The following is a 56,892-nucleotide window of genomic DNA, read 5'->3' as shown; positions in this document are numbered from 1 at the left end:
AAAGAACCACTGCCGATGATATTCGGTGGTGGTTTTTATTTTATATTAGGATCAGTCGTCAGATTGAGTACTCGTATAGTTCTAGAAGAAGGTACTATTCTATTTGAATAGTGCCTTCTTTCTTATGGATTTGTAAGAACATTTGTAGATAGGATTAAATAGTTAAATTTATTCGTTTACAATTTTACTTAAGAGGTGGAAACACCTCGTGTCCCTCTATCACTTCTTATATGTTTAAGACCAGTTAGCAGCCTGAGGCTCTTTTTTCTTGCGGAGATTGAGCAATTGGAAACGTTTGATGCGCTCCTTTTTCTGATTCTCTAATAATTGTTTAACGCCTCTAATCAGAAGCCGATATCTTAATTCATCATCATGCCCAAGCTTATGCATTTCTTCGAAGTATGCCTTGTCCATTCGTTCATGCACCATCCAATCAGGTTAATCATTCAACTGTACCATAGCGATCTATACAAATTTTGAACAAGTATGGCCTCTCATCATAAGGGAAGGCTGCAATTACATAAAAAATGAATGAACAACGAATTAGCAAGTATTGCGACCGAATAATAACGCTGCAGTGCAAACTATAATCAGGGTTACAAATAAGGAGACAGTTAAATTACTGGTGATAGTAACTGGAGGAATTCACAATCGCATTCAGCAACCTTTCAGCCGAATTTAACGCTAGCATCATCTGGTAGGGATATAGTGGATAGAGAAAGAGAGGCGAATGATGATGAATATATCTTCAACAGCAAGTTCAGCAACATCGTACATATCCACATCCTCAAGTTCTGCTAATACCAGTACACTGGAGAAACAAAAGGCGCAGCTAGAAGCGGAACTCCAGAAAATATCGTCCAGCAAGGATGATGAAAAGACGAAAGAAACCAAAACCAAGCAGCTGCAGCTGCAGATCAAACAAATTGAAGCACAAATTACTGGACAGAGCTCCCAAGGAGGCGGGGCAACAAACGGTACCACAGGCTCTAAAGAAGTTCCTCCAGCTCAACCACCTTCCACAGGGATGAACGTTGCTACGGCCAAAGAAATTGCGAACGCAACAACGGACAGCAATGGCAGGTTCGATATTCGAATATAGTTGGGGAAAGTGGGTTAATCCCAAAATTAAATTAATTAATTGGCTTTCTATGACATTCAACTGAATATGGTATGGAGGCAAGGACCTGTCTAATCCATGGATTAGGCAGGTCTTTTTAAGTGTAAAGTTAAATTCTACTCAATCGTCAGACTATGAATCCTCTCCGAAACAGTACGTTTTCTATAATAAACAGCGATGGTCACAAGAACAAGCATCTCAGAGAGAGGGACAGCAAGCCAGACACCTGTTACGCCCCAGAAAGATGGAAGGACTGCAATGAATGCAATCATGATGATCATCTCACGTGCAGCTGTGATCCAGATTGCCATTTTGGCATTCCCCACCGATTGGAAATAGGTGCTCATGACAAAATTGATCCCCATAAACAGGTAGGCAAAAGTAAATATTCTTAAACCGTACACAGCATTGCTTGTGACACTCTCGCTGAAGCTTCCGAAGATCTGAACGAAGTAAGGTGCTCCCAATTGCACAACAAGCAGCAGTATGACACCACAGGCCAGAGCCGTTCTGGAGGCTATGCGAATGGTATGTTTTTCACGCGCCGTCTGTTTGGCTCCATGATAGTAACTAACCAGAGGTTGGGCAGCAGAAGCCAGACCCAGAAAAGCGAGCAAAACAACACCATGGATATAATTCAGTACCGTAAAGGATGCTACACCATCCGTACCTGCAATCCGGCCCAGTGAGATATTGTGTGAGATGGAGAAGACAGACATGCCGAGTTCAGCAAGAAAGCTGGGAAAACCAATAAGAACAATGGTTCCGAGCAGTTTGGTATTCCATTTGAACCGAGTGAAGACAAGATTATTGGATTTTTTGAAAAAGTGAGACAACAGGACAAGCAGGGCTAGGGATGCCGAGACGATTGTACCGATGGCCACACCTTGCACACCCCATTCGAGTACATATAGAGTCATATAATTAAGAACGATATTAGCTACGGCAAATGTGATCTGTGCGTACATGGAGGTGTTGGGATCACCGTCGTTACGGACAAAGATAGTCAGGGCATTTTCAATGGTGAAGACAAACCCGAACAACAGCATGATGTTTATATAGTCTGCGGCATATGGGAACGTTTCTGCATTGGCGCCCAAAGCATAAACCAGTTGGTCCTTGAACGTGAACGCGGTATATCCTATAGCCATCGTAATTAACAGAATAATCGTGATTGATTTTGTGAATATTTGTTTGGCCGTGGTCATATCCCTTTGACCCATATAGTTGGAATACAGGGTAGCTCCGCCCATGCCGATCCATAACGACATTGCTACGAAAAGGGTGTATACCGGTGAAGCAATACCAATTCCGGCGAGCGCAGTGGATCCAAGTTTGTGCCCTACCATAATGCCATCAATAATAAAATTAAAAGCAATGACCAGCATCCCAAGTATGGATGGCACAAGGTAGCTTACAAAAGCTTTTCCTACGGATTGCCTTTCGAGGGGATGCGTCCAGTTCGTGTTCATAATAACCTCCATATAATAAACTGAATGTTCATTCTGTAATAAATAATACTGAACGTTCGTTCTGTATAATAACACGGGATGAATTTGCTTGGCAACTTTTCCTCGAGAACCTCGTTTATGTAGTAGAGTTACTGTGGTCTTTTCTTAAAAAAGGAGGGAGCTGTTGTATGAAGCAGAACAAATATGATGAGGCAGAATTTTTCAGGAACTACAGTCAGATGCCTCGTTCTACTCAAGGGCTTGAAGCGGCAGGTGAGTGGTATAAGTTGCGAACCATGCTACCAGAGTTAAAGGACAAAAATGTACTGGATCTGGGCTGTGGCTTTGGCTGGCATTGCCGGTATGCACGGGAGCAGCAGGCCAGATCAGTTATTGGCGTGGACTTATCTGAGAATATGCTGCAGCGTGCACGGGAGATGACGGACGATTCTCGGATTGAGTACAGGCATATGGCCATTGAAGATATTGAATTTGCCCCTGAACAATTCGATGTGGTCATTAGCTCGCTTGCGATGCACTACATTGAACATTTGGACCAGGTGTTTGCTCAAATCCATGCTTGCCTTGTCCAGGGTGGTACATTGGTATATTCAGTGGAACATCCGATCTTCACAGCTCGTGCTGCGCAGGATTGGCACTATGGGCCTCAAGGTGAGATTATGCATTGGCCTGTGGATGACTATCAGCTGGAGGGAAAGCGTGTTACCAATTTCCTGAATCAGGACGTGGTTAAGTACCACCGAACGTTGGCAACGCATCTGAATGAACTGATCCAGGCGGGATTTGTGATTCAGCAGGTGGCTGAGTCCAAACCCTCACCTGAGATGATGGATCAAATCCCGGGTATGCGAGACGAGAATCGCCGTCCCATGTTTCTCATGATCGCAGCGGTTAAAGCATGAGATATCTGTAAAGTAGACTAGAAAGGTTAGTGCTAGGCAGCATAGCCTGGATATGGCTTAACCAGTAGGTTCCGATTGTTGGAACCCTGCTGGTTTTATTTTATTTAATTTTAGAAAAGGAAATGAGAAAATGATCGGATCGGGAACCACACTGGAAATGATACAGTCTTATTAAGTGAGGTGAACATCCGTTGGAATATCAATTTCTGGCCCAGGCCCAGACGATCGACAATTACACACTCAGCAGCATGATGGATGACTATGGGAATGATGTGTGGAACTATGCTTACTTTTTGACCAGAAGTACAGAGCAGGCAGATGAAATATCACAGCAAGTATTTATTCGGGCATACTTCGGGATCAAACATTTTCGCGGGGAGTGCTCCCTGAAAACCTGGTTGCTCACCATTACTAGAAATACAACATTTACATACCGGAAATCGAGGTTTTTTCGCAGCAGTTTATGGGGGGAGTCGCTATCGCTTGAATTGGAGCAGGGACCTTCACATATTCGTGAGATGACGCCTGCACAATATGCCCATCCCTCAGCTGAAGCCGAGGTAATAAGTAGGGAGCATGTACATGAAATATGGGACATCGTTATGGCTCTGCCGGATAAGTTCCGTGAAATCTTGTTGCTGCATCTGAAATACGAGCTCACCATGAACGAAATTGCGGAAATGTTGAGAATCAGTAAAGGTACAGTGAAATCGAGGTTATCACGGGGCAAAGATAAAGTGCGGAAGCAATGGGAGGAGAGAAATAGATGAGGTTCAAGGATGAGGACTGGGAAAAAGAAATCCGCAAGGAGCCGTTTGCATCGTCTCCTTTTCAAGAGCAGCACAAGCAAAATGTACTTCGTCAGGTGGAATGGATGAAAACGGGTGAGGAACATGTAAATGATGCTCCAGATCACAAACAGAAACAACAGATTAAGAAGCGGAACCGTCGCACTGTTCGTTCACGTCCCCGGAAAGTTGTTGTAGTGACAACGGTTGCGGTAGTAGCTGCAGCAGCTATCATATGGAATGGACAGGTTCTGGAACCCATTGTAGAGAAGGTGTATCCTGTATCTGCTCTGCAGCTCTCGGATGACCCTAGCATGAACCTGCTAACGAGCGAGATGAAACACACTGTGGCTGTGACGATGAGAGACTATCTAGGTAAACAACTGGAAGTCCATTACGCTAAGAAAGGGCCAATTACCGGTTGGGTATATGTCGAGGCTGGCGATGTGAATAAATCAGAGTATGCCAAGATGTGGCTGGATGGGAAGACTGGAGCACTGGTGGAAGCTGATATGCGAAGTGAGTTGCCTGGGAACGAGCTGGAGCACCGATTTTTGCGTCAAGTCCCTGGGCTTCTTAAAGGAATTAACAGTGATCCAACGCTGAAGCCAATCTCAGCCAGACGTTATGTGAAGATGAAGCAGGGGCAGGAGAAGCCTGTATGGTTCACCACATTATTTTTGGAAAATGGGAAGGGCAGTGGCAGCATTGAGTGGACACGAGATGAAGCAGTTTCGGTGTCTGGTACAGTGAGTAGCGACACAGTGTCAACAGATCTGATAACCAATGCGAGTAGTACGATTGAAGCCTTGTCTGGTGAGCCAGCACCTGCTTTGAAAAGTGTAACGTTTACTCAAAATGATAAACAGCTTGAGGAAACAACGGACCTGTATTTTGGTCATCGATATGTGGTAAGTCGTGTTGGTGGGAGATTTGGCAATGAATATACTGTAATGGATTTTCAGAGGGTGGTTCCAGATTTCGTCACCATAGAGGATCATGAGCAGTACATTGAGAAATTACTTACCTTGGACGAAGAAGAAATAAGGCAGAATGCAGCACCCATAATCCAAAAAATGTTCGGTATTGATCTTGATAAATATGTCTTTGAGCGGGATACAAACAATATTGGCATGGCAACATTCCGCTTGGAAGAGATGGCCAATACGATTCAAGTTCGTTATGAAGAAGATGCACGCATTACCATGATTACAATATCAGATCTTTAAGTTTAATCCGTATGGTACAATCCTAATAGCTGAGGAGTTGAACATAAGGAGAGAATAATGAAATATTTGGTGAGTTCATGTCTGGCAGGAGTAGCTTGCCGTTACAACGGAACAGCGAGTCTGGATGAGAAGATTCAGGAGCTCGTAGCGCAAGAACAGGCCATGATGGTCTGTCCGGAACTGCTCGGCGGATTCTCCACCCCGCGGGAACCGGCAGAGATTATCGGAGGTACTGGCAAGGATGTGCTCGCAGGCACAGCGAAAGTAATTGAGAGAAGTGGCAGGGACGTTACAGATCTGTATATTAAGGGAGCCTATCAAACGCTGGAATGGGCCAAAAGACTGGATGTTACTTGTGTTGTGTTGAAGGAATTCAGTCCTTCCTGCGGCACACAAGCCATCTATGATGGTAACTTCGCTAATCACAAGGTACAAGGTGAAGGCGTCACATCCGCTCTGCTTCGGCAAGAAGGCTATGAAGTTATTTCGGAAGTTGAATTCATGGAACAATTGTAAAGCATACAAGGTATGGAACAAGCCGCCCAGGAGAATAATCATATTTCTGAAGCGGCTTTTCTCTTTGTAACGACACAATACTTACTTTTAAATACTGAGCAACAATAATGTGCGTACTTTTAATTTGTGGTTATAGATTCTAAACTAATACTTAAGCAAGTGAGAAAATAATGAAGACACCGAGAGTCAGCTTACCATTCAATAATAAAAGAGAAGGACGTGGAGTTTTATGGAGCCTACAACACAAGCAATGAAAAAGGAAGAAATTTTGAACGCGTATCATTTCCGGCATGCAACGAAGGTATTTGATGATTCACGCAAAATTACAGCGGAGGATTTCGAATTTATTCTGGAAACAGGAAGGTTATCACCGAGTTCGATCGGATTCGAGCCATGGAAGTTCTTGATTGTGCAAAAACCGGAGCTCCGCCAGCGCTTGTCTGAAGTATCCTCTGGAGCGCAGAAGCAATTGGCGACGGCGAGCCATTTCGTGGTCATCCTGGCCCGGACCGATGCGAGTTATAACTCTCCTTATGCGGAGTACATGCTTAAAGAGATTAAAGGCATGCCGGATGATGTGTTTGAGTTAACAAGTGCGGCATATGGAAATTTTCAAAACAACCAGCGTTTGCTTGAGAACCCAAAAACCCTATTCGATTGGGCCTCCAAACAGACTTACATTGCACTCGGCAATATGATGACCTCGGCAGCTCTTATTGGCATCGATTCTTGCCCGATTGAAGGTTTCAGCTACCAGGATGTACATCGTATTCTCGAAGAAGAAGGTTTGCTCGAAGATGGAGCGTGGGACATTTCGATGATGGCGGCTTTCGGCTATCGTGCAGAGGAACCTAAACGCGAAAAGTCTCGGCAGCCTCTGAACAAGATTACACAATGGATTGAGTAAATAAAATCAACCGAAGTAAGCCTCGGTTACCTCCCTGTTACATTAAGGAGGTAGCAGGGGCTGCTTTTGCAAATGCCAACGCTTATATAGAACGTTGATAGAAATGACACTTGCTTATACATAGATATCTATGTATAATGAGGGCATGCCAAAATATAATGCAATTGCACTTATCGCAAGGATCAGGGATCATGTGAACAAACGCATTGTTCAGGAACTGGAGCAGCATGACGTTACGGGGATTGTCCCATCCCACGGTGACATTTTGATGTTTTTGTACTGTGAAGATTCGCTGTCCATCAAGATGCTGGCTGAACGTGTCCATCGCACACAACCAACAGTTACCGTGCTTGTGAACAAGCTGGAGAAGCTGGGTTATGTGGAACGCAGCAAGAGTGCGGAAGACAGCCGGGTGACGTTGATTCGTCTCACAGAGCAAGGACGGCAGCTGAAGCCCATTTTTGAACAGGTATCGGAAACGATTCAGGACATGGTCTATGGTGGAATGACAGATGAGCAAGCGGAACAGCTGGAAAGTCTGTTGATTGGAATTGTCCATAAGCTATAAAAAAAGAAAAAAATTTTTTTGGACGAAAACATAGATGTCTATGAATGAGTCTAGTAAGTATCCATTGCTTCAATATGCAGCAACATAATATAACAAAAACCTGGAGGTAATTTATTATGAAACATCTTATCGTATATGCACATCCCCACGCAGACAGCTTCAATCGCGCCATTCTGAACACAGCTGTAGAAGCACTTGAAACCCAAGGTCATGAGGTTGTTGTTCGTGATCTGTATGCCCTGGAATTTCAGCCTGTATTGAGCGCAGCTGACACGGCATCCATGCGTGCAGGACAGAATCCACAGGATATTGCGACAGAGCAGAAGTTTATTACGGATGCCGATGCAATTACGTTTATCTACCCAATCTGGTGGACTGGGCTGCCGGCAATTTTGAAAGGGTACGTTGACCGGGTATTTGCATATGGTTTTGCTTATGCTTCAGGCGAAGCAGGAATCGAGAAGCTGTTAACAGGTAAAAAAGGACTGATTATCAATACACACGGAACGCCTAGTGACATATATGACCAAATTGGCATGACTGCCGGCATGAAAATGACTTCCGATGTCGGAATCTTTGATTTCGTAGGAATTGAGTCCGTGGATCATTTGTTCTTTGGCAGTATCGGATATCTGGATGATGCAGCTTATCAATCCATGCTGGAGCAAGTGAAGCAAACGGTAAGCACCAAATTCTAACGAAGACTAATGCAACAATTGGCAGGTCGATTCGCATAATGAATCGACCTGTTTGGTTTGCAAAATACAAGAAAGGGGGTATAATCTTACCCATGGAACCTATACTCATATTTAAAGCTTTGTCCAACGAGACACGCAGGCAGATACTGTCATGGCTCAAAGATCCGGAAGAGCATTTCTCACCTCTGGAATTGTCCCAGCATCCCGATGGAGGGAAGAGCGGGATCTGTGTCGGAACCATTCAGATGAAGGCTGGATTGGCTCAATCCGTCATATCCAGTTATTTGCTGACCATGCTCAAAGCCGGGCTGCTGCTCTCCGAGCGCAGGGGCCAGTGGACGTATTATCGCCGCAACGAAGAAACCATTCGTCAATTTGCCGAGTATGTACAGCACGAGTTATAAAGCCGGACGCCAGGACGGAAGCAAGAATGCAGCAGCAGGCGGGGATTCCGTCCGGATGTAAACGGCGAAGAACAATGCTGTTACTCCTATTTCTATGTGTTTTTACATCTATATATCTGGATATACAAAAATATATCTCACCAAAGGAGAACTTCTCATAATGACTACTGATAATCAAGCTTCATCCCATAAACAACATATTAACGACGTTAAGCTGTCCATTCTGGATTTGGCTCCAGTCGTTGTAGGTGCCACACCTGCGGATGCGCTCCGCAACAGTCTGGATCTGGCACAGCATGCGGAGCGCTGGGGATACCATCGCTACTGGGTAGCTGAGCATCATAATATGCCCGGTATTGCTTCTTCTGCTACATCGGTAGTGATCGGATACCTGGCAAGTGGCACGAATACGATTCGTCTCGGTTCCGGTGGCATCATGCTGCCCAACCATGCACCACTCGTTATTGCCGAGCAGTTCGGAACACTGGAATCCCTGTATCCGGGCCGTATCGATCTTGGACTGGGCCGTGCACCAGGTAGTGACCGCCGTACATCTCTTGCACTGCGCAAAGATCTGAACAGCGGAGAAGACTTCCCGGAATTGCTGGCTGAGCTTAGAGCGTACTTTGATGCATCTGCTACATCCTATCATGCACCTGTTCGTGCGGTGCCGGGTGAAGGGTTGAACATCCCAATTTACCTACTCGGTTCCAGTGATTTCAGTGCACGTTTGGCAGGGCGGCTTGGATTGCCGTTTGCATTTGCCAGCCACTTCTCGCCGGATTATACTCGTATTGCTCTTGAAACATATCGAAGCAGCTTCCAGCCTTCCGACACACTGAAGGAGCCGCATGTTATTGTAGGTGTGAATGCAGTTGTTGCGGATACGGATGAAGAAGCAGCTTGGCTCGGCACAACAATGCAGCAGCAGTTCCTGAACATCATCCGCGGGACGACAGGACTGGTACAACCACCAGCCGATATGGAAGGCAAATGGACCGACCGCGAGAGAGCTGGAGTAGAACAGACGCTGAAAGCTGCCGTGAACGGCTCACCTGAGACGGTACGTGAACAGCTTGAATCCTTTATTGCACAGACACAAGCGGATGAGCTTATTATTACATCCATGATTTATGACCATCAGGCACGTCTGCATTCTTATGAATTGATCGCACAATTGGCGGGTAAAGCATAACTTCAACAGCACATGAACAAGGATTAGAATATCGGATTCGATAACGGGTCGCCCTCGCAAGAGGCGGTCCGTTTTTGCTTATCAAGAACTCATCCCAATGAATATATGAGGCAGTTCTGATTTTTTAGGGTAAAATGACATTACGGTCTATTTTGAAACGGTTAAAAGAGCCGTACGTATAAACCAAGAGCATTATACATATGTTGGCTTGTACAAGTTTCTTTATTCGCATGTGCATGAGGCATGCAGTATGACAGCTTATTTTTATCATGATCAGATACATAAGAGAGGAAGACATGCCCATGGAGCAACCCGAACAACCCCGCATTTGGCCGGATCGGTTTAAGCGGTTTTTTCTGAACAACAAGTTTGTCCTATTTCTGCTGGTTCTGCTGCTGGTCGGATTAAACGTGATGGTGCTAACGAAGATATCCTTTGTTCTGCATCCGATTGCGGTGCTAATCAAGACGATTGTACTGCCTATCATTCTGTCTGGTATCCTCTACTATCTGCTGAATCCGCTGGTGGATGTGATGGAAAAGTGGAAGATTAAGCGCGGTTGGTCGATACTGATCCTTTACCTCGCGATTGGTGGTATTTTGACGGTTGTGGTATTGGCAGTCATTCCAGTGCTCCGCAATCAGATTATGGGGCTTATCGCCAATTTCCCGATGTATAGTGAAAATGTCAGACAGCAGTTCGAGGAGCTTACAGGCAGTCAGCTGTTCAGTCAGGTCCAGGAAACGGTGAACATGAACTGGCAGGACTGGTGGGGAACGATCTCCGAGAAAGCAACAGAGATTCTGAATTCCACCTGGAACAAACTCGGCGGTTTCCTTGGCGCTTTTACCGAAACGGTATTATCCATTGTAACGGTGCCATTTATTCTGTTTTACCTGCTTAAGGACGGGAAGAAGCTTCCGGAGAAGATCCTGTCGTTTCTGCCGATCAAAAGCCGTACGGGTGCCATGGAGGTACTTCACGATATTAACCACCAGATCAGTTCCTTCATTCGCGGACAAATTATCGTGAGTTTCTGTATCGGTATCCTGCTCTATATCGGTTATATGATCATTGGACTGGATTACGCACTGATTCTGGCCATTATCGCTTCCTTTACCAGCGTGGTGCCGTATCTGGGACCTGCGATTGCCATTACGCCTGCACTGATTGTGGCGCTGGTGACTTCTCCAGTGATGCTGCTGAAAATGGTGGCGGTATGGACGATTGTGCAGCTGATTGAAGGCAAGTTTATCTCTCCGCAGATCATGGGCAAAACGCTCAAAATTCATCCAATTACGATTATCTTTGTCATTTTGACGTCAGGCAATCTGTTCGGCGTGGTAGGGATTCTGCTGGCCGTTCCGGGTTATGCGGTTCTCAAGGTTTGTGTATCCCATATCTTCAACTGGTTCAAGAGCCGTTCCGGTTTGTATGATCCAAACAAAAACAATCTACTGTAAAGGTTACTGCATGTGGAAAACGGTACCCTTAACGAAAGAGAACCCCTGTCATCGGCAACAGCCGAAAGACGGGGGTTCTCTTTGTCTGAACAGGCTGGCTTACGCCTAGCCATGTTTAATATGCTGGAGCGTTTGCAGGAAGATTTGCTCAATATGCGTATCATCCAGAGAATAATACACCGTCTTGCCTTCCTTGCGACGCTTGACGATCCGCATGTTGCGGAGTGAACGCAGCTGGTGTGAAATGGCCGACTGTCCCATATCAAGCAGCACCGTCAGATCATGTACACATAATTCCTTCTGCAACAGCGCATCAATAATACGTAGTCGGGTTGGGTCACTGAACGCCTTGAACCAATCCGCCATCTCGGAAGAAGTCTCCCGATCTATAAGGGAAGTGCGGATGGACTCTACGTCCGCTTCCGTTCCCGAGCAGGGCGCATCACAATCCGCTGGCGCTTTAACCGGTTGTTCCATTTCCTATCACCGCCTATGCTAGCAACTATACGCCTATTATATCCAAAAAACGTCTAAAGCGAAATGATTACTATTAGCATATTCTGTCTGTAAAATCAACATCGATCGTTGACACTATAGTTTAGGCGTGCATATAATAGGGTTAATCAAACATATGAATGATTGCTCATATATTAATTTTAATTAAAATATTCAAGCTGCTTCGAACTGCAAAGGGGAGAATTCACATGGGAACCGGTCAGGAACAGGTGAAAAGGGAACTGCTGCTGGATGGATTGGATTGTGCCAATTGTGCGCTGAAGATTGAGAATGGTGTCAAAAAAATCAAGGGTATTACGGATTGCTCCGTTAATTTCGTAACCAAAACCCTGCTGGTGCATACAACTTCCGATATGGATGAGCACGTTATGGAAGAAGCGAAGCGTAAGGTCCTGCGGCTTGAGCCGCACATTCGCATCTCGGAAAAAGGGAGACCGCCGCTCGGCAATCAGGCTTCTGCCGGGCTGGGAGACCGATTGGACGGCCAACTGCACACACATGCAGAAACTGCGTCGGAAGGGCACTGTCACGATCATGCAGGTCATTCTCATGACCATGATCATCATGAAGGAGTGCATCCCCATAGCCATGGTCATGGTGCTCATCATCATGCGCACGATCATCACAGTCATGCCGAGCATGACCACGGTCATTCACCTGATCATGATGCACATGCCGGGCATTCGCACGAGCATGGTGCAGGACAGACAAAGGTGCTGCTTGCAAGGCTTGCTGCCGGCTCTGCCCTACTTGCTGCGGCCATCTGGTCCCCACTTGAAGGATGGGCACAGCTCGCTCTCTATTTAGTCGCTTATCTGATTGCAGGAGGAGATATCGTACTCCAGGCGTTCAAAAACATCATTCGTGGTCAGGTATTCGACGAGTACTTCCTGATGTCGGTTGCGACGATTGGTGCTTTTGCCATTGGTGAATATCCTGAAGGGGTAGCGGTCATGCTCTTCTATCAGCTTGGTGAGCTGTTTCAGGGGATGGCGGTTAACCGCTCTCGCAAGTCGATACAGTCGCTTATGGATATTCGCCCGGACTATGCCAATATTCTGATTGGTTCTGGCGATGAGACCAAGCGCGTCTCTCCTGAAGATGTGCGCATCGGTGATCGCATCGTTGTCCGTGCGGGTGAGAAGGTTCCGCTTGATGGAATAGTGAAGGCAGGACATTCCATGGTGGACACGTCTGCTCTTACAGGGGAATCCGTACCTCGAGAACTGGAGCCCGGAAGTGATGTACTCAGTGGTTTTGTGAATAAGAACGGTATGCTGACGGTTGAAGTGACCAAAACCTTCGGAGAATCAACGGTATCCAAGATTCTGGATCTCGTGCAGAATGCCAGCAGCCGCAAAGCGAAGACGGAACATTTCATCAGTAAGTTTGCTCGTTACTACACGCCGGTCGTCGTTATCCTTGCAGCTTTGATTGCGTTCGTACCACCACTCGTGCTTAGTGGTGCAGCATTTGCCGATTGGATCTATCGTGCACTGGTCTTTCTGGTTATCTCCTGTCCATGCGCACTGGTGGTTTCCATTCCACTTGGATTCTTTGGCGGGATTGGGGCTGCTTCCCGTAACGGGATTCTGGTGAAAGGCAGCAATTACCTTGAAGCTTTGAATGATGTGAAAGTGGTTGTTTTTGATAAAACGGGTACACTAACCAAAGGTGTATTCAACGTAACGGCTATTCGTCCGGAAGGCGGACGTACAGAAGGTGAAATGATGGAACTCGCAGCGATCGCGGAGGCCCAATCGAATCACCCCATCGCCGAATCCATTCGTGCAGCCTGGGCCAAAGATATCCGTACACAAGGTGTTGAAGGATATGACGAGGTTGCCGGACATGGGATCAGAGTCCTTGTGGATGGCCGTGAAGTGCTGGCAGGTAACGCCAAACTGATGGAACAGGCGGGTATTACTTATACCAAGCCAGAGACAGTAGGAACAGTGGTACACGTTGCTGAAGCAGGCGCTTATGCCGGTCATTTGATTATTGCGGATGAAGTGAAGGATGATGCTGCAGCAGCGATACAGGCACTGAAGACACTGGGCATCCGCAAAACGGTCATGCTCACAGGCGATGCCAAAGCTGTTGGTGAAGCTGTAGGCCAGCAGCTGGGAGTCGATGAGGTATACGCTGAGCTTTTGCCACAGCACAAAGTTGAACGGCTGGAAGAACTTGAAGCGGGCAAGTCTCCGAAGGAGAAAATGGTGTTTGTCGGGGATGGCATCAACGATACACCTGTGCTGGCTCGTGCGGATGTAGGTGTAGCCATGGGAGGACTCGGGTCTGATGCTGCCATCGAAGCCGCAGATGTGGTCATCATGACGGATGAACCATCCCGATTGGCAAGCGCCATCCGCATTGCGAAGCGGACACGAATGATTGTCTGGCAAAATATCGGTTTCGCCTTGGGCGTTAAGGTGATCTTCCTGCTGTTGGGAGTGTTCGGCATAGCCACGATGTGGGAAGCCGTTTTCTCCGATGTGGGTGTCACGGTTCTCGCCGTTCTGAACGCCATGCGGGTGCTGCGCGTGAAGAACATATAAGTTTTCGAAACGAACGACGCGGCTCTTCGTATATACGTAGAGCCGTTTTTTTATTTTTATGGCTGCAGGCATGTTAAGAGGTACGTTGAAGAGAAGGGGAGAACAATTTGGCAGGAGCAATTGTAGGGTTAATATGCGGAGTGTGCTATTTCGTGCTCGGGTTAATGCTGTTCAAAAAACCGCCGAAAAAGATTAATGGCATATATGGATATCGTACCCCGCGCGCCATGAGTGATCCCGATTTATGGGAAGAAGCTCAGCGTTACAGCGCAAACCTGATGATGCAGTTTGGGGTCATTATTACGGTGTTTGGCATTCTAGGGTTCTGGTTTACCGATGTACAGGCACTCGTACTCAGTCTGTTTGCAGTCGCGTTCTATACGTTCAGACTGTTTACGAAAGTGGAAGGGCGCTTAAAGGAAATACAGCATGCTCAGAAGCGGAAGCAAAGCGAGCAAGGTGCTTCATAGAAAATTGTAGTTCGATGTAAATAAGGGTAGAGACAGAGGATCCGCGAAAGCGGGTCTTTTTGTGTTCGGTGAGGTTCATGGCGCTGCTGTAGTTGAAATCTAACGTTGACGTTAACGTTATAATTATATATAATTATCTACATAACATTATAGACATATAAAAGTGAGGTGAAGGAAATGAGCTTGTATAAGATCGACGACGTAGCCAAGGAATGTGGGTTGACGAAGCGTACCATCCGGTATTACGAAGAGATTGGTGTCATGCCTTCACCTCAGCGGACGGACGGTGGCACGCGGCTGTATACAAGAGAGGATATCGACTATTTGAAAAAGGTCGTTCGTGCCAAGGAAGTGCTTGGCTTCTCCCTACAGGAACTGCATACGTATATCGCAACGGCTGATGTACTGAATGAGCAGCGATTTGATTACCAGCAGACAACCGAAGTGAAGGAACGGATTGAAAAACTCACCAGTATGGATGAAACGCTGGGTGGTCAACTACAGTTAATTGAACAGAAACTGCAAAGTATTCATGCCGTACAGGCAGAGCTGGAGGAATTGCGAGAACGGGTGCAGAACGGGATTCAGCGATTAAAGAAGAATGAATTCACCGATCATCCGGAAGATGGATAAGCAAGAGAGCGACACATAACTCCATCCAAACGAAATCGTGCAAGCACCGGGGAGCCGGTGTCATTTTGTGACGTTTTGTTTCATTTTATTTTGAAAATGATATGAAATTTTCATGTATTACAATCAGATTTCAATTCATAACCAGGAGGTATCATGTATGAAAAGAGAACCATCATTACCTGACGAACTGCCGTTATCACGCGGAGGATTACTGTCCCAACCACGGGCTGTATGGGCTGTCGCCTTCGCGTGTATCATTTCATTTATGGGACTGGGATTGGTTGACCCTATCCTGCCTGCCATTGCGGATCAGCTGCATGCATCAAAAAGCCAGGTTTCCCTGCTCTTTACGAGCTATAATGCCGTAACCGGGATTGCCATGCTGATTACAGGCGTTGTTTCCAGCCGGATCGGTGTCAAGTGGACACTGCTTAGCGGGATTTTACTAATTGTTATCTTCTCTGCTCTGGGAGGGACATCAGATACGGTTGGTGCCCTGGTTGGTTACCGCGGAGGCTGGGGGCTTGGTAATGCCTTGTTTATAGCTACAGCGTTATCTGCCATTGTTGGTCTGTCCACTTCGGGGACAGCCAAAGCGATTATTTTGTACGAAGCCGCCCTGGGTCTTGGTATTGCCGTAGGTCCACTGCTTGGTGGTGAGCTTGGTTCCATCTCATGGCGTGGCCCATTCTATGGCGTTGCAGTCCTGATGATGATTGCCTTTATCAGCATTACGTTTATGCTGCCCAAAATGGCCAAGCCGAAAACACGCAGTTCCTTGTCCGATCCGTTCAAGGCGCTGGGTTATTCATCCCTGAAAACACTGGCGATTACTGCCTTTCTCTATAACTTTGGTTTCTTTACTCTGATGGCTTATTCACCTTATGTGATGAATCTGGATGAGCACGGACTTGGTTATGTGTTCTTTGGCTGGGGTCTCATGCTTGCGATTACTTCTGTATTCGTGGCACCAAGACTGCAGCGTCGATTCGGCTCGGTTCCTTCCATGAGTGTTATGCTGACCCTGTTTGCAATTGACCTCATTGTTATGGCCGTGGGTACAGTAATGGGATCCTCCACAACGGTCATTGTTGCTGTTATCGTTGCCGGGATATTCCTGGGTATCAACAACACATTGATTACGACGGCTGTTATGGAGGCAGCTCCGGTTGAACGTTCGGTTGCTTCGGCTGCCTACAGCTTCGTACGTTTCCTTGGCGGTGCGCTGGCACCTTGGCTTGCAGGTAAATTGTCGGAATGGTTCCTGCCGGAAACACCGTTTTATTTTGGCGCATTGATGGTACTGGTTGGTGTCGTGGTTCTGCTTGCACGCCGTAGACATCTGCGTGATATCGATGCAGCAATTACACATTAATGAATGGGGGAATTGAAATGCTGGAACGAATCGTAGTGGCTGTTGATGGGTCGGATCATGCTCATAAGGCATTGGAAACAGCGGTTGACTTAGCTGAAAGTTTGAAGCATCCCGCCAGATTGATTATCGTGCATGTGAATCCTTCCATATCGTTGAATGAGCCGGCTCTGGGAGTAGACCTCGAAGCGCGAATTGCGGAAGAAGGACAGCATATTATTGCACCGGTAGAACAGCTGTTGTCCGGACGTTCCATCCCGTATGAGACGCTGCTGATCGCAGGAGATCCGGTAAATGAGATCTGCCGGGTGTCCAACGAGAGAGCGTGCAGCCTCATTGTAATGGGCACGGGCGGCAAAAGCATGCTGGCAGAAATCGTCGTAGGCAGTGTCAGCCATGGTGTATTGAAATATGCAGCATGCCCGGTATTAACGGTTAAATAGGACTCTGCCAGAATTAAGGCTGGGTTGAAGATACTGCTGTGGTGTATAAATAGATAAAGGATAACTGCGATCACCAGGTTGTTCTGTCATGGACTTGACCCGCTGTAACTTCATAGGTCGGACTTGCAGCAATGATGGATTGGAGGATTCAATAATGAAAAAACAACATCTGTTTATCGGTGGTAAACCCACGGAATCCATAGAATATAAGGCACTTCAGGCACCGTATTCCGGAGAAACATTGGCTGAAGTGTCTACCGCTTCGGCGAAGGAGGCAGAAGCAGCCATAACAGCTGCCGTTCAGGCCAGCAAGGAGATGCGCAACATGCCTGCTCACCGGCGTGCAGACATCCTGTACAAGCTCTCTGCCCTGCTGGAAGATCGGAAGGAAGAGGCGGCACGAGTGATTGCGCTGGAAGCGGCCAAACCGATCACGGCTGCGCTTGCAGAAGTGGATCGTACGGTGGAAACATACCGTTTTGCCGCAGAAGAAGCGAAGCGGTTGACTGGGGAGACCGTTCCCTTGGATGCAGCCAAGGGCGGCGAAGGACGCATCGGATATACCATGCGACAGCCTCTGGGTGTCATCGGGGCGATTACACCGTTTAATTTCCCGATGAATCTGGTGGCACACAAGGTTGGACCTGCACTTGCAGCAGGCAATACCATCGTTCTGAAACCGGCGGAGCAGACACCGTTGTCTGCCTACTATATTGCGAACCTGCTTCAGGAAGCCGGGTTGCCGGATGGTGCATTAAACGTGGTAAGCGGGGATGGCAAAACGATCGGTGATGTGCTCGTATCCGATCCTCGCATAGCCCATATTACATTTACGGGCAGCCCGGCGGTAGGTACAAGCATCCGCAGTCAGGCGGGATTGAAACGGGTAACGCTGGAACTTGGATCAAATGCAGCTGTCATTGTGGATCAGGATGCGGATCTGGATAAAGTCGTGCCGAGATGCGTGACCGGCGCCTTTACGTATCAGGGTCAGGTATGCATTTCATTGCAGCGCATTTATGTACACCGTGCCATTGCAGACGAATTCATACACCGCTTCGCGGAAGCCGCGAAACAAGTCGTGACAGGAGATCCGCTTAACCCGGATACGGTTGTTTCGGCACTCATTACTGCCAAAGACGTACAGCGGACACTGAATTGGATTGAAGAGGCAAAACAGGCAGGAGCAACGGTCGCCACAGGAGGAGAGGCTGAAGGAGGCGTGCTGCGTCCAACCGTACTCGTTAATGTGCCGCGTGATGCCAAGGTGTCGTGCCAGGAAGTCTTTGCACCGATTGTTGTTATTAACACCGTGAATTCGGTCCAAGAAGGCATTGATCACGTCAATGATTCCATCTATGGGCTTCAGGCGGGTATTTTTACGAACCATATTCATACTGCACTGCATGCAGCTGATCATATCGAGGCTGGAGGGGTCATGATTAACGACATTCCTACGTTCCGGGTGGATCACATGCCATACGGTGGTGTGAAGCAGAGCGGTATGGGACGTGAAGGTGTCAAATACGCCGTTGAAGAAATGACAGAACTCAAATTTGTCATGTTCAATAAAAATTAAGGCTGTTTTGCCCTGTCTAACATGAAGTAAGAATAAGGTCCTGCACCCAATGCTGTTGGTGTGGGACTTTTTCTTATATCAATCAATAGGAAATAGTGAAAACACTTTCGATTTCCCTTCTGACCCCCGGTTCACATCCCATCAGGAGGGTATAAATATTTTACATACCGCAAAACAATCCACTAATTGTTGTCCCAATCTTGTACCTAACTCAATCAACATAAAAAGCAGTATGAATAAGCCTGAATCATAATGCAGTGTAGACAGGAGGTGTTGCGAATGGCGTATACCATGGCGGACGTATCCGGCATGTCCGGTATAAGTCTGAATGAATTGAGCCAATATGTGAAATCAGGTTGGCTAACACCTGCATTTGCAGGTAGAGACCAGAATGAAGTTTATTATGAGAAACCGGAGCTGTTGAAGCTTCAGCAGATTCTGTTCTGTAAGGAGCTGGGGGTGGAGCAGGAAGAGATCGGCTCCATGCTGCAGGAAGATCATCATGATATCATTCATATGATGCAGCAGCAGCGCATTCAGCTGCTCGAGAAAGCGCTACATTTGCATGGCCTGATCCAGACTCTGGACAAAACCATTTCCCATTTGCAGGGAGAGTATGAGCTTGAGGTTCGGGAGTTGTATGAGGGTTTTGTCAAAAAAGGGCATCACAGTATGCTGCCTGCGTCAACGGAGGCATCGAACCATGAACCGGTTATAACGAATAAATGGCATCCAGCACAATCTGAATCAGCCGTATCGTATAACGGTGAACTTAAGACCAAAGAAGATTACCTGGATTCTCAGGAAAAAATAGACCGAATCAATCGGGACTTGCAGCGGGCGATCGAAGATGGCCTGACACCTGAATGCCCGGAAGTTCAGCACATCATTGGCAGACATCTCGAATGGGTCAAGGATTATTACACGCCTACTGCCGAAATCTATCGTGATTTGGGCAATCTGTATGTGGAGCATCAAAATTTTCGCCAAATGTACGATGGTTATCATCCGAAGCTGGCCGAATTTTTGCGAGACGGCATGATGATCAAAGCGGAACAGGAATTGACCTAAATGCATAGAGTAACCATGGGCGAGCAGAACATGGATGTAAAGGCATAAACCAAAAAAGCACAGACCACAAGTGGTGTGTGCTTTTTGGCTATCTTCAGTACGTATTGCTGTAACGACCTGCTTATTATAGGTACAATGACCTCCGGCAGAACCGTGGTTACAGCTGCTCTGTGAGCAGTTTGACGGCCTGTTCCAGGAAAATACGATCTTCGTCGTCAAAACGGTTTTTGATCGGGCTGTCGATGTCGAGCACCCCGTATAGTTCGCCGTCTTTGATAATGGGCACGACAATCTCACTGTTCGATGCGGCATCGCAGGCGATATGACCTGGGAAAGCATGAACATCGTCTACAACGAGTGTACGTCGTTCCGCCGCAGATGTGCCGCACACCCCGCGTCCGAGCGGAATACGGATGCAGGCAGGCAACCCTTGGAACGGACCAAGAACAAGCTCTTTGCCATCATACAGGTAGAATCCGACCCAATTGGTATCGGTTAAAAATACATTGAGCAGCGCCGCAGCGTTTGCCAGATTGGCAATGGCGCTTGGTTCATCGCGGATCAGAGCACTTAACTGTCCCAGGACGGCGGTGTGCTGCTCGCTTCGTGTTCCTTCATAGGAAACAGCTTGAAACATGGTGAATCACCCTCCCGAGCAAAAATGGTACTTATTTTCAAGATAGTGCAGTGCATGCCTTTAGTCAAGCGGAGGATTTCGGTAGAATTTTGATTAAGAAGGGGAAACCCCTGTAAATTCATCCTGTTTCTCAGCTTCTCGCACGGGGTAATTACTTAGCAATCACGGAGGGCTATAACCCTGGAAGGAGTTTGGATTATGCACGCAGAGGTACAGAATCTTTTTGTACGGATTCATCTTCTATATTTGGCCCAAAATCAGGATTTAACCGTTGGTGACGCACTGCCTCTATTGGAGGAGCGCGGCTACCGTGTTGGCGAGCGGGAGATCAAGCAGGAGCTTGAACATCTCACGCAGGAGAACTTCCTGACCGCCCATGGCGACCAGTGGAGCCTGACCGGGACAGGCATTGAAGAGTATAAGGAAATTACGGCTGTGCTTGGCCGGGTCAGCGATGAGCTGCTGGGAGCAGATAAGAAGGCTTCGACCGCCTGAAGATGAAACTCTGGCAGGACAAGCTGTTACGGGACAGCTCGATTGAATCATACGTACAACAAGACCGGGACCCTTGCGGCCCGGTTTTTTTGATATCAAAACCGATGATTGAACTGTTGCCATTCGGCGCAGGTTATGTTTAGATGACTATTGAATCTTATGGTCTGCAGAGATGGATCGGATCGGAGTGTCTTTTCATGTATAAATCCAAAGGGAGAATTCCCGAACTCGAGACAGCACGACTTCGTCTGCGCAAAATGCGCCGCCGGGATGCGGCTCAGATGTTCGCATACTGGTCAGACCGGGAGGTGACCCGCTATATGAATCTGGCGCCGATGATCGGGACAAGTGAAGCTGCGGATATGATTGGGTTGCTTAATCATATGGCAGGGGAAGAGGAGGCGATTCGCTGGGGCATCGAGCTGAAGGAGACAGGCCGTCTTATTGGTAGCTGTGGATACAATACCTGGCAGCTTGAAGGCGCATTCCGCGGAGAGATTGGTTACGAGCTGGGTCGTGACTACTGGCGGCATGGATATATGACCGAAGTGTTCTCGGTGATGCTGCCTTTCGGGTATGAGACCATGGGGCTTAACCGGATAGAAGCATTGGTCGATCCACGAAATGCCGCTTCCGGAGAGTTTCTAATGAACCAAGGCTTCACGCGGGAGGGTCTGCTTCGCCAGGTGCAGCATACATCAACAGGGTATAAGGATATGGTGATGTACTCCCTGCTGTACGATGAGTGGCTGCGCAAGCACCGTAAATAAACAGAGAACAAAGAGAGAAGGGTTTGTGTGAATACAACCGGAGGTTTGAAACGCAGTTTCATCTTGGCGGGATTGTTGCTGGCAACCTTTTTGTCGGCGATTGAAGGAACGGTCATTGGTCCGGCGGGGCCAACGATTGTCAGTGAGCTGGGAAGTGTGCAGCTGCTTAGCTGGATCTTTACCGCATATCTGCTCACGATGGCTGTCAGCACGCCGATTTTTGGCAAAATCAGTGATCTTTACGGCCGAAAGCCCGTGTTCCTGATTGGCTGTGCACTGTTTTTGCTCGGTTCATTACTTTGCTGTTTCTCACAAAATATGGAGCAGTTGATTATTTTCCGTGCCATTCAAGGGATTGGGGCAGGAGCCGTTGTGCCTGTTACGTTTACGATTATTGGAGACATTTACCGAATTGAAGAACGCGGCAAGATTCAGGGTTGGATCAGTTCGGTGTGGGGCATATCTTCCCTGGCAGGGCCGCTGCTTGGCGGTTACTTTGTCGATAATCTCGGTTGGCAGTGGATCTTTGGATTCAACGTGCCATTTGGCCTGCTGGCCATGTGGTTCGTATTTCGTTATTTGAAGGAAGACATCTCACCGCGTACCGCCAAAATTGACTACGTCGGTGCGCTGACCTTCACGGTGGGCATAACGGCATTACTGTTTGTGTTGTCAGCTGGCGGGCAGTATTATGCCTGGAGCTCTCCGCTCATTTTGGGGCTGAGTGCAGTTGCTGTTGTATTCATGATCTTATTCTTTGTCGTTGAGAAAAGAGCCCAGGCGCCGATGGTTCCACTGCATCTGTTCCGTATTCGGGATATCCGCGTTGCCAATATTGCGGGACTGCTCACCAGCACGTTGATGATCGGCCTGACCAGTTATTTGCCGTTATGGGTACAGGGCGTTCGCGGAGGCAACGCGACTGAATCCGGACTGCTGCTCGCGCCGATGTCAGTGGGCTGGTTAATCGGAAGCGTGCTGGCGGGTCGTCTCTTGATGAAAATCGGATCACGTCTGACTGCGCTCATTGGATTGACCGGAATCGCGATCGGCTCGGGAGGGCTATTCCTGGTCGGGGGAACATCCCCGCAGGCCGTGCTGTTTATTTTGACCTTTATTTACGGACTTGGCTTTGGATTTGCGTTTACGATATTCACCATCATTGCACAATCCTCTGTAGGATATCAGGAACGCGGATCTTCAACGGCACTGCATACGTTCATGCGTACTTTGGGGCAAACGATTGGCGCGGCCGTATTTGGCACATGGTTGAATTACCGGATATCGAAATTATCCAGTGAACAGCACCTGGCCGATGCCGGCATTTCTGAAAGCGACTTGAATGAGCTGCTCGCACCGCATACAGACGCTGCCTTGTCGGATGACAAATGGGCATTGCTTCGGAATGTGCTGGAAGGCAGTCTGCATTCCCTGTTTGTCATCATGTTCGTCATCGCGATTGTATCCTGGTTAACCACATTAGCATTACGCAAACGTTTAATCGTACCGGAAGAGGCAGAGGCAGGGGCAGGAATGCCGAAACAGGCCAAGGTTGCCGGGAAGTGATTGTCAAACCCATGCGGTACATAAGACTGATACTTTGTTGATTAGCACAACGAGATAAAGCATTGATTATCACAAGAAGGCAGCTGTGATCAGCTGCTTTTTTTGTTGGTTCTAAAAGTGATCAATGCGGCCACGATGCTATTCCTCATTCTGCCTCTCTCCCTGTTCATTGATCGTGTGCTTGCTTCAATGAAAATGAAGGGAACTGGAACAAGGTTGATTTATGTAACTGTGCCTTATTTCCTATTAGGGGCAGGGTGTGGTCTTCTATTCGCAATCTTCGTACTCCGGATGGATGCTTTTCAGCATACAGGGCCATATTTATATGTACTGATCGTTACGTTTGTTTATTTGTTTTGGCAATGTATATTCGAATGGACCGGTAAGCTAAGAAAGCGCAGAGCATAATAATATAAGAAAATGTGTTAAAATGTGGATATACTACGAGTGAAGGAGGCGGAATGTTGTTTCCCAATAACCTGAATTCGGTCCAAGAAGATGAAGCCAAACACAAGTACGAAGAGACACTTAGGGAAATCGAGGGGCACAGTGAGTCTGGCATGTCCAGATACGTGGTGAATTTACTTATTGCAGGAGGCCTTGTTATCGTTGTTCTCGCCGTATTGATATGGATAAGATAGAATTGATTCAACAACATTAACCGGTTACGCCGCAGAATGGCGAAACCGGTTATTTTATTTTTCACTATTCATCAGGGTTGGTTATTTCTTCAACCATTAGCGGATAGACGGTCTGCGCCGAGCGCAAGCCTTTCCAATAACTCAGACAGCAGTGTCTTGTCACCCTCGCTCAGACCACTGACTGCACGATCGATCTTGTGTGCATACCCTGGATAGATATCATCCATGGTTCGGTGGCCTTCCTCTGTCAGTTCCACAAATATAATCCGTCTGTCCTGCGGACAGTGCTTGCGATGTAAGAGTCCTTTTTGCTCCAGCTTATCAATGACATAGGTTACGTTCCCGCTCTGCAGCAGAAGCTGTGCGCCTACCTGTTGAATCGGCTGTGCTCCTTTCATATACAGAACTTCCAGCACCCCGTATGCCGTAGGGTTGAAGCCGTGCACTTTGCTACTGGATACAGCGTGTTCATTCACGCTCTTGAATGTTTTGGCCAAGGTGCGGTACAGATGAAGTGAACGTTCGGTTCCGATTTCTTGTAATTCCAGCATGCTGATCCCGCCTTTTCAGTTTAGTGATATAAGTTGAAATAATAAGGTTACTATCTACCACTACGATGACAGAACAACCCTCCAATCACTGTTATCCCCAGATTTTTCCGGTGATAAAGGTGAACGCGTTGCTTTTCCGGGTTTTTCCTGTCCTCTTCGTTACGATTAACATGTAAACGATATATTCAACTTATATAGGGTTGAGTAGGTTACGTTTGACGATTCAGATTGTCGCCATGTCCTTATTGTAAGCTTCTGTTTCCACGAAAAACATGCGATATGTCACAAGATCTGCATTTTTAGCATTTAAAATTTAATCATTCGTCCTTCCCCAAGGCAGCTTGCACCTGAGAAAGTTCATCCTTCGGATGTTGGCTCTTCTCCGTCTCCGGAAGGAGGTTGGGATAAGTGCCAGTTTATATAATTAAAGCCATATCAACATTCCGGCCACTGGAGGAGAAGCGAAATGGAAATGACAATGAAGGGACAACGCGGACTGAAGTATAACCGTCCGTTTGTAACACTGATGGTGGCACAGGCCATCTCCAATCTGGGCGACTGGCTGCATTTGTTGGCAATCTTGACGTTAGTGGGAATACGTTGGAATGCTACGCCGTGGGAAATTACGTTTACTACACTTTGTGCGGCATTGCCTGTGCTGATAACAGGGCCGTTTGCAGGTGCGCTGGCGGATCGGATGAATCGGAAATGGCTGATGATCGCGGCGGACGGTGCACGAGTCGTGATTGTTGCCGGGTTCATTTTTGCAGATCAGATCTGGCATGTATACATATTGCTTATCCTCAAATCGTTATTCGACGTCGTATTCTCACCCGCCAAGAACGGGAAGCTGAAGGAATTTGTGCCGCATGGGCAGCTGGCTCAAGCGGTTTCCATCAGCTCGGTGATCGAACAAATGTCCAAAATTATAGGTCCTGCGCTTGGCGGATTGCTGGTGGCAGCCTTTGGGATTACCTGGTGTTTTATTCTGGATTCAGCTTCGTTTCTCATCTCGGGTATTATTTTGCTGTGGATCCCGGGTAAGCGGGTGATCCAATCGGCAAGACAGTCCGTACAAGAAAGTAAGGAAGAAGGAAAAGGGGACATTTCATCCCGAGAGAAAGATGCCTTTTTGAAGGAGACGCTTGAAGGTGTTCGTATGCTCGCTTCACTTCCACAGGTAGGGTCTTCTCTCATTTTGCTGGCATCCGCCATTCTGTTCCTGCAATTTGCAGATTCCCAGACCGTCGTTTTGTTCAGACAGCTGCCTGGAATTTCAAGTGATCTGTTGGGGTGGTGCGTTGGTGCCAGTGGCGTTGGAACGTTAATTGCAGCCATGAGTGTGAGGAAGTGGAAAAGAGCAGGACATGTGCTGAAGATGGGGCTTGGAACATCGATAACGGGGCTTGTCATTGGTGCAGCAGGAGTCGTTGTCGGGGTGTGGCCGCATGCTGGTCTGGGTGCCAACCTGCTGCTGATATCCATGTTTGCCTTGGCAGGAATCGGAATTGGGTTCGCCGTGGTGCCTTTTCAGATACTGCTGCAGGAACGGACTCCGGAAGCGATGACCGGGCGTGTATTTGGGACTGTTGGCAGCGTCATGACAGCAAGCAATATTATGGGTCCTGTTGTAGGGGGATTTCTGGTCACATCGTTTGGTGTTATCCCGGCCTTTGTATGTTCTGGCATTTTGATGACACTGCTCGGGCTGGTCTATGTATTAAAACGCAGATCGAAAAAGATGGATGTAACGTTGGCGAGTGAGGCAGTGGCTGTAAGCGAATAGCATCATTTTGTCAGTACTTAATTGACAACTCATAACCAGAGTGTGTCCACGAGCGAAACCACAACGGTGATGGGTTGTAATCGGTAATATGAGATTTTCACTTTAGTGTTATTCAAAAAGCAGGGGCTCCGGAACCTCTGCTTTTTTTGTGTATTTAAAGGTTTTTCATTTTCTACCTCTAATTCATTAAAGATGCTCAAAATGATCAAATACAAAGCTAATAACTCCATTACAATAATGGAGAACACTAGACAAGTCATTAACCGGGGAGTGAAGGCCATGAAGATCGAAATGGAGGAGTCAGCATCGAAGCAGTCCATACTGGACGTACATATAGCAGAGGCAGGATATGAAGCAGGCAAGTCGACGATACAAAACATCCGAATCCAGGTGTATCCAGGAGAACTGGTAGGTATTATTGGTCCAAACGGTGCGGGCAAAAGCACGAGCATCAAAACGATGCTTGGCTTGCTGGAGCATGCCGAGTTTGAGATTGCAATTGGAGGAGAGGGCAGATATGCCTACATCCCGGAGCAGCCTGTCTTTTATGAATATATGACTCTCTGGGAGCATCTTGATCTTGCGGCGGTCGCGTACGAAATGGAGGAAAGGGAATTTGTTGCGAGAGCGGAGGAGTTGCTGGTTCGTTTCGGCATGGATCATGTGCGCGATGATCTTCCAGGCAGTTTTTCCAAAGGCATGCGTCAGAAAATGATGCTGATGATCGGCTTCCTGGCCTCACCTGATGTATATATTGTAGATGAGCCTTTTATTGGACTCGATCCGCGCGCAACGAAGGATTTCCTGCAGCTGCTTGATGAGGAACGCCGCCGCGGGGCAGGGGTGTTAATGTCCACGCATGTACTTGATACAGCGGAACGGATCTGTGACCGGTTTGTACTGATTGCAGCAGGCAGATCGGCCGCGGAAGGCACGCTGGATGAGATTCGCGCTGTCGCCGGGCAGCCAGAATTATCCTTATTCGACTGTTTTGATATACTGACATCCTAGTCAGGGAGGTGAAAGAGGGATGGGAGACTTCGAGCGATATACACCAATTCGTTTATATAGACGCAGGCGCCGAGAACATTTCAATGGACAGTTAAAAAATCTGAGATTGGCAGTAGACTGGACGGTATGGTTGTATCTGCTGGTTCCGGGGCTGCTGTATCTGATCGGGTGGTATTCGAGCCTATGGACCAAACCGCTGCCAACATGGGCGACTGAACTATCTGTGTCTGTCCTGACAGGGCTGATCGATATCGTTATGCTTTCAGGCGGTGTGCTGATCTTTGTGGAAGAAGCGGACATGCTGTTTCTCAAATCGAGACCATTATGGATGCGGACCTTAATGAAGCAAGGGCTTTTCCGGGCCTGTTTGCTGCATTTGGGCAAAATGATTGTGATTACGGCCTTGACCGCACCCTTGTGGTCTCGTGTATATGATATGTCATTTACACCTATCGCGCTCCTTGCGCTCTGGTTTGGTATAGTAGCTTCAATTCAGGCGATCGCTCTGCACATCATTAAGGTGCGATATACCGGATGGAGACGCTGGATTCGACTCATTCCTGCCGCGATTGCCTTGGGACTCTTTACGATCCGTACAACGTCATGGATGGATGGAGAGATCTGGAGACAGCTTACTGGAATTTTTGTCGGAATCCTTATGCTTGTCACTTTGATCCAAATGAGGCTGTTGATGAAGGGCACGTTCGAGGGGGATGTACGGGAGGATTTGCGAGGTCGATTAAAGCTAACAGCGCTTATGTTAAGTCAGTCAGTGTCCAAGCCGAAGGTTCCTCGTACAAAAACAGTCATCTTTCGCAAAAGGCGCAGGCTTCTGCGCAATCGTTCCATGTCCAACCGGACAGCCGAAACGGCTTTCAAGGCTTTTTTTCGAGACTCTTCCACGATGAAACTGTATTTGCAGCTGGGTAGTCTCTCCACAGCAGCTGTCATGCTTCCGCCTTTTCCCGTTAATGTCATCGTGTGCTGCTTGCTGATTATTATGCTGACCCTGCTGTTTTATCGCTCATGGGATGTGTTCGCAAATTCAGACTATGTGCAGCTCCTATCCTATAACCCGGCTGCCCTGCACCGTGCAGGGTTGACGATGGTTCGGATGCTTTTTATCCCGCTGGGCCTTATCATGGGTTTTGCTTTGGGAATAACCTGGCTTGGCTGGCTGTTAAGTGTCATTGTTGCGGCAGCTGTCGTGGTCTTCGGACTCTTCTGCCTTTCCGTAGGAGGATGGATTCGACTGACCCGTTCAAGCTAAAGTATTTCCTTCCAATGAAGTCGCATATCGTCTTCCATTAGTGACCATGCTATAGGAGAGATCAACTGTAGCGAGGAGGAAAAGAACGAATGATGGACGATAGTGAACTTCAGGTACATTTTTCTGACCATTCAGCATTGCTTGCGGCGGAGGCCACGCTGAAGGAGCTTGGATATAAGCCGTATCAATCGGGGCCGCTGGAATTGTACATTCCTACCGATCGCCAGGATATACAGTCGGCGGTGGAGATTGTGCAGTCACACGGAGGAAGCGCAGCGTTCCTGGCTGAAACAGACGGGTTTGATCAATTTCAGGATATATCCATTCCGGCTCATATCATTAACGAGGATTGGCAAGAAGGTTATGCAAATGGAACTCAGGACAGTGGGCTTCAACAAGGATTGCATAATCGGGACGATGACCCAACCTTTGATGATTCAGTGGATGGATTCTCCGGCAGTGTAAAAGCATAATCAGATGAATAGTCAAAAAACCTCGGGTCCCACAGCATGTGGGCACTTCGAGGTTTTCTTGTTTTTGGCATGTTTATTTATCTTATACTACTGGCGTTTTTGTACTCTGCGGCATGCATGCCAGCGGTGTATCCGGTAGAGAATGCAGCGGTAATGTTATACCCTCCAGTGTAGCCGTGGATGTCCAGAACTTCACCGCAAAAGAATAGACCTGGCAGTAGCTTGGACTCCATTGTTTTTGGGTATATTTCCTTTAAGTGCACACCTCCGCCAGTGACAAAGGCTTCCTTAAGAGATCTTGTGCCATCCACGCGGAAGGTAAAAGACTTCATTAGCCCGCATAATGTGCTGAGCATGCCTTTAGGAAAGTGGTGGAACGTCAGATCTTCACTAATCTCGGCACGTTTCATCAGTAATGGAATCATTCGTTCAGGTACCCAAGTTTTCAGAATGTTCTTAACCGCCTTGCGTGACTCTTGCTCCAGAACCTGCTGAACCTGTCTTTCCAGAGCAGCTGGAGTCAGATCAGGGAAGAAATCAATGCTCATCATGACCTGAGTGCTGCCGGATTTCATTTGTACCTTGCGAATGAACTGACTGCAGCGGAGGGCGATCGGACCCGATACACCAAAATGCGTGAAGATCATATCACCGCGATGCGAAATCACTGTCTTGCCTTTGGCATCCAGCACAGATAACCCTACATCCCGCAAAGATAAACCCTGAAGTTCTTTGGATTGGATCCAGCTCTCACCGGAAACAATGGGTACCTCGGTCGGGTAAAGTTCCGTAATGGTATGTCCGGCTGATTCAGCCCAAGGATAACCATCCCCGGTTGAACCGGTTTGAGGTACGGATTTGCCTCCAGTTGCTATAATAACTGCATGGGCTTTGACGGTCTTCCCCGAGGCAAGTTTGACACCCTGTACATGCTGTCCATCATGAATCAGCTCCTTGACAGGCTCTTTGGTACGAATCTCCACACCCAGGGAAACCACCTTGCCCACCAGAGCATCGACTACCGTTTTGGCCTTGTCTGTAACCGGAAACATTCTTCCATTGTCTTCTTCTTTCAGGGCAATACCCAGGTTTTCGAAGAAGCGCATAATCCCCTGATTGTCCAGATTTTGAAATGAACTATATAAGAAACGTCCGTTACCGGGAATATGCCTGATCAATTCATCTGTCTCTTTGGCATTGGTCACATTGCAGCGACCGCCTCCGGAGATTCCCAGCTTGCGGCCCAGTTGATCTCCCTTATCCAGCAGAAGCACAGAAGCTCCATGCTCGGCAGCAGCAACGCATGCCATTAAGCCTGCGGAACCGCCACCAATTACAATGACATCATACATATATTATTACCCTCTTTTTCCATTGATTTTGTCTACTTTATTACTTTTAATTGAACACTGGTAAGAAATTGAATAAACAACATATAGATTCCAGCTATTTCCGTTTTCTATATATAGTACACTTGGACGTTAAAAATCGAATTATGCAGGATTATAGGAGAAATGGTACACATCTTTAACCATTTATAATGAAAGCAACTGTTCTATTATGCAGTCTCAAGGGATATATTGTAATATACTGTCGCCTATGTTTTAATCAGAAATACATGAGGGTATGTGCGGGCGAGGAGGGAGATGGCATGATGGTTGCGTTAAAGGACATTCTTTTACAAGTGCTGCTAGCAGGTTCTGCGGTATTCCTGATTCCCTTTTTTTATCTGGGACTTCCTAAAACAGTTCAGGCCAAGGCAGATCGAAGTGGAATGATGCTGAACTGTCTGGCAGTGACAAGTGCGGCCAGTATGCTGCTCTGTTTGCTGTTTGCACATTATGCGTATCCCGCTGCTATTCCCATTTCATTGGGGGTTGTACCTCTTACCATCAGCATATTATACTGCCGGCCTGTGGTAGGCCTCACGCTTACTCTTCTCCATGTAATCGCTTATTTTCTTATCGGACATCCCTATATCCTGTACGAGTTTCTCCTTCAAACAGGCATTCTTCTCTATCCTATTGTATGGTTGACGGCCAGACGATTCAAGCACTATACGCGTTCACGCAAAATGACGATGGTCAGCTCGTTGATCGCAGCAGAATTGATTGTATCCGTCCTGCTGTGCATTCCTTTGATGGATGGCAATTCAACGTTCTCCCTCGCTCAAGGGATTGTCATCATGCTGGGGTACATCATTGGTGCCGTTCTTGCAGGCAGCTTTAGTATGCTCTGGATTGAGCATATGCATCATCATCAGGGGCTGGAACAACATCTGACCGAAGTTCATCATCAATACATATCCGAAACGGAAAAGCTTCACCAAATACTGAACGCAGTTCCATTATCCATTGCTACAGTGGACCCTAATGGGACTGTACAGTTTGTTAATGATACCATGGAGCAAACAGCAAGAAATCAACTGCCCTGTACGACCACTTCCAATCTGATTGGTCTCCCGGCCAGCCAATTTGTCGAACAGGGGCAGGCTGAAAGATTGGAGAATAGTATACGCAAGGCGGTTGTGCACGGGGAAATCAACGGTATGACCGTAAGATACGGCTCCTATGTATTCCAATCACGGACCGTGCCGATCTATTCTCTTTCACACGAAAGGTCAAGAGAGGTCACGGGAGCCATGCTCATTATTCAGGACATTACTGAGCTGGAAATGCTGCGAAGCGAGCTGGACAATGTGGATCGTCTCAGTCTGGTGGGGCAGATGGCTGCCAGCATAACTCATGAAGTACGGAATCCGATGGCGGTTGTACGCGGTTTCCTTCAATTAATGCAAGAGAAGAGTCCTAATTCGCTAGACCACTACTATCAGATTGTACTGGAAGAGTTGGACCGGGCAAACAGCATCATCAATGACTTTCTCTCCCTAGCCCAGAACCGGATCTCAGAAAAGGAAGAGTCCCAGCTGCATGACATTATCCATGAATTGAGCCCGCTGCTATGGGCAGATGCAAATCTGCGTGGACAAAGTATCGAACTCATGCTTGACCATAATGTGCCGAAGCTGCACCTGAATACGAAAGAAATCAAGCAGGTAGTGCTCAATCTGGCTCGCAACGGCATGGAAGCCATGACAGAGAAAGGGGTTCTGACGCTCGAAACGCGGATGGTGGATGACAAGGTCGAGCTGTGTGTACACGATACAGGTGCAGGCATAGCAAAGCCGAAGCAAGAGAAGCTGTTTGAACCTTTTTATACGACGAAAGCCAAAGGGACCGGACTCGGGTTATCCATGTGCCGAAGCATCGTGGAACGACACAACGGAACGATTACGGTGGAGTCACAGGAAGGCGAGGGGACGACCTTCAAGGTTTCGTTTCAACGATAAAAGCCCAGCATATTTTGCCAGAGATCAAGACATAATAATATGAAAGAAGCCTTACCGCAGGCGGAGTCTGAATCTTGCTTTCATTGCTTGGCGATGTATAATAGGGATAGCACATCATTAAAATCCATGTTTTGTATGGTGGAGCATTGATGATTGTCGATTCCGAGGCAATTACATGTTCCCCGAAATAATAGAACAACCATTAATAAGGAGTGAAACGAATGTCGATGTCATTTGATCAATACATGAAAGATATGGTTCAACCGATGCGGGATGAGCTGACTCGCCTGGGTATTCAGGAATTGCGTACCCCTGAGGAAGTAGAAGCTAGTCTGCCAGATGCTAAAGGAACAGCACTTGTTGTGATTAACTCGGTGTGCGGATGTGCCGCAGGCCAGTGTCGTCCAGGTGTATCTCAAGCGCTTCAGCACGATATTACACCGGATCACCTGTATACGGTATTTGCCGGACAGGACAAAGAAGCTACAGCAAAAGCGCGTGAGTACTTTGCACCGTACCCTCCGTCTTCACCTTCCATCGCTCTGATGAAAGACGGTGAACTCGTTCACTTTATCGAGCGTCACCAAGTGGAAGACCGTTCTGCGGAGGAAATTGCGGCTGATCTCACGAATGCATTTGACCGTTACTGCCGTTAATTAGCTCTAGGAGCGCCCCGCCCTTCGGATGACCGATGCCGGGGCGTTTCATTTTGAGCAAATAAGGTTATTGAACCATTCGGACCTTTCAAGCTGGACATCAAATTTCATTTATGTAGAAACGGGGTGTGTTGAACGATGAGTTTGCAACAACAGATCATTGCTGAGTTGAAGGTTAAGCCAAGCATTAATGAAGAAGAGGAAGTCCGCAAACGCGTTGACTTTCTGAAATCCTATGTGAAAAATTCCGGTACCAAAGGATTGCTTATTGCCATTAGTGGCGGAATTGACAGTGCGGTCGCTGCAGCGTTGTGCAAAAAAGCTACAGACGAACTCACAGCCGAGAACAACCAGGAATACAAAACACTGGGAGTGTTCCAGCCGTACGGTGAGCAATACGATATCGATCACAGCTACGCGGTTGCAAAAGCGTTTGACCTGAAGCATGTGGTAGAAACCAATATTGAAGATGCGGTCAATGAGATCGCGCTTGAAGTGGAGCAAGGCTTCAAATCCATGGGCAGTCCGCGTCATATGACTCCACAGGGCAAAGGGAATGTAAAGGCAAGAACCCGCATGGTCATGCAATATGCACTTTCATTTGAAGAAAACCTGCTGGTAGTAGGTACGGATCATGCTTCCGAGGCCATTACCGGCTTCTATACGAAGTGGGGCGACGGGGCGGTTGATATTACCCCATTGAGCAGCCTGAACAAACGTCAGGTTCGTCAGCTTGCCGCATATCTCGGTGTTCCGCGTGAAATTCTGGACAAGGCTCCTTCAGCAGGGCTTTGGGAAGGCCAGACCGATGAACAGGAGCTGGGCATTTCCTATGAGGATAACAGCGACTATTTGGAAGGCAAACAGATTGATCCTGCTGCGCAGGAGCGTCTTGAGTCATTCTATACACGTACTCACCATAAACGTAATGCCATCCCAGGCATCTAATCGTGGTGTAAAGTTTACAGGGTGAATGATTTAGCTTGTTAATGAAAAAAAGAGTCACTGCATCAGGCAGTGACTCTTTTTGCTGTAGTATCGGTTGGATGATATCCATTATGATCCATTCCAGGTTTCAATCTGACGAAGCTGCATGCCCAAGTCTACATCTTCCCTGATTCTTATTTTAACATAAATGGGAATGTCGGCGAGGTACTCGCTTCTCGCTGCACCTCCTGCTACAATAGAATACGTGTTCGGAGTAACAGCGACGAATAGAAACCATTCAAGATTCTACACAGCATAAAAGATTAAGCGGGTGAATCGTTAATGATATATGGAATTGGAAACGATGTGCTGGAGATCGGACGTATGCAGAAACTGCTGTCTGGTCGTCATTCCGAAGCATTTATGAATCGAATTTTGACTCCGGCTGAGCGGAAATTGGCAGCTGAACGAGGGAAAAGGATGACTGAATTTGTGTCTGGCCGGTTTGCAGCCAAGGAAGCGGTTTCCAAGGCGTTTGGCTGCGGCATCGGCCGCGTGATGAGTTTTACAGATATCGAGGTGCTTCCTGACGAAAAGGGACGCCCGGTCGCCACGTTGTCGAGCCAGGCATGGGAACGGCTTCAATTGCCATATGACCAGCAGTACGACATTCATCTCAGCATTACCCATCAGACGGAGCTTGCAGCAGCTTTTGCCATTGTGGAGAAGACGGACAAATAGCCGGTAAGAATAGAGCAATAGGAATAGCAAGGTAACAGGAGAGGACGGAAATATGGGTTTAATGGAACAAAAGCAACACTTTAGTGTGAATTTGCTGGATTGGTACATGCTTAACAGACGTGACTTGCCGTGGCGTCGTCACAATAATCCCTATTTTACGTGGGTATCGGAAATCATGCTTCAACAGACTCGCGTGGATACGGTTATCCCGTATTTTAACCGGTTTATCGCCAATTTCCCGACCGTTCAGGCACTGGCCGAAGCGGCGGAAGAGGATGTACTGAAGAACTGGGAGGGACTTGGCTACTATTCCCGTGCCCGCAACCTTCAGGCGGCTGCCCAGCAGGTGATGGAGCTGCACGGAGGGGAGATGCCGCAGGATAAACAGGCCGTATTTGCGTTAAAAGGGGTGGGCCCGTATACAGCCGGGGCCATTCTCAGTATTGCCTTCAACCAGCCGCAGCCTGCGGTGGACGGCAATGTCATGCGGGTTCTGTCCAGATACTTCCTCATTGATGAGGACATTATGAAGGGCAGCACCCGGGTGCTTATGGAAGAGCTTGCAGGAGAGCTCATTCCGGAAGGGCGGGCGCGTGATTTCAACCAGGCGCTGATGGAACTTGGCGCGCTGGTATGTACACCAAAAGCGCCGCACTGCCTGACTTGCCCGGTCATGGAGCAATGTTCCGGCCGCATCGCGGGACGGGAGCTCACGCTGCCGGTCAAGACCAAGGCGAAGCCGCCGCGCCCTGAGCAGCGGCTGGTCGCCCTGGTCGAGGGCCGCGGCGAGCATCGCGGCCAAGTGCTTGTGCGCCAGCGCCCAGCGACGGGCCTGTTGGCCCGCATGTGGGAGCTGCCGCATGTGCTGGCGGCGCCCGCCGCAGCCGGCAAGGCGGCAGGGCCGCTGGCCGATGAGCCAGCCATGGCACTGCTGGCTGGCAGTCTGTGGGCGGAGGGCTTCGCTGCCCGCCCGGAGGGGCTGGCTACCCATGCGGAGCATGTGTTCAGCCACATTGTCTGGAACCTGCAGGTGTACAAGTGCACCGAGCAGGACCAGGGCAGTGAGGAGCTTCCGCTGATGGCTGCGGAAGCAAGAGCCGCCTATGATGCAGATGCACAGGCGGCTGCCAAGGAGACGGCTGCTTCCATGCTGGAAGTTACTCCAACAGCATCCGATCTGGTCGGAGAGAGCGTTACGGAAGCTGCGGATACAACCTATAACTCAGCCCTGTCGCAGACAGGCAAGGGGGACGGACTCATTTATCGATGGATCGGGCCCAAGGATATGGACAAGCTGGCATTCCCTAATGTCTTCTTGAAGCTGCTGAGCAGTTACTTCGCTGGCGCGTATGATGAGGTAAAGGAATAATTTCAATACAAAAGAGCCTGATTCAGTCATGACGACCGAATCAGGCTCTTCTTATAGGCAGGCAGACTTATTTCGCTGCTGCGTAACGTTTGTTCACTTCATCCCAGTTGATTACATTCCAGAAAGCGCCGATGTAATCAGGACGTTTGTTTTGATATTTCAGGTAGTAAGCGTGCTCCCATACGTCCAGACCCAATACTGGAGTCAGACCTTCGAAGAGCGGGCTGTCTTGGTTAGGCGTGCTAGTGATGGACAATTTGCCATCTTTGCCTACAACGAGCCAAGCCCAACCGGAACCGAAACGAGTTGTAGCTGCTTTTGCAAAATCTTCTTTGAATTTGTCAAAGCCGCCCAGTTCGCTGTCGATTGCAGCTGCGATGTCGCCTGTAGGAGCGCCGCCGCCGTTAGGTCCGATGATTTCCCAGAACAGGCTGTGGTTAGCATGTCCACCACCATTGTTGCGAACCGCTGTGCGGATGCTTTCTGGTACGCTGTCCAGGTTAGCGATCAGATCTTCCAAGCTTTTTTCTTGCAGTTCAGGAGCGCTTTCCAGAGCTGCGTTAAGGTTAGTTACGTAAGTATTGTGATGGCGATCGTGGTGGATTTCCATCGTTTGTGCATCGATATGTGGTTCCAGAGCGTCGTTAGCGTAAGGAAGTGCCGGTAATTGAAAAGCCATAGTGAAAATACCTCCTGAGAATTTGAATTTTTTAATCAGCATTTTGCATCATCAATTGATTCGTTCCCCAGTACAAGGATATAGACGAAAGGAATCATTTCGATCTCAACCTTGGTGAAGGAGAGTCGATCATTGGATGAATGCAAACTGCTCAGGTACATATGTAATAATACCCTTGCCACTAATATTAAACCGCATCCGGGCTAATTAAGCAACATTTTTGTTTATTAAGTCCCCTGGGAAGTTGATCAATTGCATGACTCGGGTTAACAAACATATTTTACCCATTATGAATATATTTATGTGATATTAGTCGATTTCATAGACAGAAAAATTAATATTCGGATGTAAACGGTTACAATTAAGCGCTTTCAAAAGAAAATGCGTGTTTTATGGCGGAAAGTATGGTTTAATTGACGGAGAAGCGGTATTTTCTCGTTTTTTGTCATTATTCGAACATTGGGTTTTTGGTAAAAAGGGGATCCCTTTTTTGTAAAACCTCATCAAGCTAACGAAAAGGGAGATTTAAGACATGCACGTTCGTTCCTTTCAGTTGAGTGATGCAAGCCAGATGACGGAGCTTCTCCAGGTTGCACTATCGGAAGAGTGCTATGAGAACACGATGGGCCCGTTTGCCCGTCAATTGTCATGGGATTCTGACCTGATTATGGTTGCGGAAGAAGAGGGAGACCTCGTCGGCGCCTTGATCGGTACGATTGATCACAACCAGGGATGCATCTACCGTATTGCGGTCCATCCAGACTATCGTCGCCGTGGAGTCGGCAAAACACTTGTCGAGGCCATGGAGCAACGTTTTCAGCAACGAAAAGTCAGCCAAATATGGGTCGCGGGTGATGAGCACAACAAAGCAGCCATGCCTCTATACGAAGCTATGGGTTACGGTGCCAACAAGATATTGAGTGCTTTTCAGAAACTTAGTATTTTGTCCAAAGCTTAGGTTTGAATGATTAAAGAAAAGAAATAAACAGATTTCCATTTTATATTAGGCATATCCTTCAACGTAACCACGTGGGGATATGCCTTTCTATTTGTATGATAACACGCTTCGGATTATGCCTCGCGCTGCTGGTGTTCATAACCAATTGTTTCACTCCCGCAAATAAGATAGACTTAGAGGGAATATGAACGCCTTCATTTGGAACAAAATTGATAAACGAGGTGTCCCTTTGAACTCCAATATACCTTCTACAGAGCGTATGAATTCCGAAGATCGAAGCAACCAGACAGGGTCTGGACAGCCGGGAAAATCCTGGGCTGCGGAACTATGGGACTGGGTGAAGACAATCGTTGTTGCTTTTGTGATCATGATGCTGCTGAATCTGTTTGTATTTAACCTGTCGATGGTTAAAGGCCAGTCCATGCAGCCGACACTGGTTGAGCGGGATCGTTTGTTCGTCAACAAGATTGTCTATGATATTGGGAAGCCATCCCGGTTTGACGTTATTGTACTGCGGGACCCGAGTGAAGGTGTGGAGAAAAAGGAGTTCCTGGTTAAACGCATTGTTGGACTACCGGGAGATACGGTTGAAGTCCGTGATCACCATTTGTTTGTGAATGGAGAACAGCAGGCAGAGACGTATACGGATACCGAGGTGCAGGATCCTGATTTTGGCCCGATCACGCTTGAGGATGATCATTATTTTGTGATGGGTGATAACCGTCATGAAGGGAAAAGCAAGGACAGTCGCGTGTTTGGCAGTATTACATCCAGCGAAATTGTCGGCAAAGCCGAGTTTATTTTCTGGCCGTTTTCCGAGATTAAGAAACTGTAAAATGTTGGTTCGGAAACTTTGGACTTCATTTTGCGTCAAATAGATAGACCCTTATCACAATTTAAATGCGGTACACACGGAAGTGTATCGATATTGACGCCTGTCCTCCCAAGCGAGGCGGGCGTTCACTGTTTAGTGAATATGAGTGGAGAAGAAAAGAGGGAAGAGAACATGACGAGCGTACAGACCGGGGCAGCTCAGGCTGGTTCTGTGTGGGAACAGTTAAAACAGGAGATCAAGGCAGCTGCCCCCGGGCTGGGCATTGATGATGTCGGTTTTGCTTCGGCAGAGCCCTTTGTTTCGTTAAAATCACTGCTGGAGCAGCATCGGGACAACGGTTATGCATCCGGTTTCGAAGAACCGGACATCGAGAAGAGGGTGCGTCCTGCCTTGAAGGAGGGCGAGCCTGCTTCGCTTATTGCCATCGCTGTGGCATATCCATCGAAGATGGTTAATCCGCCGAAGTCGGAACCTGGTGCATATCGCGGCATTTTGGCCCGTTCGGCCTGGGGCAGGGATTATCACCATGTACTGCGCGAAGCAATGGACAAGCTGGTTCAGTTTATACGGGAACGGGTGCCAGAGGCCATGATTGAGAGCATGGTGGACACAGGGGCACTTGTTGACCGGGCAGTATCGCAGCGAGCGGGCATTGGTTTCAGCGCCAAAAACTGTTCCATCATTTCACCCAAGTTTGGATCGTGGATCTATCTTGGTGAACTGGTGACCAACATTCCCTTCCAGCCGGATACGCCGGTAACGGAAGATTGCGGGGAATGTACCAAATGTATTGATGCCTGTCCGACAGGAGCACTGGTGGGTCCGGGACAATTGAATGCACAGCGGTGTATTTCTTTTGTAACGCAGACCAAAGGGTTCGTGGACGAAGAGTTCATGTTGAAAATAGGCAACCGTCTGTACGGTTGTGATACTTGTCAGATCGTCTGTCCGAAGAATCGGGGCAAAAACTGGGATCACCATCCCGATCTGCAGCCCGATCCGGAGATTGTGAAGCCGCTGCTGTTACCGCTGCTGGATATCGGCAACCGCGAGTTCAAGGAACGCTTCGGGCAGAGCTCTGCCGCCTGGCGGGGCAAGAAGCCGATTCAGCGTAACGCAGTCATAGCACTCGGTAATTTCAAAGACAAAAGCGCTGTACCGAAGCTGACGGAGGTACTGAAGCGTGATCCGCGTCCGGAGCTGCGGGGAACCGCAGCCTGGGCGTTAAGCAGAATTGGAGGAGAAGACGCAATGAGAGCAATTGGGGAAGCTGCCGCTAACGAACAAGATGGAAACGTGCTAAGCATGCTGCAGAAGGCCAAGGAGCGACTCAGTTCGTCCGGGTCCTTACCCGAGAAGCCGCAGGTTGGGCTAATGAGTGACAAGCAGCAAGAAGAACAGAAGAATGAATCAACGGGCACGGATTCGAATGCATCCGGCCAACCGGTGAAGCAGGAAGCGGCTGCGTGGAAACCTTCGGCCGTAACAGGGCTTCATGGTACCCCGGTATTTTATAATGAAGTGCTGACACCTATTGGTACACTTACGCTGTGTGCTACGGAAAAGGGACTCTGTCATATTGATTTTGGAGCATTTCATGTACGTGAGGCTCACCTGCAGCAATGGGCCCGAACCTGGATTGGCGAGTACCGATACGAGAAAAACGAAGAGAAGCTGAGCGTAGCTGCGAAGCAGCTGCAGCAGTATTTTGCCGGGGAGCGAAAATCCTTCGAGTTGGAAATGGATCTGCTCGGAACACCGTTCCAGCTTCAAGTATGGCAAGTCCTGTCCGATATATCTTATGGAGAGGCCTCAACACACCAGCAGGTTGCAGAAACGATCGGAAGACCCAAAGCTGTTCGCGCAGTTCTGGATGCCATTAGCAAAAATCCGATTCCGATCATTATTCCCTGTCACCGCATCAGCGGCAAAGACGGAACCCTGGTAGGTTATGTAGGCGGTCTGCAAACCAAGGAGCAATTGCTCGCATTGGAGCAGCAATCGTAAGAGCGGGGGACGTTCATGAAGTATGTAAACGTGGAAAGTGTGGAGGCGGGCGAGTGTCTGGGCAAAACCGTATACTCAGGCAACGGAACAGTCCTGTTGTCTGCGGGAGTCCAGCTCACCGTATTTATGATTAATACGCTGAAGCGTATTGGCGTAACCATGCTGTACATCCAGGATGAAGCGTATAAAGATGTGGAGACAGAAGACATTCTGGATGAAGCCACGAAGCGGGCTATTATTAATGAAATGAGCGTGACGCTGGAGGCAGTACGCTCCGGGAAAGACTGGAGCCCGAAAAAGGTTGCCCTTAGCATAGACAAGCTGCTGAACGACGTATTAAACGGGCGGGAACTGCTTGTCCAGTTAACGGATATCCGAACCAAGGACAACGCCCAGTACGTACATGCCATGAATGTATGTTTGCTTTCATCTGTGATGGGACTCAACTTGGGTTTGAACTACAATCAGCTGAAGGATCTGGCGGTGGGTGCGCTGCTTCATGATATCGGCAAAGTTGGAGAGCCTCCCGGCAGCGCTTCTGCGGCAAATGCTTCCCTTCACCATACCTGGCGGGGGTTTGAAGTCATCAAGTCCAAGCGGGAGTTCAGTCTGCTCGTGGCCCATACGGCTCTTCAGCACCATGAGCATGTGGATGGTACCGGGCTGCCGAGAGGCATTATGGGCAAGGACATTCATTTGTTTGCCAAAATTGTAGCTGCCGCCAATATCTATGATAACCTGATCAACGGCTCGTCTGGTCAAAGCCTGCTGCCGCATGAAGCCTGTGAAGAGATGATGGCCATGTCGGGTACGAAGCTGGATCGGGACATTTTGATTGAATTTAACCGCAGCGTATCCGTATATCCGAATGGAACAGCTGTCAGGCTGTCCACCAGAGAAACTGGCGTCATTGTCCGGCAGCATCGAGGGCTGCCAGGCAGACCGGTCATTCGGGTTGCACGCGGAAGCACGCGTTATGATCTGGATGTGGTCGAAGTGGATCTGGCCAGGGAAACGACCGTTTTCATTGAGGCGGTTATGACCTAGGCTTACATGGATCTTCATGAGAGGTTTACCCCCAGGTTGAAGCGAAGTTTGGGTTCACCGATTTTTAACTATTAGCTGGAAAATCCGTTTGCTCCAATCGTGCGGAAATGCTATGATAACTTTCAGGAAATCCGGTCCGTGACACGTGTACAAGCAGGCAAGTGGACATCAGGTGCTGACACGGATTATCAGGCTTTTTAGATTGCATACAGAGGTGTCTAAGAGATGGAAATAGTAATACCGATTATCACATTGATTGTAGGTCTGGTCGGGGGATTTTTCATCGGGGTGTACTACTTGCGTAAACAACTCGAGAAAATGCAAAGTGATCCCGACATGCTTCAAAAAATGGCGAAGCAAATGGGTTATAACCTGAATGGCAAGCAAATGCAGCGCGCCCAGCAGATGATGAAGAACCAGCAGCCTGGCGCGAAGATGCCTCAGCCGGGGCAACATCCTGCGCGTAAAAACTCGGGCCGCCGAAAATAATAGTTGTAAGCAAGCAAATTGCATAATCGATTATGCATAATGCGGAAGTGAAAGAAGGCTTACACCAAGTGGTTCGAAAGGAGGCGTTCGGCAGTGGCTGGCGTGAAAGATTATTTGAATTCAAAAGTATCCGACAATCGGGAGAAGATCGAGTACCATGTGGAACAGATCCTCAAACTGATCGGAGAAGATAGTACGCGAGAAGGGCTGCTTGAGACGCCTGCACGCGTAACCCGGATGTATGAAGAGATTTTTGGCGGGTATGAAGTGGACCCGCGCGATGTACTCGGCGTGACCTTTGACGAAAATCATGAAGAGCTTGTCATTGTGAAGGACATTGTTTATTACAGCCAGTGTGAACATCATATGGCACCCTTCTTCGGCAAAGTGCATATTGGGTATGTACCCAGCGGCAAAATTGTCGGGTTGAGCAAAATGGCCCGTTTAGTCGAGGCGGTTACCCGTCGTCTTCAAGTTCAGGAACGTATCACTTCACAGATTGCCGACATTCTGAACGAGGCTGTTGAACCGCATGGTGTCATGGTCGTTGTGGAAGGTGAGCACTTGTGCATGTGCTCCCGCGGCGTGAAGAAGCCTGGCAGCAAGACGGTAACATCCGCGGTCCGTGGTTCCTTCCGAGACAATACGGCGCAGCGTGCCGAGTTTCTGTCTTTGGTTAAGGATTAAGACCCGAACCGGACAAGCTTTCAAGCCGTGTACAATCATTAAAACGGTTCATCTAATAAGCCGAGTTCCCTTGGAACCGGCTTATTTATTTATATGAGCATTTGTGTACATCCAGCGATGTTTAGAACCCTTTCCTTGTCTATATCCTGATTCAGATTCGTTTAGTCGGAGGTTAGCAAATATGAGTGTACCTTTGAATTCAGACACAACCGGACAGCTTGGGGCAGAGCAGCCGCTTCCGTCCAGCTCGTCATCCAGGCTGCATCGTATACAGATCTGGGAAACACCATTGCTTCGGTATGGAAGCAGTGTGCTCGAGGCATTTGCATGGGAAGAGGTGATGTGCCGCCGTGTAGGCGAAGGGCATCTGCCAGTCGCCCATATTTGGCGTCATCCTTACGCATTTGTTGCAGGTCTGCGGGATCGCCGCCTCCCCAAGGCTGTAGAGGCAATGGAAGGTATGCGAACGCAGGGAACCGCTGTCTGTGTTCGTCCCTCTGGAGGTGCTGCTGTGCCTCTTCATCCGGGCGTGGTTAACATTTCACTGATTTTGCCTAACCCGGCCCGTGCTATTAATATTCACGATGACTTCCGCGAGATGGCTGCTCTAATTGCCGAGTCGTTAACGCCATGGTCGAATCAGGCACGAACCGGAGAGATCGAGGGTGCCTTCTGCCCCGGTGATTATGATGTCAGTGTCGGCGGCCTGAAATTTTGCGGTATCGCCCAGCGAAGGCAGGCGAAGGCTTATATTATTACGGCTTTTATTATCGTCGAAGGGCATGGAGACAAGCTGGCGGCAGAGGTGCGCAGGTTCTATCAGCATGCAGCAGACGGCCTGCAGGAAGGGTATCCCGATGTTCGCCCCGGCACCATGGCGAGTCTTCAAGAGCTGGCAGGAGTGCCTTCTGCAGCAGCTTACACCGCTTCCCTGGTCCGTACGCTTCGTAATCGATACCCTATGGCTGAGACTGACCGCGTATTGTCTGTTGATCGAGAGGCAGTCAGGCGGACGGCAGAGCAGATGAAACTGCGCTACGATTAGTATCGTTCGAGAACACTTGGAATTGGTTAATAGAGATGATATGATGTGATTTCGGAAGGAGAGTGCCAAGATGGAAACTTTGAGATATACATTTGAATATGAGGTTGTTTCTTCAGGCGAGAAGTCTGAGTTCAGCCAAATGGCAACAAGCAAGGAAGAAGCTGCGGCTTTGATCGTTGCACGTATTGCCGACCTGGAGTTCACGGGTGAGGAAGATATCAAGCTGGGTGACCTGATTGCCATCAGCAAACAGGTTGGGGACAACTATGTTGCGTGCGAGGGCTGTGCTTCCTAGTCTATCATGACGCGTCAGAGACCTATCCAAATACAAGCAAGTCTTCTTGAATCAAGAGGCTTGCTTTTTTTATTGCAATGAAGAAGAGATATCTGGCAGTCTACCGGCTGGAGATATCTCTTTTTTTTCTTGTTCCCTTTTCGGTTCTAGTAGGGTGGCCATAACAGCTTACGTGCCGTTTCGTAACGTTCAGCCACCGCAGGCCAATAGACGACATTCCACCAGTCCTCGATATATTTCTTGCGCTCATTCTGATGTTTCAGATAGTAGGCATGCTCCCATACATCCAGCGGCAGAAGAGGTACGATGTCGGACTGGGACAGGTTCTGGTGCTTCTCCGCCTGTAAAATCTCCAAACGGTGTGCCCGTGGACTCCAGACAAGCAGAGCCCAGCCGCTGCCTTCCACTTTGTTGGCTGCTTCGGTGAATTGATTTTTGAATGCCTCATAACTGCCGAAATCCCGTTTGATCTGTTCAGCAAGCAATCCGGAAGGCTTGCCGCCGCCTCTGGGATTCATGATCGTCCAGAAGATCGTATGCAGGTAATGGCCTGCACCATTGAAGGCAAGTTCTCGTTCCCAATGTTTGACGAGTTCGAAATTATTCTTTTTACGTGACTCTGCCAGTTTCTTCTCGGCTGTATTGAGTCCATCCACATAGGATTGATGGTGCTTATCGTGATGAATGCGCATCGTCATCTCGTCAATATGCGGTTCAAGTGCGTTGTAGGCGTAGGGCAGAGGAGGCAGCGTGTGTCCTCCAATCGGAACAGGTCTCTCCTTCACAGGAGGTGTAGAAGGCAAGGTGATGCTCTCTGTCGTACCGGAAGAAGACGATAGACCGGAGACCTCTGAAGACTGCACCTGTGAAGAAGATGATGAAGGTGCCAGGGCTGATGGAGCATTCGTTTTTCCAGCGATGGATGACGGCTCCTCTGCTGCTTCGCGCTCGGTGCGTCCTGACAATTGAACATACTTTTCCAAAGAAAAGGGTGTATCACTTGCCGTATCCCGCATGATTCCGGGCTGAATTAAGGTATCGAGTACGCCGAGGAAATACTCCGATTCGCGGATAAAATGCAGAATGACTGCCTTAGCGAGCGGGACAGCTTGCACAGCGGCACTTTGCTCAAGCAGGACGTACAGCTGCCTGATGAACTCCCGCGATTGTGAACGTGCAGAGGCGACAAGCTGTTCTACACATCCGATGATGTACGGGGCAGGCGGATGGGTTCCGGGTAACAGCTGTTTCAACAGCTGGCTCGCTACCTTCTCGGTATTTTTAAACGTCACTGCCCATTCTTCAAGCAGCTTCACATAAGTGGGCTCCAGATCGGGAACCAGTGCCCGAATAACAAGCGTATGCTCTTTCTCCTGCTCCTTCCAGAACCTTATCTCCTCCAGGATGCGCAGAGGTAGCAAGGGTCCATAGCCAGACCAATTCATATGCGGCAAACCTCCATTCAATTCAATTGTAATATCAGCCCTTCAAGGGATAGGGTGTGTGATTAACCTTTTATAATCGTCCCAAAAGTATATTCTCCTGCCATGTTGTCCTATGTGTGCATAAAAAAAGAGCCCCATAGGGGCTCTGATCACCGGAAGATTCTATTCACCGGTATTGGTATTTTCCACATCGTCGCTGCTTGTCTTCGTCACATGACTCAGGAATGTAGAGACACGGCGGAGATACTCCTTCGGATGTTCCCGGAAGATCAGCTCATGATGCGCGTCCTGTACGATCCATTCCTCTGAGTAGGTGTTCGTCTGGTTGGCAGCGAGAAGCTCGGCGATCGGATATGGAGCTTTCTCGTCCTCCGTCCCGTGAATGAAGAAGATCGGGAACGGATAGTCTTTCTTTTTGACTTCCTGATACGGAATCTGCTGCAATCCGGTGCCATTCAGAACCGGGAATAACAGATTCATAATCTGCAGAGTTGGTTGTCGCGGCAGATCGATCTGGTTATGAATGTTGTGATACAGCGTATCCGGCTCCAGCAGGAAGGTGCTGTCGAGAATCATGGCATCCACGTTCTCGGTTAGCAGCCCCGTCTGTAATGCTGTGCCTGCGCCCATCGAGAATCCCCAGACGACAAGCTCCTGAGCACCGCGCTGCTTGGCGAACTGAATCGCACCAAGCAATTGCTGGGACTCGGCTTTGCCTCCTGTAGCGACTGCCTTGTTCACCTGTGAGGCGAAACCATAGTCAAACATCACTACATTGAACCCGAGCTGGTGGGCATAGTGAGCCAGGTCATACATGGGAACCCAGGTTTCCTCCCGATTGGCCCCATATCCATGACTGAAGATGATGGTCTTGTTGACTTCCGTGTCTGCGGGGATATACCAGCCCTGCATCGTACGGCTGCCGTCTGCTGCCGGGAACGTGATATCCTCATACTTCATGTTCTTGGCCTGCATTGGATTGGAGAACACGGGAGCTACGGTCGGGTTGGATAATACCCAGGCAATATAGCCGTGTAAGGCAATGAAACAAAAGAGCAGAAAAAATACAACGGAGAGCAGCAACGCTACGATAATATGTTTGAACCGGATCAGCCTCGGTGATAACGAAGAAGGCAGATCGGACACTTTCGTTTGCAGCGGGGCTTCGCTCTGGGATGTCGGAAACATGATTGCCCCTCCTTATTAAGATCAATTGAAGATAACAACGAGTTCAGATTAGATCGTATGTCTTGGTGTCCTTGCTGGCATGTGCAGCAAAGTCTTGCTTTTATATCTTTATCGTATGTTTCCATATAGTCAAAGTCAATTGATTGGAGGCATTTGTTACGCAATTGTTATATAGTTCAAAAGATATATGGGTAACATTTCCTGATGGTGCAAATTGCAGGGGATTTAGTCTTATAAAAAGAAAATATTTACACTTCTTATCATCATGATTTGGCTCATTTTGGTTTACAGATGAGATCGTTTCTCATATAATTTATGTAACCAAGTTTCATGTGATGAAACATGAGGAGGGCATTATGCCATGGAAGACCGCAAATTAACCGTCCGGGCTGTGGAACGGGCGCTGGATATATTATTATGTTTTACCACACGGAGCGATCTGGGACTCACGGAAATTGCGAGCCAGATTGGTTTGCACAAAAGTACGGTTCATCGTCTGATGGCGACGCTGGAGGAGAAGGGTTTCGTCATTCGCGATGCGGCCACTGAGAAATACAGGCTGGGCATTCGGATCTGGGAGCTGTCTGCTCATATGTCCCGCAGTGATGACCCTGCCATTTTGCTGCTTCCTGCAATGGAGCGGCTCAGAGATCGATTGGGAGAAACGGTCAGTCTGTACCTGCGGGACGGCAGTGAACGTATCCGTATTCAGGCTGTTCAGAGTGATCAGGCCATTCGGCGGGTGGCTCCGGTTGGCGTACGTCTTCCCCTTTCCGTAGGGGCATCCAGCAAGGTACTCATGGCATTTGCGACGGAAGAAGACCGGGAGGAACTGATGAATGGCCCGGAATGGCCCGTATTTATCGATCCCGAAGTTTACCTGGCACAGATGGGAGATATCCGGGAGAATGGATATGCGACCAGCTACGAAGAACGTGAGCCTGGAGCGGCTGCAGTATCGGTGCCCATTATGGATCGGAAGGGGAATATTGCTGCAGCGCTCTCCGTATCCGGTCCTGTTAGCCGCCTGTCCCAGGAAACTTTGCACGAATATGCACCTGTACTGAAGGAAGCGGCCGCGCAGATGGGCCTCATGTTGTCCTGATCCGGCATGCAATGGAATATAAAGGGTTGTTTTTCTGATGAGCTTGCGCTAGTCTGTAATGGACAGCCCGACGGGGCTGGAATGAATTGAATATGGAACTGCGGTACACATACCGCAACTTGTAACGTTACTAGGGGAGTCCGAATTGTCCGGACTGAGACGGGATCGCAAGAGATTCCGGACCCTTTGCACCTGATCTGGATCATACCAGCGTAGGGAAGTAATCGGCGATATAACCACGAACACCTGCATAATCTAGCCTTTGGCATGTCTCCACTTGTAGGAGCTTGGCATCAGGCTTGCTTGTTATGGGTGATGGACATAAGCCGGTTCCCTCGGGAACCGGCTTTTTTATATACAGTGTCAAGCGATCATCCGCAGCAGAGGGGGGGTATCTTCTTTTGCGGGGGAGCTGGAGTTGGGTATAACCCACTTATGCCAAGGCCAGATTCGGTCTGAGCTATGCCGCTGTAATGTTCTTTCTTCGGAAGTTGGCCGCTCTTTTCTTGCCTATGCGTGGATGATATGGAACGGGTGCACGAGCAATCAAACTGGCCCATCCATGGGACGACCAACGAGGAGGAAGAGGTAGCGATGAATACAAACAACAGAACAACGGTACAGGAACATTCAGGACAGGGATTGGAAAAGGGAGCAGTGGTGGCGGGACGGGTCCAACCGTTTCCCGGCAGCCGCAAAGTTTACATTCAGGGCTCGCGTCCGGACATTGCAGTACCCGAGCGTGAAATTGCCCTTCATGACACGAATACACCCCAAGGGGTGGAGCATAACGAGCCACTTCGCGTGTACGATACGAGCGGCCCTATGACGGATCCCGGATTTCACGCCGATATCCGGGCAGGTCTGCCCGCTTTGCGTGCACGCTGGATCACAGAACGTAACGATGTAGAGGCGTACCAGGGACGTACCGTCAAACCGGAGGATAACGGGCTTAAGCCAGGAGGGAAGAGAACCGGAGCTGAAGAATATCCAGGCCTCCGCGGCAAACCGCTGCGTGCACAATCCGGACGCTGTGTCACTCAGATGCATTATGCGAGGCAGGGCATCATTACGCCTGAGATGGAGTTTGCTGCTATCCGTGAGGGCGTGGAGCCGGAATTCGTCCGGCAAGAGCTGGCGAGCGGCAGGGCCATTCTGCCATCGAATATCAATCATCCGGAGAGCGAACCGATGCTGATCGGACGTCATTTCCACGTGAAGATCAACGCGAATATTGGCAACTCTGCCGTATCCTCTTCGATTGAAGAAGAAGTGGAGAAAATGACTTGGGCGGTACGATGGGGGTCCGATACGGTAATGGATCTTTCCACAGGCAAGGATATCCATACCACCCGGGAGTGGATCATCCGTAATTCCCCGGTACCGATTGGGACGGTGCCGCTGTATCAGGCGCTGGAGAAGGTGAATGGCGAAGCCGAGGCACTTACCTGGGAGTTGTACCGGGATACGCTCATTGAGCAGGCAGAGCAGGGTGTGGATTACTTTACGATCCATGCAGGCGTGCTGCTGCGTTACATACCGATGACGGCCAAACGGATGACCGGCATTGTTTCAAGAGGTGGTTCCATTATGGCGGCATGGTGCCTTGCACATCATCAGGAGAACTTTTTGTACACGCATTTTGAGGAAATCTGTGAAATCATGAAAAGGTATGATGTAGCCTTCTCTCTCGGAGATGGACTCCGCCCGGGCAGCATCTATGATGCCAATGACGAAGCCCAGATGGCTGAACTAGCTACGCTCGGTGAACTGACACAGATTGCATGGAAGCATGATGTGCAGGTGATGATTGAGGGGCCAGGACATGTGCCGATGCATAAGATCAAGGAGAATGTCGACCTTCAGATGGAGATCTGCAAGGAGGCACCATTCTATACACTCGGTCCGCTGACAACCGATATTGCACCAGGCTATGACCATATTACCTCAGCCATTGGAGCGGCGATGATCGGCTGGTTCGGAACGTCGATGCTCTGCTATGTGACACCAAAGGAACACTTGGGCCTGCCGAACAAGGATGATGTTCGGGAAGGCGTTATTGCCTACAAGATTGCGGCACATGCCGCTGATCTGGCCAAAGGCCATCCGCGTGCACAGCGCCGGGATGACGCGCTGTCGAAGGCCCGCTTCGAATTCCGCTGGCGGGATCAGTTCAACCTGTCACTGGATCCGGAACGTGCGCTATCCTATCACGATGAGACCCTTCCGGCTGAAGGGGCCAAGGAGGCCCATTTCTGCTCCATGTGTGGGCCTAAATTTTGCAGCATGCGCATTACGCAGGATATTCGTGCCTTTGCCGCAGACAAGGGCTTGTCCGAGAATGAGGCTGTAGCAGCCGGGATGCAGGAGAAGGCTGAGGAATACCGGACTCGATCCTAAGCTCGTTACAGCGCAATTTAAGCAGCCTAAGATAACTAAAAGCCGTTCTCTCCACTACTGGGAGAAGAACGGCTTTTTGGTTGTAATCCTTTAGCTTCGTTGATAAGAAATGTAAACTTCCGGATATTTCTATGTTGGAGCTAGCTAATGGCTGCTCCTGCACAGCGTTGGCGTCAGGTATTCCTACGAGTGCAGGCCCTCCTTCGAGAGCCTTTTTAATGCGTGAAAGGCAGAGGTAGCTTTCATTCCTCGGAATAACCCTAACTAACGCCTACCAATATTTAATTGCTGCTCCAAATAAGATGCCAGCGATTCGAGCGGGCTGTAAATCTCACTACCCGTATTTGCTGAAGCTAGGGCAGCCGCGGGAGCCATGGACAGCTGAGCAGCTACAATTATTTTCTCTGGTGACTGTACAGCTAGCTGCTGCAGGCCCGTAGTCACCATCTCCATATATCCTTCCTTATCGCCGCGCATGATCAGCTCAAATGTACCAGGAATTAATGCGGCCTTCGTTCTCGAAGCGGCGGCAACGTTTGCCTGCTCGTTGATTTCACCTTGCTGTAGTGCTTCATTGATCCGCGCCATCGTTCCTTCAACCGTTGCTGCATTGGTAAAAGCAAGAATGTATTCCTGCGAATCCTGCTGCAGCTTATGCAATAATGGATCATCAATACCGATAACGGGGATGGAGACATGCTGTGCTTCGTGCGCCAGTACTGCGGCAAACAGGGTGCAGGTGACCAGAATGGCATCTGCATGACACTGGGCAATCCACTTTAATGTCTGGGATACTTTTTCTCGAATGACAGCCTCTGAGAAGTTCTTATCCTGCTTAAGGCGATCCAGACCGGGATCGACATAATGCACAAGTTCCACTTCATAGGAGGCGAGCGCCTCTTCAATGAGTGCGATGTTGGAGTAGTGAGCGTGATAACAGCCGATCGTGATCATAATGACATCCCCTTTGCCAATGCTTCTTTTTGTGAGTCGTGAGTGCTGCAGATATTTAATCTATTATAGAAATGCGACCGGGAACTGTACAGCGTTTAAACCAACGCCAATAACCGTCTCTCCGCCAAACGGCAGAAGGACGGTTCTATAATCAGACTCCAATACAGTCAGGTTTCATTTTATCGCATGGAAGGAGATGCGTTCTTTTGAGCCATTTTTTGCTGCAGAATCTCGTGAAAGGATAGACCTTGAGTGTTCTCATTCTCCTTTTTGGGAGCAGTGGTCGCCGTGTTGCGCGGATATTGGTGGTGGTACGGGATCATTTGCTGAATAGGCATGCGGATCATCTTGGTTCCTCCTTTTGGGTTAGATATATAAGTTGAGCCTATAAATATTAAATTCATCTTATATGGGCTATGTATTTAAACAGGTAGTCGTTCCAAGTGCGCATATAGGTACATGTGACTTGTTAGACGAAATCGGGAAATTATGACGTAATTCCAATTGGATTGTAGTGATTTTACCCCGTATTCAGGAGATGTAAACGGTTTGAGGGAAATTCAGGAGAAAAGAACCTGAAATAAAGGGTTTGATATGGGAGGAACGAATCGGTTGTTAAGTGAATAGTCCCAGTTTTAGGAATGTCAATTATGTCGAAAATAAGACAAATTATCTGGGAGAGTAGGTATCGTTGAAGCTAACTAACTTGGTACCATAGTCGGTTGTGGTGAGCGAGAAGGGGGGAGTTTTATACGTGTTTTGCAGGTGAAACAGGGAGTTGCACAAAAAAAAGCCATCCAGCGAACTGGACGGCTTGTGTAACGTTATCAACGCATGTAAATGAAAGATGTCACTGTTCTGTAGTTGGCCTAGCTTGATTTACCGCAATATAGATATCGACCTGAACATGGGCAGGATCCATACTCCGTTCATCATATAACTCGAAATCACCGGTAAACGTTCGCTCATTCTGATTGCTCCAGCCCCAAACGGCGCCCCATGCTTCACCTACAACTTCTGCCATTGGACCCTTGCGGGAGGTGAATACGGCGTATGTTGCTGGTGGCAATTCAACCGAGTTCATGCCAGCAGGTAGCGTTTCATCTGCAGCTACCTCGTGGCCTACGAGGATGGTGTATTCCCCGTGTATACCATCGGTATAATCTGTATAGCAGCCGTATCGGGGTGCTTCCGGTGCAGGGATGTGCCCTGATGAGAAGTAGCGGCTCCACAGATCCTGAATGCAGCCATGGCCGCTCATCTCGATCGCGTTGGTCGTTCTAGCCGATATGCCAGCCAGGCGTTTGCCAGGAAGTGTAACATATCGAACAGGTTGAACGGAGTGCTTATTGTTGTTACCTTCTGGATTGGAGGGGCTCCATCGTTTCAAAAAGGGAAGCTGATTGCGCAGCATTGCCCGCGCTGATTCCTCACCCATACCTTCTTCCATGAGGATCGCGGTGCACATCTCAATCATGCCTTCCATTGTAATGTTGGGCTGTTGGAACATGCCTTCTTTGTAGCAATAGATGCAGTATTCACGGGTTGCACTTCCATCTGCTTCCGTTCCGAATTGGGTAGGGGTGGTCAGCGGCATTCCGCAGCTCTGGCATATAGTGACGTTCATTCACAATTCCTCCTCGTTATGTAAAGCTTGAATATAGATGAAGTATAACGAGAGGAACTGGACATCAGTCTGTCAGGTTTGCGGAGGAGCAGTATAATTTTGCACGATTTGTTCTGCAATCCGGCGAATCTCGTCACGTATATGAAGAGGCTCCAATACCTCTGCATCTCCGCCAAAGCCAAGAATGAACCCGTACAGCCAGTTATCTTCTGGAAAAGCCACCTGACTTATATAATATCCCTGGCCGTCGGGGATCACGTTCTCTATGCCAAACCACTCTTCGGCGATATGACGGACACGGGCGTGGAATCTCATCGTCATGGCAACCGTGTTCCCTGGAGTCGCCCATTCCTGCTGCCAGGGCCTGTCCTGCAGGTTGATGGGTTTGCGTTCGAAGCTTCCATGAGCAAGTGTCACGTCCTGCATACGGACCAGTTTGAACATGCGAAACTCATTACGCTCATGACAGAACGCATAGAGGTACCAGGAGTGCTTTTTAAGAACTAGGGTATGAGGATCGACGGTTCTGTGAGTTTGGGCTCCTTCGGCGCTGCAGTAGGTAAAGGTGATTGAACGCAGCTGATCCAGTCCCTGTTCAATGATTTGCAGTTTGTTTTGTAGCGCTTCCGGGTGGGTCCACATCGAATAATCCACAATGAAACGATTGGTTTCGGCCTGAAAGTCATCGTTTTTGGATTCCGGCACAATGCTGCTTAGTTTCTCCATCAACAGTTCCCGTGCAACATTGGTATGCGATGTGGAGACACTGCGCAGTGCGGTAACAATAGAGGCCAGATCCCGGTCGGTCAATACGTTTCGATCCAGACGATAACCTTCCGCAAGGCCGATGCCACCGCTCATGCCCTGGTACGTCACGACAGGAATGCCTGCCTGGCCCAGGGTATCAATGTCACGATAAATGGTGCGGATAGAAACTTCAAACGTGTCTGCCAGATCCTTGGCCTGTACACGGCCGCGATTGATTAGTAGTACAACGATGGCTAATAAACGGTCCAATTTCATAAAAAGGTTTCCTCTCAATGATTTATATGTTGGATTCAGATATGTTATATTGTTGAGCATCACATATAGGAGTGGGATAAGCAATGAAGCGAATTACGATTCTGATTGCGGACGATGAAGTTGAGATCGCTGATCTGGTTGCTTTGCATTTGCAAAAAGAAGGATACCACATCGTCACGGCATACGATGGCAAGTCGGCCCTGCACGCCATTCAGACACAAGCGATCGATTTGGCAGTCCTGGACATTATGATGCCAGGCATGGACGGTTATGAGGTCACCCGCAAAATTCGGGAACAGCACCACATGCCAATCATTTTCCTGAGTGCCAAAACGTCGGATATGGACAAAATTACGGGTCTCGTGATGGGCGCTGATGATTACATGACCAAACCGTTCAATCCCATGGAGCTCGTAGCCCGGGTGAACTCCCAGCTTCGTCGTTCCTTGCAATTCAGTCAGTCTGTACCTGTCCAGCGTTCCATTCTGGAGAAGGGCGGACTCGTCATCGCGCCGGATCAGCATAGCGTAACACTCTACGGCAAACCAGTGGAACTAACACCGAAGGAGTTCGACATTCTGTATCTGCTCGCGAGCCACCCCAAGCAGGTGTTCAGCGCGGAAAGCATTTTTGAACAGGTATGGGGAGAGGCTTATTACGAGAGCGGCAATACTGTAATGGTCCATATTCGAACCCTGCGCAAAAAGCTCGGAGAAGATCTGGACAAGAACAAGTTTATCAAAACGATCTGGGGCGTGGGGTATACATTTAATGACTAAACGAAGAAGTTTTCGGACAACCATGATTATGCTGCTGGGTCTGAGCATGCTGGCCTCTGGCGCGATCACCTATGGGATTTACAAGCTTTTGCAGGCTTATTATTCAGGTGTGAGAGCAGAAGATCAGCTTGCCGAATATCGCCATTTTATGAAAAGCATTGGAGATATCTATTTTTTCCTCATTTTATTCATCCCGCTCGCCATTCTGTTTTTCTTCTGGTTTACCAAGCCCTATGTGACCTATTTCAAGGACATTTCCACAGGGATCAGGCATTTGGCAAATGGAGACTTCCAGCATCGAGTCCAGATCTCTTCGAAGGATGAACTGGGTACAATCGCGGAGGATGTGAATTTGGCGAGTGAGAAGCTTAGGGAGGCGGTAGAACGGGGGGATTTTGCCGAAACCAGCAAGGACCAGCTCGTCGTTAATCTGGCACACGACCTGCGAACACCTCTGACTTCTGTGCTTGGGTATTTGGATCTGCTCATGAAGGATGATCAGCTGACAGAGGAACAGGTCAGACACTTTACATCGATTGCCTTTACCAAATCCCAGCGGCTGGAGAAGCTGATTGATAGTTTGTTTGAAATTACCCGGATGAATTATGGCATGCTGCCAATACAGAAAACGCGGCTGGATCTTAGCGAACTGCTGAAACAGATGAATGAAGAATTATATCCTGTGTTTGAGAAGAATCGTCTGCTCACCCGGTTAACCATCGAGTCGGATTTGACCATCTCCGGAGACGGAGAATTGCTCGCCAGGGTGTTTGAGAACCTGCTAATTAATGCTGCACGCCATGGCAAGGATGGCATCTATGTGGACCTGAAGGGATACCGGGAAGCAGGTCAGGTCGTCATTCAGGTTATTAACTATGGAGGGCATATTCACCCGGAGGATTTGCCGCATATTTTCGATATGTATTACACCGGAGATCGTGCACGGACTCCTCAGGAGGGTGGGACAGGTCTCGGCCTGTTTATTGCCCGAAATATTGTGGAACAGCATGACGGGACTATTGCTGCTCAGAGTGATGTGGTACAGACCTTATTTGAGGTGCGCCTTCCAGCAATGGAATGAGGTTTGCCGTCAAATTTAAGAAAAACTTTAAAAATGCCCTGCTTTTTCTTTAACTAGTTTTCTCTATCCTTGATTGTACGAGGCAAAGGAGGAGCAAGGATGAAGAAGTGGGGCTTTTTGCTATGCATCATTTTGATCGGGTATGTGATGACCAGATCGCCGGCAGCTTTTCAGCAGAAGGATGAGATGATCATTGAAATTCAGGACAAGCATGAAAATCATACGGGGGATACCGTATCCATCACCGGTAATATTCAGGATCAAGTACATAAGGGCAACTTGCTGCTTGTTAATTCAACCTATCCGGTTCATCAAGAAGGCATCAAAACCGATATTATAAATGTGGCACAGCAGGACGATCTGGTCCGTGGATACGGATTGTTGGATCAAAACATACTGCTCTCGAGAGAGGTAGCCCATGCTTTTCAAAAGATGATTGAAGCGGCGGGTGAAGAGGGAGTGCGTTATTTTCTCATCAGCAGCGGATATCGAGACTTCGCCAAGCAGAATGAACTTTATCAGGAAAAGGGATCAGACTACGCGCTTCCGGCAGGACACAGTGAGCATAATCTCGGATTATCCATGGATATCGGCTCCACGCTGGCGACCATGGATGAAGCGCCAGAGGGTGCCTGGCTCGAGAAGAATGCCTGGAAATATGGATTTATCCTCCGTTATCCGAAGGACAAGGTGAGTCTCACGGGGATTCAATATGAACCCTGGCACTTTCGATATGTCGGACTTCCGCATAGTGCTGTCATGTATAAGAATAACCTGGTGCTGGAAGAGTATCTGGATTTGCTAAAAGAGAAAGATAACATTATGGTTGAAGTGGAAGGTGAGAAGTATCATATCCGCTATTACCGGGCAGCCGGGGATACGACCGTATACATACCTGAGCATGGCCATTATGACATATCGGGAGATAACAAGGATGGAGTCATTGTCACAGTAAAGGAGTAACAGGGCTGCACAAAGGAGGTTCTTCAGCATGAGGCAGAGAAAATTCAAACATAAAATCCTTTGGATTGCCGCGTTAATCATCTATTTATATCTGCTAACCAAGCTTATTCTCTTCAAAGGGGGACCGGTCGACTTCGAG

The 56,892-nt window shown here is 48.4% G+C and carries 58 protein-coding genes and 1 riboswitch (1 of these 59 cut by a window edge); of the genes, 45 read left to right on the top strand and 13 right to left on the bottom strand.

From position 1 onward, the window contains the following. Positions 1–234 precede the first annotated feature (234 nt). Entirely contained in the window at positions 235–414 is a 180-nt protein-coding gene (locus CHI14_RS27760; protein WP_095293248.1) for a hypothetical protein, read from the bottom strand. A gap of 322 nt (positions 415–736) precedes the next feature. Here CHI14_RS27760 and CHI14_RS27755 point away from each other — a divergent pair, with 322 nt between their 5' ends. Next, complete coding sequence (locus CHI14_RS27755; protein WP_095293255.1) at positions 737–1,102, top strand: FlxA-like family protein; 366 nt, start codon at positions 737–739, stop codon at positions 1,100–1,102. Positions 1,103–1,236: 134 nt separating this feature from the next. Here CHI14_RS27755 and CHI14_RS27750 read toward each other — a convergent pair whose 3' ends face one another. Then, entirely contained in the window at positions 1,237–2,592 is a 1,356-nt protein-coding gene (locus tag CHI14_RS27750) for an MATE family efflux transporter (RefSeq protein ID WP_095293247.1), read from the bottom strand. Between the two features lie 167 nt (positions 2,593–2,759). On the opposite strand from CHI14_RS27750, the gene CHI14_RS27745 reads away from it, so the two are divergent. The 10 genes from CHI14_RS27745 to CHI14_RS27700 all read left to right on the top strand — a co-directional run bounded on the left by CHI14_RS27745 (position 2,760) and on the right by CHI14_RS27700 (position 11,262). Then, positions 2,760–3,494: a class I SAM-dependent methyltransferase gene (locus tag CHI14_RS27745; RefSeq protein WP_095293246.1), complete on the top strand. Its 735-nt coding sequence runs from the start codon at positions 2,760–2,762 to the stop codon at positions 3,492–3,494. Between the two features lie 191 nt (positions 3,495–3,685). Continuing rightward, the gene (locus CHI14_RS27740) at positions 3,686–4,264 is read left to right on the top strand and encodes an RNA polymerase sigma factor (RefSeq protein ID WP_095293245.1); all 579 of its coding nucleotides are present in this window, start codon (positions 3,686–3,688) and stop codon (positions 4,262–4,264) included. Next, entirely contained in the window at positions 4,261–5,511 is a 1,251-nt protein-coding gene (locus CHI14_RS27735; protein WP_095293244.1) for a hypothetical protein, read from the top strand. Before CHI14_RS27740 ends, CHI14_RS27735 begins: the two co-directional genes overlap by 4 nt. Positions 5,512–5,568: 57 nt before the next feature. Beyond that, the gene (locus CHI14_RS27730) at positions 5,569–6,027 is read left to right on the top strand and encodes a 2-thiouracil desulfurase family protein (protein WP_095293243.1); all 459 of its coding nucleotides are present in this window, start codon (positions 5,569–5,571) and stop codon (positions 6,025–6,027) included. A gap of 250 nt (positions 6,028–6,277) precedes the next feature. Then, complete coding sequence (locus CHI14_RS27725; RefSeq protein ID WP_481856462.1) at positions 6,278–6,934, top strand: NAD(P)H-dependent oxidoreductase; 657 nt, start codon at positions 6,278–6,280, stop codon at positions 6,932–6,934. A 193-nt stretch (positions 6,935–7,127) separates the two neighbouring features. Next, positions 7,128–7,502: a MarR family winged helix-turn-helix transcriptional regulator gene (locus CHI14_RS27720; protein WP_349290402.1), complete on the top strand. Its 375-nt coding sequence runs from the start codon at positions 7,128–7,130 to the stop codon at positions 7,500–7,502. A gap of 116 nt (positions 7,503–7,618) precedes the next feature. Further along, complete coding sequence (locus tag CHI14_RS27715) at positions 7,619–8,200, top strand: NAD(P)H-dependent oxidoreductase (protein ID WP_095293240.1); 582 nt, start codon at positions 7,619–7,621, stop codon at positions 8,198–8,200. A gap of 92 nt (positions 8,201–8,292) precedes the next feature. Next, positions 8,293–8,604: an ArsR/SmtB family transcription factor gene (locus tag CHI14_RS27710; RefSeq protein ID WP_095293239.1), complete on the top strand. Its 312-nt coding sequence runs from the start codon at positions 8,293–8,295 to the stop codon at positions 8,602–8,604. A gap of 160 nt (positions 8,605–8,764) precedes the next feature. Continuing rightward, positions 8,765–9,799: an LLM class flavin-dependent oxidoreductase gene (locus tag CHI14_RS27705; RefSeq protein WP_095293238.1), complete on the top strand. Its 1,035-nt coding sequence runs from the start codon at positions 8,765–8,767 to the stop codon at positions 9,797–9,799. 302 nt (positions 9,800–10,101) lie between these two features. Further along, positions 10,102–11,262 (top strand): AI-2E family transporter, encoded by a 1,161-nt coding sequence (locus CHI14_RS27700; RefSeq protein WP_095293237.1) that lies wholly within the window; start codon positions 10,102–10,104, stop codon positions 11,260–11,262. Positions 11,263–11,367: 105 nt separating this feature from the next. Here CHI14_RS27700 and CHI14_RS27695 read toward each other — a convergent pair whose 3' ends face one another. Continuing rightward, on the bottom strand, positions 11,368–11,739 hold the full coding sequence (locus CHI14_RS27695; protein WP_095293236.1) for an ArsR/SmtB family transcription factor: 372 nt from the start codon (positions 11,737–11,739) through the stop codon (positions 11,368–11,370). 227 nt (positions 11,740–11,966) lie between these two features. On the opposite strand from CHI14_RS27695, the gene CHI14_RS27690 reads away from it, so the two are divergent. The 7 genes from CHI14_RS27690 (at position 11,967) to CHI14_RS27660 (ending at position 19,904) form a co-directional block, all read left to right on the top strand. Further along, on the top strand, positions 11,967–14,336 hold the full coding sequence (locus CHI14_RS27690) for a heavy metal translocating P-type ATPase (protein ID WP_095293235.1): 2,370 nt from the start codon (positions 11,967–11,969) through the stop codon (positions 14,334–14,336). A 107-nt stretch (positions 14,337–14,443) separates the two neighbouring features. After that, entirely contained in the window at positions 14,444–14,806 is a 363-nt protein-coding gene (locus tag CHI14_RS27685; RefSeq protein WP_095293234.1) for an SdpI family protein, read from the top strand. Positions 14,807–14,983: 177 nt separating this feature from the next. Then, the gene (locus tag CHI14_RS27680) at positions 14,984–15,439 is read left to right on the top strand and encodes a MerR family transcriptional regulator (protein WP_095293233.1); all 456 of its coding nucleotides are present in this window, start codon (positions 14,984–14,986) and stop codon (positions 15,437–15,439) included. 157 nt (positions 15,440–15,596) lie between these two features. Continuing rightward, on the top strand, positions 15,597–16,814 hold the full coding sequence (locus CHI14_RS27675) for an MFS transporter (RefSeq protein ID WP_095293232.1): 1,218 nt from the start codon (positions 15,597–15,599) through the stop codon (positions 16,812–16,814). Positions 16,815–16,831: 17 nt separating this feature from the next. Next, a complete protein-coding gene (locus CHI14_RS27670) occupies positions 16,832–17,254 on the top strand; it encodes a universal stress protein (protein ID WP_095293231.1) in 423 nt (140 codons plus the stop codon). A gap of 154 nt (positions 17,255–17,408) precedes the next feature. Continuing rightward, the gene (locus CHI14_RS27665) at positions 17,409–18,833 is read left to right on the top strand and encodes an aldehyde dehydrogenase family protein (protein ID WP_095293230.1); all 1,425 of its coding nucleotides are present in this window, start codon (positions 17,409–17,411) and stop codon (positions 18,831–18,833) included. Positions 18,834–19,112: 279 nt separating this feature from the next. Then, the gene (locus CHI14_RS27660; protein ID WP_170948293.1) at positions 19,113–19,904 is read left to right on the top strand and encodes a MerR family transcriptional regulator; all 792 of its coding nucleotides are present in this window, start codon (positions 19,113–19,115) and stop codon (positions 19,902–19,904) included. A 157-nt stretch (positions 19,905–20,061) separates the two neighbouring features. On the opposite strand, the gene CHI14_RS27655 is transcribed toward CHI14_RS27660, so the two are convergent. Beyond that, on the bottom strand, positions 20,062–20,541 hold the full coding sequence (locus CHI14_RS27655) for a GAF domain-containing protein (RefSeq protein WP_095293228.1): 480 nt from the start codon (positions 20,539–20,541) through the stop codon (positions 20,062–20,064). 198 nt (positions 20,542–20,739) lie between these two features. Between CHI14_RS27655 and CHI14_RS27650 the strand changes: the two genes are divergently transcribed. From CHI14_RS27650 to CHI14_RS30245, 4 genes are all read left to right on the top strand, one after another. Next, entirely contained in the window at positions 20,740–21,036 is a 297-nt protein-coding gene (locus tag CHI14_RS27650) for a hypothetical protein (RefSeq protein ID WP_095293227.1), read from the top strand. A gap of 197 nt (positions 21,037–21,233) precedes the next feature. Continuing rightward, a complete protein-coding gene (locus CHI14_RS27645; protein WP_095293254.1) occupies positions 21,234–21,806 on the top strand; it encodes a GNAT family N-acetyltransferase in 573 nt (190 codons plus the stop codon). 45 nt (positions 21,807–21,851) lie between these two features. After that, positions 21,852–23,372, top strand: a complete 1,521-nt coding sequence (locus CHI14_RS27640) for an MDR family MFS transporter (protein ID WP_249281264.1) — start codon at positions 21,852–21,854, stop codon at positions 23,370–23,372. 464 nt (positions 23,373–23,836) lie between these two features. Continuing rightward, positions 23,837–24,013, top strand: a complete 177-nt coding sequence (locus tag CHI14_RS30245) for a hypothetical protein (RefSeq protein ID WP_170948292.1) — start codon at positions 23,837–23,839, stop codon at positions 24,011–24,013. A gap of 89 nt (positions 24,014–24,102) precedes the next feature. Here the strand turns inward: CHI14_RS30245 and CHI14_RS27630 are convergent, their stop codons facing one another. Next, positions 24,103–24,564, bottom strand: a complete 462-nt coding sequence (locus CHI14_RS27630; RefSeq protein WP_095293224.1) for a MarR family winged helix-turn-helix transcriptional regulator — start codon at positions 24,562–24,564, stop codon at positions 24,103–24,105. A gap of 466 nt (positions 24,565–25,030) precedes the next feature. Here CHI14_RS27630 and CHI14_RS27625 point away from each other — a divergent pair, with 466 nt between their 5' ends. From CHI14_RS27625 to CHI14_RS27610, 4 genes are all read left to right on the top strand, one after another. Beyond that, the gene (locus tag CHI14_RS27625) at positions 25,031–26,350 is read left to right on the top strand and encodes an MFS transporter (RefSeq protein WP_095293223.1); all 1,320 of its coding nucleotides are present in this window, start codon (positions 25,031–25,033) and stop codon (positions 26,348–26,350) included. Between the two features lie 279 nt (positions 26,351–26,629). Next, the gene (locus CHI14_RS27620; RefSeq protein WP_095293222.1) at positions 26,630–27,361 is read left to right on the top strand and encodes an ABC transporter ATP-binding protein; all 732 of its coding nucleotides are present in this window, start codon (positions 26,630–26,632) and stop codon (positions 27,359–27,361) included. Between the two features lie 19 nt (positions 27,362–27,380). Continuing rightward, on the top strand, positions 27,381–28,631 hold the full coding sequence (locus CHI14_RS27615) for an ABC transporter permease (RefSeq protein ID WP_095293221.1): 1,251 nt from the start codon (positions 27,381–27,383) through the stop codon (positions 28,629–28,631). An 89-nt stretch (positions 28,632–28,720) separates the two neighbouring features. Continuing rightward, positions 28,721–29,104, top strand: coding sequence for a hypothetical protein (locus CHI14_RS27610; RefSeq protein ID WP_095293220.1), 384 nt, complete (start codon positions 28,721–28,723; stop codon positions 29,102–29,104). A 77-nt stretch (positions 29,105–29,181) separates the two neighbouring features. Here the strand turns inward: CHI14_RS27610 and CHI14_RS27605 are convergent, their stop codons facing one another. Further along, positions 29,182–30,456, bottom strand: a complete 1,275-nt coding sequence (locus tag CHI14_RS27605) for a BaiN/RdsA family NAD(P)/FAD-dependent oxidoreductase (RefSeq protein ID WP_095293219.1) — start codon at positions 30,454–30,456, stop codon at positions 29,182–29,184. A 299-nt stretch (positions 30,457–30,755) separates the two neighbouring features. Here CHI14_RS27605 and CHI14_RS27600 point away from each other — a divergent pair, with 299 nt between their 5' ends. The 5 genes from CHI14_RS27600 to mutY all read left to right on the top strand — a co-directional run bounded on the left by CHI14_RS27600 (position 30,756) and on the right by mutY (position 36,146). Beyond that, entirely contained in the window at positions 30,756–32,453 is a 1,698-nt protein-coding gene (locus CHI14_RS27600; protein WP_170948291.1) for a two-component system sensor histidine kinase NtrB, read from the top strand. Between the two features lie 221 nt (positions 32,454–32,674). Next, entirely contained in the window at positions 32,675–33,109 is a 435-nt protein-coding gene (locus CHI14_RS27595; protein WP_095293217.1) for a BrxA/BrxB family bacilliredoxin, read from the top strand. A gap of 138 nt (positions 33,110–33,247) precedes the next feature. Continuing rightward, entirely contained in the window at positions 33,248–34,057 is an 810-nt protein-coding gene (gene nadE / locus CHI14_RS27590) for an ammonia-dependent NAD(+) synthetase (protein ID WP_095293216.1), read from the top strand. A 321-nt stretch (positions 34,058–34,378) separates the two neighbouring features. Then, positions 34,379–34,777 (top strand): holo-ACP synthase, encoded by a 399-nt coding sequence (gene acpS / locus CHI14_RS27585; protein ID WP_095293215.1) that lies wholly within the window; start codon positions 34,379–34,381, stop codon positions 34,775–34,777. Between the two features lie 52 nt (positions 34,778–34,829). Continuing rightward, positions 34,830–36,146, top strand: coding sequence for an A/G-specific adenine glycosylase (mutY, locus tag CHI14_RS27580; RefSeq protein ID WP_095293214.1), 1,317 nt, complete (start codon positions 34,830–34,832; stop codon positions 36,144–36,146). Positions 36,147–36,213: 67 nt separating this feature from the next. Here mutY and CHI14_RS27575 read toward each other — a convergent pair whose 3' ends face one another. Further along, entirely contained in the window at positions 36,214–36,825 is a 612-nt protein-coding gene (locus tag CHI14_RS27575) for a superoxide dismutase (protein WP_056697187.1), read from the bottom strand. 532 nt (positions 36,826–37,357) lie between these two features. Here CHI14_RS27575 and CHI14_RS27570 point away from each other — a divergent pair. The 8 genes from CHI14_RS27570 (at position 37,358) to CHI14_RS27535 (ending at position 44,188) form a co-directional block, all read left to right on the top strand. After that, entirely contained in the window at positions 37,358–37,783 is a 426-nt protein-coding gene (locus CHI14_RS27570; RefSeq protein WP_095293213.1) for a GNAT family N-acetyltransferase, read from the top strand. Between the two features lie 229 nt (positions 37,784–38,012). Next, entirely contained in the window at positions 38,013–38,618 is a 606-nt protein-coding gene (gene lepB, locus CHI14_RS27565; RefSeq protein ID WP_246058576.1) for a signal peptidase I, read from the top strand. 171 nt (positions 38,619–38,789) lie between these two features. Then, on the top strand, positions 38,790–40,625 hold the full coding sequence (queG, locus tag CHI14_RS27560) for a tRNA epoxyqueuosine(34) reductase QueG (protein ID WP_095293212.1): 1,836 nt from the start codon (positions 38,790–38,792) through the stop codon (positions 40,623–40,625). A gap of 15 nt (positions 40,626–40,640) precedes the next feature. Next, the gene (locus CHI14_RS27555) at positions 40,641–41,672 is read left to right on the top strand and encodes an HD-GYP domain-containing protein (protein WP_095293211.1); all 1,032 of its coding nucleotides are present in this window, start codon (positions 40,641–40,643) and stop codon (positions 41,670–41,672) included. 225 nt (positions 41,673–41,897) lie between these two features. Further along, complete coding sequence (locus tag CHI14_RS27550; protein WP_095293210.1) at positions 41,898–42,161, top strand: YneF family protein; 264 nt, start codon at positions 41,898–41,900, stop codon at positions 42,159–42,161. A 93-nt stretch (positions 42,162–42,254) separates the two neighbouring features. Next, positions 42,255–42,848 (top strand): GTP cyclohydrolase I FolE, encoded by a 594-nt coding sequence (gene folE, locus CHI14_RS27545; protein WP_095293209.1) that lies wholly within the window; start codon positions 42,255–42,257, stop codon positions 42,846–42,848. A 181-nt stretch (positions 42,849–43,029) separates the two neighbouring features. Continuing rightward, positions 43,030–43,893: a lipoate--protein ligase family protein gene (locus CHI14_RS27540; protein ID WP_095293208.1), complete on the top strand. Its 864-nt coding sequence runs from the start codon at positions 43,030–43,032 to the stop codon at positions 43,891–43,893. 70 nt (positions 43,894–43,963) lie between these two features. Further along, positions 43,964–44,188 (top strand): hypothetical protein, encoded by a 225-nt coding sequence (locus CHI14_RS27535; protein ID WP_095293207.1) that lies wholly within the window; start codon positions 43,964–43,966, stop codon positions 44,186–44,188. A gap of 146 nt (positions 44,189–44,334) precedes the next feature. Here the strand turns inward: CHI14_RS27535 and CHI14_RS27530 are convergent, their stop codons facing one another. Further along, positions 44,335–45,633, bottom strand: a complete 1,299-nt coding sequence (locus CHI14_RS27530; protein ID WP_095293206.1) for a Fe-Mn family superoxide dismutase — start codon at positions 45,631–45,633, stop codon at positions 44,335–44,337. A 162-nt stretch (positions 45,634–45,795) separates the two neighbouring features. Continuing rightward, complete coding sequence (locus tag CHI14_RS27525; protein WP_095293205.1) at positions 45,796–46,821, bottom strand: alpha/beta hydrolase; 1,026 nt, start codon at positions 46,819–46,821, stop codon at positions 45,796–45,798. A 361-nt stretch (positions 46,822–47,182) separates the two neighbouring features. Between CHI14_RS27525 and CHI14_RS27520 the strand changes: the two genes are divergently transcribed. Further along, a complete protein-coding gene (locus tag CHI14_RS27520) occupies positions 47,183–47,926 on the top strand; it encodes an IclR family transcriptional regulator (protein ID WP_095293204.1) in 744 nt (247 codons plus the stop codon). A 122-nt stretch (positions 47,927–48,048) separates the two neighbouring features. Beyond that, a riboswitch (TPP riboswitch) is annotated at positions 48,049–48,162 on the top strand. 289 nt (positions 48,163–48,451) lie between these two features. Beyond that, positions 48,452–50,326, top strand: a complete 1,875-nt coding sequence (thiC, locus tag CHI14_RS27515) for a phosphomethylpyrimidine synthase ThiC (protein WP_481856463.1) — start codon at positions 48,452–48,454, stop codon at positions 50,324–50,326. A gap of 264 nt (positions 50,327–50,590) precedes the next feature. Here thiC and CHI14_RS27510 read toward each other — a convergent pair whose 3' ends face one another. From CHI14_RS27510 to CHI14_RS27500, 4 genes are all read right to left on the bottom strand, one after another. After that, on the bottom strand, positions 50,591–51,280 hold the full coding sequence (locus CHI14_RS27510) for a hypothetical protein (protein ID WP_095293203.1): 690 nt from the start codon (positions 51,278–51,280) through the stop codon (positions 50,591–50,593). Positions 51,281–51,459: 179 nt separating this feature from the next. Continuing rightward, the gene (locus CHI14_RS30240) at positions 51,460–51,627 is read right to left on the bottom strand and encodes a hypothetical protein (protein ID WP_164764361.1); all 168 of its coding nucleotides are present in this window, start codon (positions 51,625–51,627) and stop codon (positions 51,460–51,462) included. A gap of 503 nt (positions 51,628–52,130) precedes the next feature. Beyond that, entirely contained in the window at positions 52,131–52,907 is a 777-nt protein-coding gene (locus CHI14_RS27505) for a zinc ribbon domain-containing protein (protein WP_095293202.1), read from the bottom strand. Positions 52,908–52,979: 72 nt separating this feature from the next. Beyond that, entirely contained in the window at positions 52,980–53,930 is a 951-nt protein-coding gene (locus CHI14_RS27500; RefSeq protein ID WP_095293201.1) for a helix-turn-helix transcriptional regulator, read from the bottom strand. Positions 53,931–54,013: 83 nt separating this feature from the next. Between CHI14_RS27500 and CHI14_RS27495 the strand changes: the two genes are divergently transcribed. The 4 genes from CHI14_RS27495 to CHI14_RS27480 all read left to right on the top strand — a co-directional run. Next, positions 54,014–54,709 carry a response regulator transcription factor gene (locus tag CHI14_RS27495; RefSeq protein WP_095293200.1) on the top strand — a complete coding sequence of 232 codons (696 nt, stop codon included), beginning with the start codon at positions 54,014–54,016 and terminating at the stop codon, positions 54,707–54,709. After that, complete coding sequence (locus CHI14_RS27490) at positions 54,702–55,790, top strand: HAMP domain-containing sensor histidine kinase (protein WP_095293199.1); 1,089 nt, start codon at positions 54,702–54,704, stop codon at positions 55,788–55,790. The genes CHI14_RS27495 and CHI14_RS27490 overlap by 8 nt, the downstream gene beginning before the upstream one ends. 99 nt (positions 55,791–55,889) lie before the next feature. Next, positions 55,890–56,753: a M15 family metallopeptidase gene (locus tag CHI14_RS27485; protein ID WP_095293198.1), complete on the top strand. Its 864-nt coding sequence runs from the start codon at positions 55,890–55,892 to the stop codon at positions 56,751–56,753. 28 nt (positions 56,754–56,781) lie between these two features. Continuing rightward, positions 56,782–56,892, top strand: partial view of a VanZ family protein gene (locus CHI14_RS27480; RefSeq protein WP_095293197.1) — the beginning only. The gene runs 441 nt beyond the window's last position; 111 of the gene's 552 nt are visible here — the first part of the coding sequence; it begins with the start codon at positions 56,782–56,784; its stop codon lies beyond the right edge, outside the window.

This window comes from Paenibacillus sp. 7516, assembly GCF_002272715.1.
GTDB lineage: Bacteria > Bacillota > Bacilli > Paenibacillales > Paenibacillaceae > Paenibacillus > Paenibacillus illinoisensis_A.
The sequence above is the reverse complement of the archived record's forward strand: the minus strand, read 5'-3'. Positions and strand labels throughout refer to the sequence as shown.

What these genes read in the sequence shown, in the direction of transcription:
- CHI14_RS27645 (WP_095293254.1), top strand. Translation starts at nt 21,234, where the DNA reads ATGTATAAATCCAAAGGGAGAATTCCCGAACTCGAGACAGCACGACTT.
- CHI14_RS27725 (WP_481856462.1), top strand. Translation starts at nt 6,278, where the DNA reads ATGAAAAAGGAAGAAATTTTGAACGCGTATCATTTCCGGCATGCAACG.
- CHI14_RS27525 (WP_095293205.1), bottom strand. Translation starts at nt 46,821, where the DNA reads ATGTTTCCGACATCCCAGAGCGAAGCCCCGCTGCAAACGAAAGTGTCC.
- CHI14_RS27500 (WP_095293201.1), bottom strand. Translation starts at nt 53,930, where the DNA reads ATGAAATTGGACCGTTTATTAGCCATCGTTGTACTACTAATCAATCGC.
- CHI14_RS27600 (WP_170948291.1), top strand. Translation starts at nt 30,756, where the DNA reads ATGATGGTTGCGTTAAAGGACATTCTTTTACAAGTGCTGCTAGCAGGT.
- CHI14_RS27700 (WP_095293237.1), top strand. Translation starts at nt 10,102, where the DNA reads ATGGAGCAACCCGAACAACCCCGCATTTGGCCGGATCGGTTTAAGCGG.
- acpS (WP_095293215.1), top strand. Translation starts at nt 34,379, where the DNA reads ATGATATATGGAATTGGAAACGATGTGCTGGAGATCGGACGTATGCAG.
- CHI14_RS27670 (WP_095293231.1), top strand. Translation starts at nt 16,832, where the DNA reads ATGCTGGAACGAATCGTAGTGGCTGTTGATGGGTCGGATCATGCTCAT.
- CHI14_RS27690 (WP_095293235.1), top strand. Translation starts at nt 11,967, where the DNA reads ATGGGAACCGGTCAGGAACAGGTGAAAAGGGAACTGCTGCTGGATGGA.
- CHI14_RS27505 (WP_095293202.1), bottom strand. Translation starts at nt 52,907, where the DNA reads ATGAACGTCACTATATGCCAGAGCTGCGGAATGCCGCTGACCACCCCT.
- CHI14_RS27710 (WP_095293239.1), top strand. Translation starts at nt 8,293, where the DNA reads ATGGAACCTATACTCATATTTAAAGCTTTGTCCAACGAGACACGCAGG.
- nadE (WP_095293216.1), top strand. Translation starts at nt 33,248, where the DNA reads ATGAGTTTGCAACAACAGATCATTGCTGAGTTGAAGGTTAAGCCAAGC.
- CHI14_RS27655 (WP_095293228.1), bottom strand. Translation starts at nt 20,541, where the DNA reads ATGTTTCAAGCTGTTTCCTATGAAGGAACACGAAGCGAGCAGCACACC.
- CHI14_RS27625 (WP_095293223.1), top strand. Translation starts at nt 25,031, where the DNA reads ATGGAAATGACAATGAAGGGACAACGCGGACTGAAGTATAACCGTCCG.
- CHI14_RS27575 (WP_056697187.1), bottom strand. Translation starts at nt 36,825, where the DNA reads ATGGCTTTTCAATTACCGGCACTTCCTTACGCTAACGACGCTCTGGAA.
- CHI14_RS27495 (WP_095293200.1), top strand. Translation starts at nt 54,014, where the DNA reads ATGAAGCGAATTACGATTCTGATTGCGGACGATGAAGTTGAGATCGCT.
- CHI14_RS27730 (WP_095293243.1), top strand. Translation starts at nt 5,569, where the DNA reads ATGAAATATTTGGTGAGTTCATGTCTGGCAGGAGTAGCTTGCCGTTAC.
- CHI14_RS27650 (WP_095293227.1), top strand. Translation starts at nt 20,740, where the DNA reads ATGCACGCAGAGGTACAGAATCTTTTTGTACGGATTCATCTTCTATAT.
- CHI14_RS27680 (WP_095293233.1), top strand. Translation starts at nt 14,984, where the DNA reads ATGAGCTTGTATAAGATCGACGACGTAGCCAAGGAATGTGGGTTGACG.
- CHI14_RS27675 (WP_095293232.1), top strand. Translation starts at nt 15,597, where the DNA reads ATGAAAAGAGAACCATCATTACCTGACGAACTGCCGTTATCACGCGGA.
- CHI14_RS30240 (WP_164764361.1), bottom strand. Translation starts at nt 51,627, where the DNA reads ATGATCCGCATGCCTATTCAGCAAATGATCCCGTACCACCACCAATAT.
- CHI14_RS27540 (WP_095293208.1), top strand. Translation starts at nt 43,030, where the DNA reads ATGAGTGTACCTTTGAATTCAGACACAACCGGACAGCTTGGGGCAGAG.
- CHI14_RS27490 (WP_095293199.1), top strand. Translation starts at nt 54,702, where the DNA reads ATGACTAAACGAAGAAGTTTTCGGACAACCATGATTATGCTGCTGGGT.
- CHI14_RS27745 (WP_095293246.1), top strand. Translation starts at nt 2,760, where the DNA reads ATGAAGCAGAACAAATATGATGAGGCAGAATTTTTCAGGAACTACAGT.
- CHI14_RS27715 (WP_095293240.1), top strand. Translation starts at nt 7,619, where the DNA reads ATGAAACATCTTATCGTATATGCACATCCCCACGCAGACAGCTTCAAT.
- CHI14_RS27660 (WP_170948293.1), top strand. Translation starts at nt 19,113, where the DNA reads ATGGCGTATACCATGGCGGACGTATCCGGCATGTCCGGTATAAGTCTG.
- CHI14_RS27620 (WP_095293222.1), top strand. Translation starts at nt 26,630, where the DNA reads ATGAAGATCGAAATGGAGGAGTCAGCATCGAAGCAGTCCATACTGGAC.
- CHI14_RS27735 (WP_095293244.1), top strand. Translation starts at nt 4,261, where the DNA reads ATGAGGTTCAAGGATGAGGACTGGGAAAAAGAAATCCGCAAGGAGCCG.
- CHI14_RS27630 (WP_095293224.1), bottom strand. Translation starts at nt 24,564, where the DNA reads ATGCTGGAATTACAAGAAATCGGAACCGAACGTTCACTTCATCTGTAC.
- CHI14_RS27550 (WP_095293210.1), top strand. Translation starts at nt 41,898, where the DNA reads ATGGAAATAGTAATACCGATTATCACATTGATTGTAGGTCTGGTCGGG.
- mutY (WP_095293214.1), top strand. Translation starts at nt 34,830, where the DNA reads ATGGGTTTAATGGAACAAAAGCAACACTTTAGTGTGAATTTGCTGGAT.
- CHI14_RS27530 (WP_095293206.1), bottom strand. Translation starts at nt 45,633, where the DNA reads ATGAATTGGTCTGGCTATGGACCCTTGCTACCTCTGCGCATCCTGGAG.
- CHI14_RS27615 (WP_095293221.1), top strand. Translation starts at nt 27,381, where the DNA reads ATGGGAGACTTCGAGCGATATACACCAATTCGTTTATATAGACGCAGG.
- thiC (WP_481856463.1), top strand. Translation starts at nt 48,452, where the DNA reads ATGGAACGGGTGCACGAGCAATCAAACTGGCCCATCCATGGGACGACC.
- CHI14_RS27595 (WP_095293217.1), top strand. Translation starts at nt 32,675, where the DNA reads ATGTCGATGTCATTTGATCAATACATGAAAGATATGGTTCAACCGATG.
- CHI14_RS27665 (WP_095293230.1), top strand. Translation starts at nt 17,409, where the DNA reads ATGAAAAAACAACATCTGTTTATCGGTGGTAAACCCACGGAATCCATA.
- CHI14_RS27610 (WP_095293220.1), top strand. Translation starts at nt 28,721, where the DNA reads ATGATGGACGATAGTGAACTTCAGGTACATTTTTCTGACCATTCAGCA.
- CHI14_RS27535 (WP_095293207.1), top strand. Translation starts at nt 43,964, where the DNA reads ATGGAAACTTTGAGATATACATTTGAATATGAGGTTGTTTCTTCAGGC.
- CHI14_RS27510 (WP_095293203.1), bottom strand. Translation starts at nt 51,280, where the DNA reads ATGATCACGATCGGCTGTTATCACGCTCACTACTCCAACATCGCACTC.
- CHI14_RS27520 (WP_095293204.1), top strand. Translation starts at nt 47,183, where the DNA reads ATGGAAGACCGCAAATTAACCGTCCGGGCTGTGGAACGGGCGCTGGAT.
- CHI14_RS27570 (WP_095293213.1), top strand. Translation starts at nt 37,358, where the DNA reads ATGCACGTTCGTTCCTTTCAGTTGAGTGATGCAAGCCAGATGACGGAG.
- CHI14_RS27485 (WP_095293198.1), top strand. Translation starts at nt 55,890, where the DNA reads ATGAAGAAGTGGGGCTTTTTGCTATGCATCATTTTGATCGGGTATGTG.
- CHI14_RS27760 (WP_095293248.1), bottom strand. Translation starts at nt 414, where the DNA reads ATGGACAAGGCATACTTCGAAGAAATGCATAAGCTTGGGCATGATGAT.
- queG (WP_095293212.1), top strand. Translation starts at nt 38,790, where the DNA reads ATGACGAGCGTACAGACCGGGGCAGCTCAGGCTGGTTCTGTGTGGGAA.
- CHI14_RS27605 (WP_095293219.1), bottom strand. Translation starts at nt 30,456, where the DNA reads ATGTATGATGTCATTGTAATTGGTGGCGGTTCCGCAGGCTTAATGGCA.
- CHI14_RS27750 (WP_095293247.1), bottom strand. Translation starts at nt 2,592, where the DNA reads ATGAACACGAACTGGACGCATCCCCTCGAAAGGCAATCCGTAGGAAAA.
- CHI14_RS27695 (WP_095293236.1), bottom strand. Translation starts at nt 11,739, where the DNA reads ATGGAACAACCGGTTAAAGCGCCAGCGGATTGTGATGCGCCCTGCTCG.
- CHI14_RS27755 (WP_095293255.1), top strand. Translation starts at nt 737, where the DNA reads ATGAATATATCTTCAACAGCAAGTTCAGCAACATCGTACATATCCACA.
- CHI14_RS27555 (WP_095293211.1), top strand. Translation starts at nt 40,641, where the DNA reads ATGAAGTATGTAAACGTGGAAAGTGTGGAGGCGGGCGAGTGTCTGGGC.
- CHI14_RS27705 (WP_095293238.1), top strand. Translation starts at nt 8,765, where the DNA reads ATGACTACTGATAATCAAGCTTCATCCCATAAACAACATATTAACGAC.